Annotated in this window: 46 protein-coding genes, 1 tRNA gene and 1 pseudogene (1 of these 48 running past the window's edge); 29 read left to right on the top strand and 19 right to left on the bottom strand. The window is 61.9% G+C overall.

The features are described from left to right. Both MUU56_RS23665 and MUU56_RS23660 read right to left on the bottom strand, forming a co-directional pair. Positions 1 to 139, bottom strand: partial view of a putative bifunctional diguanylate cyclase/phosphodiesterase gene (locus MUU56_RS23665; RefSeq protein ID WP_244769729.1) — the 5' end (the start) only. Its footprint begins 1919 nt before the window's first position; 139 of the gene's 2058 nt are visible here — the first part of the coding sequence; its start codon is at positions 137 to 139; its stop codon lies off the left edge, out of view. 93 nt (positions 140 to 232) lie between these two features. Next, entirely contained in the window at positions 233 to 2233 is a 2001-nt protein-coding gene (locus MUU56_RS23660) for a methyl-accepting chemotaxis protein (protein WP_244769728.1), read from the bottom strand. A 430-nt stretch (positions 2234 to 2663) separates the two neighbouring features. Here MUU56_RS23660 and MUU56_RS23655 point away from each other — a divergent pair, with 430 nt between their 5' ends. Continuing rightward, a complete protein-coding gene (locus MUU56_RS23655; protein ID WP_244769727.1) occupies positions 2664 to 2846 on the top strand; it encodes a hypothetical protein in 183 nt (60 codons plus the stop codon). 10 nt (positions 2847 to 2856) lie between these two features. Here MUU56_RS23655 and MUU56_RS23650 read toward each other — a convergent pair whose 3' ends face one another. Next, positions 2857 to 4521: a hypothetical protein gene (locus tag MUU56_RS23650; protein WP_244769726.1), complete on the bottom strand. Its 1665-nt coding sequence runs from the start codon at positions 4519 to 4521 to the stop codon at positions 2857 to 2859. Between the two features lie 172 nt (positions 4522 to 4693). Between MUU56_RS23650 and MUU56_RS23645 the strand changes: the two genes are divergently transcribed. The 3 genes from MUU56_RS23645 (at position 4694) to MUU56_RS23635 (ending at position 7199) form a co-directional block, all read left to right on the top strand. Further along, positions 4694 to 4864 carry a hypothetical protein gene (locus MUU56_RS23645; RefSeq protein ID WP_244769725.1) on the top strand — a complete coding sequence of 57 codons (171 nt, stop codon included), beginning with the start codon at positions 4694 to 4696 and terminating at the stop codon, positions 4862 to 4864. A gap of 160 nt (positions 4865 to 5024) precedes the next feature. Further along, entirely contained in the window at positions 5025 to 6902 is a 1878-nt protein-coding gene (locus MUU56_RS23640; RefSeq protein WP_244769724.1) for a methyl-accepting chemotaxis protein, read from the top strand. 63 nt (positions 6903 to 6965) lie between these two features. After that, entirely contained in the window at positions 6966 to 7199 is a 234-nt protein-coding gene (locus MUU56_RS23635; protein ID WP_244769723.1) for a hypothetical protein, read from the top strand. Positions 7200 to 7814: 615 nt separating this feature from the next. Here MUU56_RS23635 and MUU56_RS23630 read toward each other — a convergent pair. The 11 genes from MUU56_RS23630 to MUU56_RS23580 form a co-directional block, all read right to left on the bottom strand. Continuing rightward, positions 7815 to 8327, bottom strand: coding sequence for a TadE/TadG family type IV pilus assembly protein (locus MUU56_RS23630; RefSeq protein WP_244769722.1), 513 nt, complete (start codon positions 8325 to 8327; stop codon positions 7815 to 7817). A 6-nt stretch (positions 8328 to 8333) separates the two neighbouring features. After that, the gene (locus tag MUU56_RS23625) at positions 8334 to 8846 is read right to left on the bottom strand and encodes a TadE/TadG family type IV pilus assembly protein (RefSeq protein WP_244769721.1); all 513 of its coding nucleotides are present in this window, start codon (positions 8844 to 8846) and stop codon (positions 8334 to 8336) included. A 26-nt stretch (positions 8847 to 8872) separates the two neighbouring features. Then, positions 8873 to 10168, bottom strand: coding sequence for a TadE/TadG family type IV pilus assembly protein (locus tag MUU56_RS23620; RefSeq protein WP_244769720.1), 1296 nt, complete (start codon positions 10166 to 10168; stop codon positions 8873 to 8875). Positions 10169 to 10800: 632 nt separating this feature from the next. Beyond that, a complete protein-coding gene (locus MUU56_RS23615; protein WP_244769719.1) occupies positions 10801 to 11853 on the bottom strand; it encodes a zinc-dependent alcohol dehydrogenase family protein in 1053 nt (350 codons plus the stop codon). A 14-nt stretch (positions 11854 to 11867) separates the two neighbouring features. Then, a complete protein-coding gene (locus MUU56_RS23610; protein WP_244769718.1) occupies positions 11868 to 12623 on the bottom strand; it encodes an SDR family NAD(P)-dependent oxidoreductase in 756 nt (251 codons plus the stop codon). Next, a complete protein-coding gene (locus MUU56_RS23605) occupies positions 12620 to 13426 on the bottom strand; it encodes an SDR family NAD(P)-dependent oxidoreductase (RefSeq protein WP_244769717.1) in 807 nt (268 codons plus the stop codon). The genes MUU56_RS23610 and MUU56_RS23605 overlap by 4 nt, the downstream gene beginning before the upstream one ends. Then, the gene (locus MUU56_RS23600; RefSeq protein WP_244769716.1) at positions 13423 to 14241 is read right to left on the bottom strand and encodes a sugar phosphate isomerase/epimerase family protein; all 819 of its coding nucleotides are present in this window, start codon (positions 14239 to 14241) and stop codon (positions 13423 to 13425) included. Before MUU56_RS23600 ends, MUU56_RS23605 begins: the two co-directional genes overlap by 4 nt. 2 nt (positions 14242 to 14243) lie before the next feature. Further along, entirely contained in the window at positions 14244 to 15290 is a 1047-nt protein-coding gene (locus tag MUU56_RS23595; RefSeq protein ID WP_244769715.1) for a Gfo/Idh/MocA family protein, read from the bottom strand. 14 nt (positions 15291 to 15304) lie between these two features. Next, entirely contained in the window at positions 15305 to 16276 is a 972-nt protein-coding gene (locus MUU56_RS23590) for a C-terminal binding protein (RefSeq protein ID WP_244769714.1), read from the bottom strand. Positions 16277 to 16278: 2 nt separating this feature from the next. Continuing rightward, a complete protein-coding gene (locus tag MUU56_RS23585; RefSeq protein WP_244769713.1) occupies positions 16279 to 17055 on the bottom strand; it encodes an acetoacetate decarboxylase family protein in 777 nt (258 codons plus the stop codon). Next, positions 17052 to 17780, bottom strand: a complete 729-nt coding sequence (locus MUU56_RS23580) for a FadR/GntR family transcriptional regulator (RefSeq protein WP_244769712.1) — start codon at positions 17778 to 17780, stop codon at positions 17052 to 17054. The genes MUU56_RS23585 and MUU56_RS23580 overlap by 4 nt, the downstream gene beginning before the upstream one ends. Positions 17781 to 17947: 167 nt before the next feature. Here MUU56_RS23580 and MUU56_RS23575 point away from each other — a divergent pair, with 167 nt between their 5' ends. The 10 genes and pseudogenes from MUU56_RS23575 (at position 17948) to MUU56_RS23535 (ending at position 28236) form a co-directional block, all read left to right on the top strand. Next, positions 17948 to 19066, top strand: a complete 1119-nt coding sequence (locus MUU56_RS23575; protein WP_244769711.1) for a mandelate racemase/muconate lactonizing enzyme family protein — start codon at positions 17948 to 17950, stop codon at positions 19064 to 19066. Between the two features lie 73 nt (positions 19067 to 19139). Beyond that, positions 19140 to 20321, top strand: a complete 1182-nt coding sequence (locus MUU56_RS23570; RefSeq protein ID WP_244769710.1) for a sugar ABC transporter substrate-binding protein — start codon at positions 19140 to 19142, stop codon at positions 20319 to 20321. 54 nt (positions 20322 to 20375) lie between these two features. Next, positions 20376 to 21896 (top strand): sugar ABC transporter ATP-binding protein, encoded by a 1521-nt coding sequence (locus MUU56_RS23565; protein ID WP_244769709.1) that lies wholly within the window; start codon positions 20376 to 20378, stop codon positions 21894 to 21896. 119 nt (positions 21897 to 22015) lie between these two features. After that, positions 22016 to 23020: an ABC transporter permease gene (locus tag MUU56_RS23560; protein ID WP_244769708.1), complete on the top strand. Its 1005-nt coding sequence runs from the start codon at positions 22016 to 22018 to the stop codon at positions 23018 to 23020. An 11-nt stretch (positions 23021 to 23031) separates the two neighbouring features. Next, on the top strand, positions 23032 to 23349 hold the full coding sequence (rhaM, locus tag MUU56_RS23555; RefSeq protein WP_244769707.1) for an L-rhamnose mutarotase: 318 nt from the start codon (positions 23032 to 23034) through the stop codon (positions 23347 to 23349). A 600-nt stretch (positions 23350 to 23949) separates the two neighbouring features. Continuing rightward, a pseudogene (locus MUU56_RS23550) lies at positions 23950 to 25134 on the top strand (tyrosine-type recombinase/integrase); the annotation flags it as partial. Positions 25135 to 25247: 113 nt separating this feature from the next. Continuing rightward, the gene (locus MUU56_RS23545) at positions 25248 to 25436 is read left to right on the top strand and encodes a hypothetical protein (protein ID WP_244769891.1); all 189 of its coding nucleotides are present in this window, start codon (positions 25248 to 25250) and stop codon (positions 25434 to 25436) included. A 363-nt stretch (positions 25437 to 25799) separates the two neighbouring features. After that, positions 25800 to 26525 (top strand): DNA-3-methyladenine glycosylase I, encoded by a 726-nt coding sequence (locus MUU56_RS23540; RefSeq protein ID WP_244769705.1) that lies wholly within the window; start codon positions 25800 to 25802, stop codon positions 26523 to 26525. A 129-nt stretch (positions 26526 to 26654) separates the two neighbouring features. Continuing rightward, positions 26655 to 27248 (top strand): TetR/AcrR family transcriptional regulator, encoded by a 594-nt coding sequence (locus MUU56_RS32960; RefSeq protein WP_398431992.1) that lies wholly within the window; start codon positions 26655 to 26657, stop codon positions 27246 to 27248. Positions 27249 to 27330: 82 nt separating this feature from the next. Next, positions 27331 to 28236 carry a LysR family transcriptional regulator gene (locus MUU56_RS23535; RefSeq protein WP_244769704.1) on the top strand — a complete coding sequence of 302 codons (906 nt, stop codon included), beginning with the start codon at positions 27331 to 27333 and terminating at the stop codon, positions 28234 to 28236. Positions 28237 to 28254: 18 nt separating this feature from the next. Here MUU56_RS23535 and MUU56_RS23530 read toward each other — a convergent pair whose 3' ends face one another. After that, on the bottom strand, positions 28255 to 29247 hold the full coding sequence (locus tag MUU56_RS23530) for a zinc-dependent alcohol dehydrogenase family protein (protein WP_244769703.1): 993 nt from the start codon (positions 29245 to 29247) through the stop codon (positions 28255 to 28257). Between the two features lie 346 nt (positions 29248 to 29593). Here MUU56_RS23530 and MUU56_RS32855 point away from each other — a divergent pair, with 346 nt between their 5' ends. The 6 genes from MUU56_RS32855 to MUU56_RS23500 all read left to right on the top strand — a co-directional run bounded on the left by MUU56_RS32855 (position 29594) and on the right by MUU56_RS23500 (position 36356). Continuing rightward, positions 29594 to 30607 carry an NADP-dependent oxidoreductase gene (locus tag MUU56_RS32855; RefSeq protein ID WP_244769702.1) on the top strand — a complete coding sequence of 338 codons (1014 nt, stop codon included), beginning with the start codon at positions 29594 to 29596 and terminating at the stop codon, positions 30605 to 30607. Beyond that, positions 30607 to 31566, top strand: a complete 960-nt coding sequence (locus tag MUU56_RS23520) for a zinc-binding dehydrogenase (protein ID WP_244769701.1) — start codon at positions 30607 to 30609, stop codon at positions 31564 to 31566. Before MUU56_RS32855 ends, MUU56_RS23520 begins: the two co-directional genes overlap by 1 nt. An 11-nt stretch (positions 31567 to 31577) precedes the next feature. Next, entirely contained in the window at positions 31578 to 32822 is a 1245-nt protein-coding gene (locus MUU56_RS23515; protein WP_244769700.1) for an MFS transporter, read from the top strand. A gap of 174 nt (positions 32823 to 32996) precedes the next feature. Next, complete coding sequence (locus tag MUU56_RS23510; RefSeq protein ID WP_244769699.1) at positions 32997 to 33914, top strand: LysR family transcriptional regulator; 918 nt, start codon at positions 32997 to 32999, stop codon at positions 33912 to 33914. Between the two features lie 235 nt (positions 33915 to 34149). After that, positions 34150 to 35040 (top strand): haloalkane dehalogenase, encoded by an 891-nt coding sequence (locus MUU56_RS23505; RefSeq protein ID WP_244769698.1) that lies wholly within the window; start codon positions 34150 to 34152, stop codon positions 35038 to 35040. 47 nt (positions 35041 to 35087) lie between these two features. Beyond that, entirely contained in the window at positions 35088 to 36356 is a 1269-nt protein-coding gene (locus MUU56_RS23500) for an MFS transporter (RefSeq protein WP_244769697.1), read from the top strand. 168 nt (positions 36357 to 36524) lie between these two features. Here MUU56_RS23500 and MUU56_RS23495 read toward each other — a convergent pair whose 3' ends face one another. Then, positions 36525 to 36965 (bottom strand): ester cyclase, encoded by a 441-nt coding sequence (locus MUU56_RS23495; RefSeq protein ID WP_244769696.1) that lies wholly within the window; start codon positions 36963 to 36965, stop codon positions 36525 to 36527. 283 nt (positions 36966 to 37248) lie between these two features. On the opposite strand from MUU56_RS23495, the gene MUU56_RS23490 reads away from it, so the two are divergent. The 6 genes from MUU56_RS23490 (at position 37249) to MUU56_RS23465 (ending at position 43057) form a co-directional block, all read left to right on the top strand. Further along, positions 37249 to 37998, top strand: a complete 750-nt coding sequence (locus MUU56_RS23490) for an SDR family NAD(P)-dependent oxidoreductase (protein WP_244769695.1) — start codon at positions 37249 to 37251, stop codon at positions 37996 to 37998. A gap of 78 nt (positions 37999 to 38076) precedes the next feature. Next, the gene (locus tag MUU56_RS23485; protein ID WP_244769694.1) at positions 38077 to 38778 is read left to right on the top strand and encodes an SDR family NAD(P)-dependent oxidoreductase; all 702 of its coding nucleotides are present in this window, start codon (positions 38077 to 38079) and stop codon (positions 38776 to 38778) included. 11 nt (positions 38779 to 38789) lie between these two features. Beyond that, positions 38790 to 39551: an SDR family NAD(P)-dependent oxidoreductase gene (locus MUU56_RS23480; RefSeq protein ID WP_244769693.1), complete on the top strand. Its 762-nt coding sequence runs from the start codon at positions 38790 to 38792 to the stop codon at positions 39549 to 39551. After that, positions 39541 to 40758, top strand: a complete 1218-nt coding sequence (locus MUU56_RS23475; protein WP_244769692.1) for an MFS transporter — start codon at positions 39541 to 39543, stop codon at positions 40756 to 40758. The genes MUU56_RS23480 and MUU56_RS23475 overlap by 11 nt, the downstream gene beginning before the upstream one ends. A 187-nt stretch (positions 40759 to 40945) precedes the next feature. Next, complete coding sequence (locus MUU56_RS23470) at positions 40946 to 41695, top strand: SDR family NAD(P)-dependent oxidoreductase (protein ID WP_244769691.1); 750 nt, start codon at positions 40946 to 40948, stop codon at positions 41693 to 41695. A gap of 18 nt (positions 41696 to 41713) precedes the next feature. After that, complete coding sequence (locus MUU56_RS23465) at positions 41714 to 43057, top strand: MFS transporter (RefSeq protein WP_244769690.1); 1344 nt, start codon at positions 41714 to 41716, stop codon at positions 43055 to 43057. A 190-nt stretch (positions 43058 to 43247) separates the two neighbouring features. Here MUU56_RS23465 and MUU56_RS23460 read toward each other — a convergent pair whose 3' ends face one another. Continuing rightward, on the bottom strand, positions 43248 to 43925 hold the full coding sequence (locus tag MUU56_RS23460) for a peroxiredoxin-like family protein (RefSeq protein ID WP_244769689.1): 678 nt from the start codon (positions 43923 to 43925) through the stop codon (positions 43248 to 43250). A 105-nt stretch (positions 43926 to 44030) separates the two neighbouring features. Between MUU56_RS23460 and MUU56_RS23455 the strand changes: the two genes are divergently transcribed. From MUU56_RS23455 to MUU56_RS23445, 3 genes are all read left to right on the top strand, one after another. Continuing rightward, on the top strand, positions 44031 to 44942 hold the full coding sequence (locus tag MUU56_RS23455) for a LysR family transcriptional regulator (RefSeq protein WP_244769688.1): 912 nt from the start codon (positions 44031 to 44033) through the stop codon (positions 44940 to 44942). Positions 44943 to 46306: 1364 nt separating this feature from the next. Beyond that, the gene (locus tag MUU56_RS23450) at positions 46307 to 47182 is read left to right on the top strand and encodes a phage integrase N-terminal domain-containing protein (RefSeq protein WP_244769687.1); all 876 of its coding nucleotides are present in this window, start codon (positions 46307 to 46309) and stop codon (positions 47180 to 47182) included. A gap of 516 nt (positions 47183 to 47698) precedes the next feature. Continuing rightward, positions 47699 to 51796 carry a HigA family addiction module antitoxin gene (locus tag MUU56_RS23445; protein ID WP_244769686.1) on the top strand — a complete coding sequence of 1366 codons (4098 nt, stop codon included), beginning with the start codon at positions 47699 to 47701 and terminating at the stop codon, positions 51794 to 51796. 613 nt (positions 51797 to 52409) lie between these two features. Here the strand turns inward: MUU56_RS23445 and MUU56_RS23440 are convergent. Next, the gene (locus MUU56_RS23440; RefSeq protein WP_244769685.1) at positions 52410 to 56948 is read right to left on the bottom strand and encodes an NACHT domain-containing protein; all 4539 of its coding nucleotides are present in this window, start codon (positions 56946 to 56948) and stop codon (positions 52410 to 52412) included. A gap of 646 nt (positions 56949 to 57594) precedes the next feature. Beyond that, a tRNA-Met gene (locus MUU56_RS23435) sits at positions 57595 to 57671 on the bottom strand.

Below are 57671 nucleotides of genomic sequence, written 5' to 3'. Positions count from 1 at the left end.
CCATCCAGGCATTCGACAGCAGGATGACGTAGAGAAGCGGGATCTGCTTCGTCAGCGACTTGTATTGCGCGACGACCAGTTCCTCGCGATCGCGCGGATCCTGCTCTGATGCGAATACACGGAATAGCGGGCCTATCATTCTCGTGGACCTCCGCGGTGCAGCCGGCTCGGCGCGCCGCAAGAAAAATATCTGTCCCCTCCGGCACAGGGGGTTGCCGGAGGGGTGCAGCTCTCAGAACTCTTCCCAGGTGCCCGGATGGACGGCGAGAGCATTCGCGCCGTGCATGCGCGGGAGCGAGCGAGGCTGAGGACGCGGGATGTCCTTGACGACGGCCGGCGCTTCCGCGCGGCGCTGGCCGCGAAGCGCGAAGTGCGAGATGAGGTCCCGCAGTTTCAGCGCTTCCTCGGCGAGCGTCGCACCGGCGGCGTTGGTCTCCTCGACCATGGCCGCATTCTTCTGGGTCACCTGATCCATCTGGTTGACGGCGGTGTTGACCTCGGCGAGGCCGACCGACTGTTCCTTCGCGGCGGTGGCGATGGCGTCCATGTGCTGGTTGATCGAGCCGACATATTCCTCGATCGTCCGGAGCGCCTGCCCGGCTTCACGGACCAGTTCGACGCCGCTCTTGACCTCGGCCGTCGAGTTGCTGATGAGGCCCTTGATCTCCTTGGCGGCATTCGCCGAGCGCTGCGCGAGCTCGCGTACTTCCTGCGCCACGACGGCAAAGCCCTTGCCCGCCTCTCCGGCGCGCGCAGCCTCCACGCCGGCATTGAGCGCCAGAAGGTTTGTCTGGAAAGCGATGTCGTCGATCACGCCGATGATGTTTGAGATCTGGCCCGACGAGTGTTCGATGCGCCGCATCGCGTCCTCGGCATTGGCGACGACCGTGCCGGATTTCGCGGCGCTGACATTGGCCTGGGTCGCGACCTGCCGCGCCTCTTCCGTGCGCCTGGCCGAACTCGTCACATTGGCGGTGATCTGCTCCAGCGCAGCGGCGGTCTGTTCGAGGGAGGCGGCCTGCTGCTCGGTCCGCTTGGAAAGATCGTCGGCGCTGGTGCTGATCTCGCCGGTGCCCATCGAGATCGTCTCGGCACTGTGCGCGACGGCGCCGAGTGCGCTCGCCAGCTGGCCGATCGTCGCATTCAGATCGTGCCGCAGCGGCTCGAAGTCCTGATGGAAGGGTTCGGCCAGTTCGAAGGAGAGGTCACCCTTCGCCAGACGGCGAAGCGCGTTGGCAAGGCCACTGGTCGCCTGGTCGAGGCGTTCCTGCGCAGCCGCATCGGCTTCCGCCTGGATGCGAAGCCGCTCCGCCTCCGCACCATCGCGCTGACGCTCGGCCTCCTGTTCGAGCCCAACCTTGGCAAGGACAGCCTGGCGGAAGCCTTCAAGCGAGGTCGCCATGTCGCCGATCTCGTCGCGGCGATCCTGCCCCGCCACGGTCTCGCTCAATTGCTGGCCGGAAATCCGGTCCATGGCGCTCCGCAGGAACAGGATCCCGCCGATGACCCGCACGAAGACGGTAACGCCGAAGACGCCGAGGATCGCACCGAGAAGCGCGGTGGAGACGATGATGGCGGTCCAGTAGAACGCGGCCGTCGATTCCGCCGCATGGATCGCCGCCTTCAGCCGCGTTTCGAGGGCGACGTAGAATTCGTCGGCCGGCTGCATGATGTCGGCCTTCAGCTTGTGATAATCCTGCGAATTGAGCATCGTGATGGCGCGCGCCCGGGACGCGGCACTGGTGCGTTCGTTGATGTCGTCGACCAGCGCCATGGCCTCGACCTCCAGCTTGACCAGCCCGTCCGAGCGCTTCTTTGCCTCGTCCAGCAGCGCGAACTCTTCCTTGGTAAAACCGGCCTGCTTCATCAGGTCGCCGATCGAAACCGCTTCACCGGACGGCCGCGGCTCGGCGATACCGCCAGCGACGAAATCCCAATAGATGCGGTGATAGTCGGCCGGACGCGGCGCCTTGCCGTCCCGGATCGCGAGCACGCGGTTGTACTGATTCTTGAAATCGGGGTTACCCGTCGCGGCATAAGTGCGGACAAGCCGCGTCAGATCGTCCGAGGACTGCCGGACCTCATCGGCCAGCAGATAGGAGCGATACTGCGAGACATGGGCGGCCTTCACCTGCGTCTCGGCTTTCCCATAGAGCCAGAGCGAGAGGATGAGGCCGGCCGCCACGACAATCGTGGCGGCTGAGGAGATGATGAAGAACTGCTTGATGCGCATCGGGATGGCTCCGGAAATGAGCGACGTGCCCGCAATCGTTCGATCGACAGCGACCGACCTTGCGAGGCCAACCGAGCCTCGTCATGAGACAAGTTGTCATTGGAGCGGGAGCTCATTCCCGCCGGGATTCCATACGCGCCGGGCATCGGAGCAAGCTGCTCTGGACGCTTGCCATGCACGCCGACTGGGCGTGGTTGCTCGTTGCGCAGAGCCGGACTATGAGTATTTCAAATTAATGGTTAGTAAAAAATCAGCAACTTGACCGCAATATTGCACCAGTATCGTAAAGTATCTTAGATACACAGGGTGCATCTAAAGCTACGCCTCAAGTATCAATTGTTATAACATTCAATTTTAACTCATCTTTAACCGAGAGAATCGACAACATATCTTGAATAAATACAAATAAACGCAAGATTCGAGGTTAAAAATGTCGAACGTTATTGAATTTCCTGAAAAGACCGATGCCGGCCTCGCAAAGGATCCGGGCAAAGACATTCTCAAGTTGATGGGAACCCTGACGCAGGAACTGGAGGCCGTTCGCGACAATCTGCGTCGGCAGGTCATCACGGCGGGAAGCAAATGCAATTCCGCCGACGCGGCCAAGCGGTAGACGTCGGCCTCTATTGGATCTCTAGGCCGGCCTTCCGCAGGCCATCGGCCAAACGCTCGGTCAGTTGCGGGCTGGCGCGCCGGTTTGCGGCATCCTTCGGGAAATCCCTGGCGTAGTTTGGCCGGATCTTCAGCAGCTCGTCGCGGGCCGTCCGTGCGTTCTCCGCATCGCCCAGCTGGCCGTAGGCGGCGGTCTTCAGGACCTCGTAGAGATAGTCGCTTCCCTGTCGGCCTTTTTCCAGAAGCTCGATGACCTCCCGGTCTCGACCTTCCGTATAGGCACTGAAGGCAAGGGACATGTACGCCGCCGAGCTCGACGCAGCGCCGGCGGCGATGCCTTCCTTGACGAGGTTGCGCCCCTCCTCTTCCTCCCCGACCGTCGCCAGGCGAAGGCCGAAACGGACCTTGATGTCGGGATCGCCCGGATAGCGTTGCAGCAGGGTCGATGCTATCGATTTGAACGTGGCGACGTCGCCGGTGCTGAATGCGATATAGGCAAGGGCCTCCTGCGTGAGGAAATTCTGGGGCGCCAGTTCCCGCGCCCGCGCGGCGGCGGCCGTCGCCTTTGCAATATAGGGAGCCGGATCCTCGCCCTTCGAGACGGCATAGGTGCTCAGGCGATAGTTGCTGTAGGCGAGCATGGCCCAGCCGTCCGCGAAATTCGGCGACGAGCTGAGCGTTCTATCGAGACAATCCACCGTCTGTTGCTGCGTTTCCTCGCCGTAGACGAACAGGATGCGGCGGGCATTGGAGAAGCACCTTGTCAGTTCGTTCGAATTCACCACACGCGACTGCAGGATGGGCACTGCGCCATCAAGCCCGAGCACCTTCGAGGCGACGAGGCTTGCGACCTGCTGCGGCGTTCCCGCTCCATTCTTCGCCGCCGTCTGGCTTGCCGCCCACAGGACGATACCCGTTTCAGGATCGACCAGCCGCCAGGACACGGTGAGGTCGCCCGCCCCTTCGCGCAGCGTGGTCTGCAACTCGTAGTCCGATGACGTCGCCCCTTCGCCGGGAGACGGCCGGTTTCGATCGGAATCGACGATGGCCGCGCCGCCGACATTCGACAGCGTTGCCACCAGGACGTCGCCCGCCTCGGCCGCGAGCGCCTGGGCGTCTCCCGCGGCGGCCAGAACTTTGATCGGCTGAACGAAGATACGAGGCATGTAACCCGTCTCATCGCGCGTGCGCCCCATCGTCAGCCAGGCGCCGAGAGCAAGAAGCGCCAGGACGCCGCCGATTGCACCGAGGCCGATCAGCGCAGAGGCGCGCGAGAATACGGGGCGGTGTTCGTCTTTCGCCGGCCCGCCGGGCTCGCGCGTATATTCCGACCGCTTCCCGCCGCGATGAACGAATTCAGGCGTATAGCTGCCCTTCGCAATCCGGATCTCGACGTCGTCCGTTCGCGTGTCATCGGCAAAATAGGCCAAAAGCGCCGCCCGCAGGCGGCTGACGGTCGTCCGTACGATGGGATCGTCGACGGCATTGAAATCGTCCGTCCGGTTGAACAGCGCCGCGGCGATGGCTTCCGCGGTGATCCTCGTATCGGGCTGCTCGATGACCTGTGTAACGAGATACGTCAGAAGACCGGTCATGCGGTCCGACTTGCGGAAGGGATCCGTCGCCGTTATCGCCGCGACTGTTCGCCAGATCTGCTCTGCCGATGGCTTCTGCATGTTTGCCATATGATACTTGCGCTGCCTCCCCCAAGGCGCGACGCAAGAGCGCCGCTTATTAGGCCCTTCGTATATCCCGAATCGACCCGTTTTGCACGCAAGCGGGACGCGATCCCGCCCCACCGCGCCGGCGAGGACGCGGAAGGAGCCGCCCATAGCCCGGACACACGCCATGGCTGCAGACGACGAAGCGAACGAACGCGAGGAGCCAGAGCAGGCTTTGGAAATCGAGCGTGCGCCGCCTTTTCGCCACCGCCCGGCGGACATCCACGGGTTGTCTCCTGCAGAACATGTCCTGAGTGCCGGGAGCGGCCGATCCGATAAATGCGGCGCGTATCATTGATACGACGCTTCGTATCGTTACGCCAACACAAGTATCATTCAGGAACTTCCATAATTCCAGCGTAGCATAAACAGTCAATCTCATTCCGCTAGACATTCAATGAACGATTAATTTACCCTCAAATCAAGAAAATCCTCCCATTTACATTCGGGGGATTCCCATGTCCATCAAGTTCAAGCTCCTCGGAGCCATTGCCATACTCAGCGCCATCGCGATCGGCCTTGCGCTCCATGTCCGGGGCATTCTCCAGGAAACCTCCGTCACGCTCGACAGCGTCTATACGGATCGCATCCTGCCGCTGAAGGACCTCAAGGTGATCTCGGATGCCTATGCCGTGGCCATCGTCGACGCCGCGCACAAGGCGAACCATGGCGCCATCACCATGGAGGACGGCCTCGCATCGCTGAACAACGCCACGGCCTCGATCAACACGCACTGGCGGGCCTACACGGGTACGGAGCTCACGACAGAGGAGGCCAGCCTCGTCTCGAGCGCACAGCAAAAGCTGGCGGCCGCCGATGCGTCCGTGGGCCGCCTCAAAGGCATTCTCCAGTCCGCAAACCGTGTTGCGCTCGATGACTTCATTCAGAAGGAGCTTTACCGGAGCATCGATCCGGTAACCGCCACGATCTCGATCCTTTCGGACCTGCAGGTCAAGCAGGCGGAAACCATTCTCCTCGACAAGAAAGCCTCCTTCGAGCGATTGGAGACCATCGGCTCCATCGTCATCGGCTCCGTCCTGGTCATCGCGCTGGCCTTCTTCATTTTTACCTCACGCCACATCGTTCGCCCGCTCTCAGGGCAGATTGCCGCCATGCGCCGGCTCATCGATGGAGACCTGACGGATGACGGGAGCCCCCATGACCGGAAGGACGAAATTGGCGAGATGGCGCGCGCCATCGCGACGTTCCGGCAGGCGGCGCGCCGCAATCACCAGCTTGAACAGGAAGCTGGCGAAGCGCGCCAGCGCGCCGAGGCGGAGCGGATGGCGATGCAGGAAGAGGCCGAGCACCGCGCGAAGGACATGATCCGGCAGGCCAATTCGGAGCTTGCAAGCGGCCTGAAGAGGCTCGCGGAGGGCGACCTCGCCTTCAGCCTGGAAACCCCTTTCTCCGCGGAATTCGAAGCCCTGCGCCACGATCTCAACAGCGCCGTCGGACAGCTCGGGCGGACGCTCGCCTCCGTTTCCGAGGCGATCGTATCGATCGGCAGCGGCACACAGGAGATCAGCCGCGGGGCCGACGATCTCTCGCGCCAGGCCGCGGCCCTCGAACAGACGGCAGCCGCGCTCGACGAGATCACAGCGAATGTCACGAGCGCGTCGCGCAGGGCCGACGAGGCGCGTGCCGTTGCCGCACAGGCGAACGAAAACGCCCAGAAGTCCCATGCCGTGGTCGTCGATGCCGTCGATGCGATGCGGCGGATCGAGGAGTCCTCCAACCGCATCTCCAGCATCATCGGCGTCATCGACGAGATCGCCTTCCAGACCAATCTCCTGGCGCTCAACGCGGGCGTCGAGGCCGCGCGGGCGGGCGAGGCCGGCAAGGGCTTCGCCGTCGTCGCCCAGGAAGTCCGGGAGCTGGCGCAGCGTTCGGCCGGCGCCGCCAAGGAGATCAAGGGATTGATCAAGACCTCCAGCGGCGAGGTCGAAGGCGGCGTGAAACTCGTGAGCGCGACCGGCGAGGCCCTGAAGGACATCAGCGAATATGTCGCGACGATCAACCATCATGTCGATGCCATCGCCATGTCCGCCAGGGAGCAGTCGATCGGCCTGCAGGAGGTCAATTCGGCGGTCAACCAGATGGACCAGGTCACGCAGGAGAACGCCGCGATGGTCGAGGAGACCAATGCGGCATCGGCGACGCTTGCAGATGATGCGGCCCGGTTGAGGGAGATGGTCGGGCAGTTCCGCCTGTCCAGGACCTGCGATGCCGGACGCGAGGTCCATGGCCTTCGCTCGATTGCCTCGGCAATCGCGGCGCCGACGGGCGCGGCGCAAGGCATCAGGCTTGCGGCAAACGGCTGGCAGGAATTCTGATCCCCTGCCGCCCTGAAGCCCAGCCCGACACCATTCCAACCTTCGTCACCCCGGGAGCAGACCTTGGTTAAGCGATCCAGCCTGATGACGCGCATTCTGACCCAGCAGAACACCGAGATGGTGAAGGACACGAACGCGGCAAACTCGATGCTTGCGCAGGAAGCGTCGCGCCTGCGACAGCTTCTGAGCCACTTCCGCCTCGCAAACAGCACCACATTGTGCGCGGCCGCCTCCGGCCTGGCCCAGACCTCCGGCGCAACGTCCAAGACCGGGAGCCGCCGCTCCGCCGGCACGTAAAACAATACGGGGCCAAGGCCGGAGGAGAATCCCTCCTCCGGTCTTCGGGGGCATTCGATGCCCTTGATTCCTTTTCGATAACGCCGCCGGATGGTTGGCTTGCCCGGCAACTGCTTCGGCCCTTGCCCTTCAGTCCGCGCTCCTCACCGGAGCCATTGCCCCAGCGAACCGTCGCAAGCAAGCGGAAGCACTACCAACATTCACGCCTATCAAGCGGCTGTCAAACGATCATCGAGGGCTTTCGGCCGCCCCGGAACCTGGCGACGCCCGTCCTTCACGCTGCCTCCCGAGGAAAAGGAGGTACCGGCATGAGCCCGGTGAAATCTCTTGCGCCTTGCTTGCCCCCTCGCCCTGCCGGCGGATTGGTGTTGCAAAACGTGCTGACGGCGGAGGCCTACTGGCCCCCGTGAGCTTTTTTGCCGGCGGCCAAGCAAAGAGAACGCCGCCGACGTCCTGCTCAACCAGTCAACGACGATTCCCCGACTCGATTCGGACGGACGCGCCGGATTGCAGGGGCAGAAACGAGCGGCCGCATGACGACGGAACGCGGCGACGAGCACTATCGAACGTGTCCGGACAAATGAGCAGCCCGAAGGCAAAGGGACTGCGCCCGGATCACCCGGAAAATACCGTTGCGTTGATGAACCGCGGACGGATGAATTTCCGATTGTGGAAATGCACGGTTTCGATGCCGAAGATCGATGACAGCGTGGTGTAGATGGTGCCCGTCTCGATGAGGATCACGCTGTCCTGATCGGAAATCGCGGGAATCTCGTCGAGATAGAGGCCCGCCGGCGCCAGCAGGTCTGCCCGCCCCATCTGAACCGACCAATCCGCCGTATACCGCCCTTCCATGTTGGCAATGCTGGTCAGCCTCAGGGCGTTCGGCACATTCGCCGTCTCCGACAATTCGCCAAAGACGGCATAGAGCCGCGTCGCGTAGCCCCCATCCAGAGCGGTTTCGCGCGAGACCATGTCCGCCACGATCAGGCTCGCCTGCTCCAGTCGCGCATTGGACCGGTACATGTCGAACACGGCCAGGCATCCGAGCAGCAGGAGCAGAATGACGGGGGCGACGATGGCAAACTCGACGGCCGCGGCGCCGGCCTTGTCATGCAGGATACGCATTGCATCTCATCCGGGTTCGTTGACGAAGGCAAACAGCGAGGTCAGCCGGACCTCGCCGGTCTCGCTGTGTGGCATGGCAAATCCGAATTTCAGGCCGGGCGACCACGGCGCCAGCATGTAGCAGGCGCGGACATAGACCATCTGCGCCCGCCGCCCGGGATTGAACGCGGTCGCCGGCGCGATCGGCACCTTTCGATCGACGCAAGGAGCATCCGTGGCAGGAAAGTCGCTCTCCCGGTCTATCGGCGTGAATTCGAGCCGAAGGGCCGTCTCGCAATCCGAAAGGATGATCGCCTCGCGACAGACGCGCGCGCGCACCTCTTCGTATGTCGGATCTGCAAGGCTGCCGATCTGCAGCGACCGGGACGCGACCGCCAGCCCCCGGTCCAGCATGATCGACTGCGTGATGATCCAGCCGGCCTCCAGGGTGGCGAAGATCAGCAGCAATGTGACGGGCGCGAGAATGGCGAACTCGATTGCGGCGGCGCCATCACGGCCTTGCAGCAGGCTTTTGGTCATCCGACCATGTTTGATGTTCGTCCGGCTCATTGGGTGAGCCTCAGCTTGCGTATGCTGCCCGATATGGACTTGAACGCCTCGGCGATCTGCAGGCCTTTAACCGAGAAGTAGTGCGCACGGCTTGTCGCGCAACGCGCCATCTGCTCGTGGGCGATGCCCTCGACCTCGAAGCCGATCGTGAAGACGACGACGCCCTTCTCCTTTGCAAGGTCGCAGACGCGGTGAAGCTGCTCGACGGCGGTGGCTTTGTTGGTGATGTACTTGTTGTCCGGCGGAAGGTCGGGAGAGCGATAGGGATCCTTGGGACGGTATTGCCCCATGACCTCGCCGTCGGTCATCAGCACGATGACCTTCAGGGTCGATTCGTCTTCGAACTTTGCCGGCCGGTTTGCGAATGCCTTCGGCATGAGGCCGCCGGCAATGGCCGCATTGGTGATCGCGGCCCCTGTCGGATCGAGCAGCATGAGACCCCATTGCATTCCGAACTGCGTTCCCGTTCCCCCGTGCCGCTCGAGCTTGTCGATGCGCGCCTTCAGATACGACGCGTCATTGGAATGGTAGGTGATTACGGTCTCGCCGACGGGACACCACCATGGCTGCAGGTCCGTCCGCCCGAAGTACTCGTCCGTGAAATGCGCGATCTGCTGCCGGTTCTTGAAGCTGGGCGTCAGGTTCCCGAAGCGCTCGGCGGAAAACTCGAAGCATGAGGAATAGTCGTGGAAGCGCCCGCCGGGGTTGAGCTTGTCGAAGACGGCAGCGCCGGCGCTCACCTGGCCCGCGAAGGGAACGATGCTGAGCGAGGTGTAGGCCCTGGTCTCCTTGGTCAGCAGCGCTTCCACGAACTGTCTGGCGGCCACCTTCAGGTTCCCCAGGCGGTTGTTCTCGCCCATCGAGCCCGAGACATCCAGGATCAGGGAAAGTTCGAGATTTTGCCGCGCCTCGGTTGCCGATGCCACGACCTCGATGCGCATCGTGTCTATGCCCGCGAGCGGAAGGAAGGCGGTCTTCATCACGTAGCTCGCAGACGCTGCGACCTCGCGCGCTGTCGACTTGGCGATCGAGGAGCCGATCGTGATGGTCACATCATCGGCGTAGGGCAGGGTCTTGAAGTAGTCGCGGAGCGTCTTTTCCGTTTCCTGTTTCTGCGAAAGCGAGGCGGCTGCGAGCACCCCGCGGTCAAGGCTGCCCTGCAACTCGCGCCGAATAAGCTCGCGGTGCGCGAGGTCGATACCGGCTCCTGCCATGAGGGCCATAACGGAAAGACAGATCGCGAACATGATCGCGACGTTGCCCGTGGCATCATTCAGAATACTGCGTTTCATTCCGTCGTCCTTGCACCCGCACCCGTGACAGCACGACGCCCATGGCACGATCGGTCGACCGTCCGGCCGGAAGTGGCCGTCGCCATGGATCGCTCACCGGATCGCCAACCGGGATCCGTTCCGCGCATGTCAGATGCGACGTTCTGATTGTGAGATCCGCGCCGCCGGCGCTAATCCGCCGCTGGCATCAGGACCGTCTATCCGCCAAGTTTTCCCTCAAACGGCCGTCGGGCCGATCGGAGCGAGACATCATGCTCGCAAAGGGGATGATCAGTGATCGCCCCCAGCATTGGCCAGGAATCTTATCAGGAAGTTAAAAATTGATATTTGCAAAAGATACGTAACGATACACGGAGTGTATCTTGAAATTTCGCCATAACAAGCATCATAGATCAAGATATTACTTCATGTATTCTATAAATTCCTAAATATCATAGCTGGAATCAAAAAATACAGCATTAATTACAATTGCCAATCATGCGGGCAGATTTCATATCCATGGAAATATCATTCTCTTGAATAAAGGTATATTTTATCTTTGACTATGCAACGTAAACGACCGCACGCCTGGGCAGCCGTCCGATGCCCCGCCGTAACCGCGAGACCGGAGCCACACCTTCCTGATACGTATGCTAAGCGCCGTCGAAGGCGATGATCACCTTGCCCGACTTGCCGCCGGCCATCAGCCGGTAGGCCGCCGCTGCCTCGTCCAGTGCAAAGGCATCGGTGATGATGTCGTGCGGGTGCAGGCCCCAGGCGTCGAGGTCCTCGCAGCACTGATCCATGTTGTGTACGCTGGTCACCCAGGAGCCGTAGATCGTGCGCTGGCGGTGCAGGAGATCGTCGCTGACGTCGAACTGGACCGGCCCCGTCTCGCCGATATAGACGCAGCGTCCCCAGGTCCGTGTCGCCTGCAGCGCCAGCAGCCGGCCGCGCGGATTGCCCGAGCAGTCGATTGTGACGCCCGCCCCGCCCCGGGTCAGCAACTCGATCTCGCCGAGCGTTTCGGCACCGGCCACCAGTCCATGGTCGACGAGACCCAGCCCTCGTGCCGTCTCGACCCGATCGGCCTGCGTATCGACGCCGATGGCAAGGCGCGCGCCACGTCCCTTCGCCAGCATCAAGGCCGCCATGCCGACCGGCCCGAGGCCCACCACGACGATCGCATCGCCGCCCGACACATTGCCGCGCAGCACCGCCTCATAGGCCGTGCCGACACCGCAGGAGATGAAGCAGCCGTCCCGGTAGCTCAGCGAATCCGGCAGGTGCACGAGGTCGCGCTCGTCGGCGACAAGGTATTCGGCATGGCCGCCATCCCGCTGCCAGCCATAGGCGGCGCGCGCGGGATCGGTGCAGGAGATCTGAAACCCCTTGCGGCAGTTGCGGCAGAAACCGCAGCCGGAGATATGGTAGACCGCCACGCGGTCGCCGAGCTTGAAATGGCGGCAGCCGGCGCCGAGTTCCACGACCTCCCCCGCCGGCTCGTGCCCGGCGACGACGCCCTGGTAGGCGGTGCGCGGATCGTCGCCCAGATGCTTGTGGTAGATATAGTGGATATCGCTGCCGCAGATGCCCGACGCCTTCATCTTCAGCAGCACCTGGCCGATGCCGGGTGCCGGCCTCTCGATCTCGCGCAGCTCCACCGTCGAATTCCCCGGCAGGTAGGCGGCCAGCATCCTGGGCATCGTACTTCCCCCTCTTATCCGTTCACCTTCGCCATGAAGTCCGTGTCGCGCACATCCACCATGGCCCCGGCATAATCGTCGCCCGCCCCGGAGGCGAGCCAGGCGATCGCTTTTGCCGCGACCTTGGGATCGGAGAGCTTCTCCTGCGGAATGCTGGAGACCTCGTTGATGCCGGCAGCGCGGATGCTCGCCTGCATCGCCGTGTCGACCAGGCCGGGGGCGATGCCGAAGCAGCGGATGCCCTCGACCTTGCCTTCGGCGTCGATGGCGCGCGTCAGCATCAAGAGCGCCGCCTTGCCGGAACAATAGGCCGCCCAGCCATGCAGCGGCCGCACCGCGGCACCGGACAGGAGATTGACGATCCGCCCATGCCCGGCAAGGCGCGGCCAGGCGGCCGTCACGACGGCGGCGGCACCCGACACGTTCACCCGCATCGCCAGATCGAACTTTTCCGCGTCGAGCGCCGCGACCGGGGCCATCGGCTCGATCGTCGCGGCATTGTTGACGACGACATCGAGACCGCCGAGCCGGTCGGCAATCTCCGCCACCCGGCTTTTGACATTGGCGAGATCGGCGACATCGAGCGCCGCATCCAGCGCCCGGCCGCCGGCCTCCTCGATCGCCTGCACGACTGCGGCGCAATCGCCGGCGCGCCGGCCGCAAACCGCGACGCGCGCACCGGCCCCGGCCAGGGCGATCGCCGTCGCCGCGCCGAGACCGTGGCGCGCGCCGGTGACGATCGCCGTTCTGCCTGCAAGATCAATGGTCATGATGCGGCCTCGATGGCGTTGAGCACGGTCTGGCGATCCGGCGAAATGCCATAGGCCTGGAAGCCGCCGGTAATGGAAATCACCTCGCCGGTGACGAAGTCCGCATCCGGGCCGAGCAGCCACGAAACCGCGCCGGCCACGTCCTCCGGCTTGCACCAGCGCCCGAGCGGAATGGAGCCGATCACCTGCTTTTCGAAAGAATCCCAGTCCTTGCCGAGCTTTTCCGCCTTCTTGCGGAACGCCGCCTCCATGCCCGTGCCGACGCCGACATGGCCGGGGGCGACGGCGTTCACCCGCACGCCGGTCGCTGCCATCTCGACCGCCAGGCACTGCGTAAGCGCCGCCACCGCATTCTTCGAGGACATGTAGACCGAGGAGAACGGATTGCCGTAGCCGAGCCGGGTGACGATGTTGACGATCTGGCCTTCGCCCTGCGGCCCCATCACGCGCGCCGCCTCGCGGCACATCAGGAAGGTGCCGCGGGCATTGACCGTGTGGATGCGGTCCCAGTCCTCGACCTTCGTCTCGACCACCAGGCTCTGCATGTGCACGCCGGCATTGTTGATGACGGCGGCCAGCCCGCCATGGGCCTGCGCCACCTCGCCGACCGTGGCGACGACCGAGCCTTCCTCCGCGATATCGAGCACACGCCAGTCCGCGCCGATGCCGGCCGCCGCTTGGCGCGCGGCATCCGCATCGCGGTCGGCGATGACGACGGCAAAACCGTCGGCCTTCAACCGGGTGGCGACGGCAAGCCCGATGCCGCCGGCGCCGCCCGTGACGATGACTGCCTTGCCGCTCATGCTTTTCTCCAGGCAAAGAAGAGGTCGCGCATCTTGATCGTCTCGGACATCACGTCGTCGTGCACCGTGTCGAAATAGTCCTGATGGACATATTCGCTGGCGACGTAGCCGGCAAAGCCGCTTTCCCTGAATGCGGCGAACATGGCCGGGAAATTCAGCGTTCCCTGCTCCATCTTGGCCTGCAGCGCGCCCGGCCGGGCCTGGCGCAGATGGGCGTGGCCGAGCCAGGGGATCAGCACGTCGATCTCCTCCTGCCGGTAGCCGGAGACGGCAAAATGCGCGTAATCGAGCGCCAGCTTGACGCCCGGCACGCGCGTGCACATCTCGGCGGTCAGGCTCGGGGTCTCCAGATAGGAATGCACATGCGGCTCGACGCAGACGTCGATGCCCGCCTCCTGCCCCGCCTCGACCAGGGGTTTCAAAGATTCCGCCGTTTCGTTCAACGCCTGCGCCCGCGTCTGCGCGCCGTTGATGATGCCGGGCAGGATGAAGACGGTCGGCGCTCCCGCCGCCTTGCAGAAGGCGAGCACCTTGCGGAAATCGGCAAGGTTCTCCGCACGGTGATCCGGCAGGGCGAGATTGCGCTCGGCCGGCGAGGAGCCGAACAGATGATAGAGGTTGGACACCGGCAGGGGCAGCCTTGCGGCGATCTCGCGGCCATAGACTTCCGGCTCCGCCAGCAGGCGCGCCTTGTCGAGGGCGGAGCGGTAGAAATAGCCGATATCGAGGCCTTCCATGCCGATCGCGCGCGCAACGGCGCCCACCTCGTCCAGCGTCAGCAGCGGAAAGGACCAGCTCGTGATGCTCAGTTTCATCGTCATACCTCCTCCATCCGCCCGGATTTCGCGGAGCGGTACATTGCGTCGAGCACGGCCGTCGCGCGCGCGCCGATCACGCCATCGGCCGGATTGACCACATCCCGGCCCCGGCAAAGGTCGACCAGCCGGGTGATCGGCTCCACCTGTTCATAAGCACCGGCATCCACCTCCAGCGTCTCGACATGGGTCCTGCCATCATGGCGCACGGCCTCGACGCGCGCCCGTTCGATATCGAACAGCAGCATGCCCTCAGTGCCGAACACGCGGATATCGAGCTGGAAACCCCGCACCTTCGGCACGGTGGCCGAGCCCGACAGCACCATGGTCGCGCCGTTGGCGAGCTCCACCACCGCGGCGTCGTAGAAATCGACGCCGGCGGGCGACAGCCCCGTCTTCGCGAAGACCCGGGCCGGTGCGAGGTCGACCAGGCGGAACACCGCGCCCAGCCCGTGCGTCAGCTGGCCCCAGCCATAGCCGCCGGAGCGTTTGGGATCGGCCCAGGTCGAAGCCGGCGGGCGGAACAGGTGATCCTTCGTCTCGACCATCGGTTCGCCGCCGAAGAGATCGGCGAGCGCGGAAGCCATCTGCGCGACGACATGGCGGACCTCGCCGACCCAGCCCTCGCGGATCAGCCGATGCGCAGCATCGGTCATCGCCTTGTAGTTCCAGCCATAGGGCATGATGATCTCGCCGCCCCGGGCCTCTGCCAGCGCGACGAGGGCGCGCGCATCGGCGGCGGTCGTGGCCATCGGCTTTTCGATCAGCACCTTCAGCCCGCGCTCCAGCGCAAGCGTCGCATGTTCGGCATGCAGCACATGCGGCGAGGCGACGACGACGCCGTGCAGCGTTTCTTTCTCGAGCATGTCGCGCGCATCGAGATAGGCGTGCGGCAGGCCGAAGGTTTTCGAAACCGTCTCCAGCCCGTCCGCATCGGGGCGATTGATGGCGACGATATCGACATGCGGATTGGCGATCAGCGCCGGGATATGGCTGAGGGTGGCCCACCAGCCGGCCCCGATGACGCCGATATTGACCGTGTCGGGCATTTTCTCCTCCTCGCTCAGGCCTTCGAGCCGGGCACCGGCCGGCGCAGCGGCCGGCCGGCAAGATGGGCGCGGATATCGTCGGCGACGAGCCCCTGCAGCGCCTCGATCGCGGCCGCGGAATACCAGGCCGCATGCGGCGTCAGGATCAGGTTCGGCGCATCCCGCAGGGGCGATTCCGGCGGCAGCGGCTCGATCTCGAAGACATCGAGCGCCGCCCCGGCGATCCTGCCGGCCTTCAGCGCCTCGGCGAGCGCAGCCTCGTCGACCAGCACGCCGCGCGCCGTGTTGACGATGAAGGCATTGGGTTTCATGCGGGCCAGCCGCCCGGCATTGACGAACTTCGTCGTCTGCGGCGTGCCGGGCGCATGCAGGCTCAGGACGTCGGCGCGTTCCACAAGGGTTTCCGGATCGACCAGCTCGACGCCGAGGTCCTTCGCGGTTGCTGCATCCAGCATGGGATCGGCCGCCAGGAACCGGAAACCGGAGGGGCGCAACCGGTCGGCGACGGCCCGCGCGATCTGGCCGAAGCCGAGGAAGCCGACCGTCGTCTCGCGATAGGCGGCAAGGGGCCTGGCCACGGCCACCGCCGCCCATTCGCCGGCGCGGATGCTGGCGTCCAGCCGCACGACCTTGCGCAATTGCGTGAGGATCAGCGCCACGGTGTGATCGGCCACCTCGTCGATGCAATAGTCCGGCACGTAGCCGGCCGGCACGCCGCGCGCATTGGCGGCGGGTATATCGAGATTGTCGAAGCCGATGCCGTAGCGAATGACCGCCGCCCCCTCGGCCAATCCCTCGATCGCCCGCGCGGTCAGCGGCGCGAACTGCACCACGGCGACATCCGCCCCGCGTACCGCCTCGGCCACCTCGTCCGCCGTGCGGCATTGACAGGCGAAAAACTCCGCGCCGGAGGCGATCGCCGCCGCCTCTTCCTGCGCGAGCGCCGGGAACGTGTAATCGGTGACGACGACTTTGCGCTTGTTCATGATCATGCCTTGGTGAGGTAATCGTGGATGACCTCGCCGCTCACCAGCGTGAAGTCGGCCTTCCAGAAGAACGCCTCGATCGGCTCGACCACCGGCAGGCGGTAGACCGGCGCCTGCGCGTTGGGCCGAAGCTCGACGGTCGCCGGTCCGACCCAGCATTCGCGCACGGCAACGTCCGTCAGCTTGCGCGAGGTGATCTGCCGGATCGCCGGCCGGCCGTCGATATGGTCGATCGCCTTGAGATTGAGGTTGGTGCCGAAATCGAAATGCCGGCGCATCTCGGCCGGATCGACCTGACGCTGCTTGTAGGGCGTCGTCACGGTGACGACATCGATGCCGTTGCGCTCGACCGTGCCGACAATGAGATCGCCGCGGAACTCCAGCGAGGGATTGGCATATTTCTTCGGCTGGCCGTGGATTTCACGCCCGTGCGACACGCCGCCGTCCGAATGCAGGAAGAGATAGGGCGAATAGGCCCCGGCCCGGCCGGCGACCTCCGCGCCGAACATCACGTTGCATTCATGATAGGGGCCGATCCAGTCCGTATCGTTCATCTTGTAGAGATGGATCGCCACGACATCGCCGGTCGCGCGGACCGGCGGCGGGGCGAGGAAGGCGGCCGCAGCGGGATCCGTGCGGTAGAAGACGGTCAGGATCTCGCAATTGCGGAACCGGAAGGGGAACGGCGGAATGAAGGGCGCATCCCACGGCGTGGAGAACCCGCCTCTCGCGATATCGGCTTCGGTGGGCTTCGTCAGCCCCCAGCGACGTTCGGTCATGCCCGGCCTCCGGCTTTCATCGATTCCCGCGTCGAGCGCAGGACATTGCGCATATGGGCGGCCATCGCGGCGCGCGCGGCCTCCGCGTTCTTTTCCCGGAGCGCCTGCACGATCGCCCGGTGATCCGCGATCGACCCGCTGATGACCCCGGCCGTCTCGGATGCGACCTTGCGGAATTCGAGGCCGAGGATGTTCAGGCTCTCGGCGGTGCGGGCGAGGAATTCGTTGTCGGCAAGCTCCGCAAGCCGCCGGTGGAACGCCGTATCGACCTCGCGATACTGCACGGGCGTTTCCGTCGCAGCCTCCTGCGCCGCGATCAACCTTTCGAGAAAGGCGACATCTTCGGCGCTCGCATTGACCGTCGCCCGGGCCGCGATATCGCCCTCGATCAGCTCGCGCGCCTCGTAGAGCTTGTCCACCTCGGTGTTCTGCAGGGTCAGGAAGAAGGTCAGCGGCTTCAGCAGATCGGCCGCGCTCAACTGCGAAACGACGATGCCGCCGCCGTGCCGGATTTCCAGCACCCCGAGGACGGCGAGCGCCCGCACCGCCTCGCGCACCGTCGGGCGGCTGACCTGAAAGGACTCCGCCAGGCTGCGCTCGGACGGCAGGTGATCGCCCGCCTTGAGATTGCCCGCCGTCACCAGACCGAGAATCCGCGACACGAGGATTTCCGTGAGCCCGGCCTTCTTGACCGGTTCGACGCCCGAAAGGCTCCGTTCCTGCACGCTGCTTCCTCCCGATGCTTCCCGAGGCCATCTGCGCATCTTGACCCCAATCTTGTCAAGTGGCCAAGTGGCCTTACCACTTATTGACGTAATGGCAGAGATAGTGTTAGTCAATCGCCAGCGTCGGCGGGTGAGGAGCAGAACCGCACGGCGCGTGAGGAACCATCATGCGCATCCGCCATGTACGACCCTATGTGATCGCCTATTCCGATCCGAACGACTTCGCCAACCGGCGCATGACGACGCTGGTTCGCGTCGAGACGGTGGATGGCGTCGTCGGCTGGGGCGAAGGCATCGCCATGTGGCCGGAGGCCTGCAAGGCGACGGCGACGATCATCGCAGCGCTCGGCGATCTGCTCGTCGAGACCGGCGAGATCGACGTGCGCGGGGCCTGGGAACGCATGCGGGCGCATTGCTGGTGGTATGGCGAGGGCGGTATCGCTTGCTTCGCCTACAGCGCGCTCGACATGGCGCTCTGGGATATCGACGGCAAGCGCCAGGGCAAGCCGCTCCATGCGCTGCTTGCGGACAATGCCCGGACGTCCCTGCCCGCCTATGCGTCCAGCCATGTCAACAAGGCGACCATCGAGGACTGCGTGGCCGAGATCGCCGGCTTCCAGCAGCAGGGGTTCAAGGGCGTCAAGCTCGGCTTCGCCAAGAAGGGCCTGTCGAATATCGGCCGCGATCCGGATAACGACGTCGCCTTCATCAGCGCCCTGCGCAGGGCCGTCGGCAAGGATTTCGAGATCATCGTGGACGCCGGCAACGGCGTGAAATGGGACGTGGCGACCGCCGTCGCCACCGTCAGGCGCATGGCCGAGTATGACATCGGCTGGATCGAGGAACCCTTCTATCCCACCTTCATCGAGGACTATCGCGCGCTGAAGGCCGCGGTCGACGTGCCGATCGGCACGGGCGAGCGGGAATGGACGGTGAGCGGCTACAGACGGCTTATCGAGACGGGCACGGTCGATGTTCTCGGCGTCGACCCGGCGCGCGCCGAGGGCGTGACGGGCTTTCGCATGATCGACGCACTCTGCGCGGCAAACGGCATTACCATCAACGCCCATGCCTGGAGCACCGCCATTCTCACGGCCGCCAGCCTCCACCTGTCGCTGGCCTCGCGCACGGCGCGCCTGTTCGAGCTGAAACCCTTTCCGGTCGTCGTCCAGAACGAGCTCGTGGAGGAGCCTATCTGGCATGCCGGCGGCGAGATGTCCGCACCCGCCGGCCCGGGGCTCGGCGTCACCATCAACGAAGCGGTGCTGAACCGGCTTGCCATATGATCCAGACAAGTAAACTTGCTTGACAAGTTTACCAATGCAATTGACCATCGGCGTTTTCAGGGAGGAGAACATGATGAAATGGAATTTGGCGGCTCTGGCCTCGGCCACCGCGCTCGCATTGACGATTGCAGGCACCGCCGCGGCGGAGGACTTCCACGGATTTGACCCTGCCAGTTTCGATGGCGCGATGCTCTCCGCAGAGCAGCTGCAGGCGATGGTGAAGGACGCGACCGCCGTCACCCCGCCGCGCAACGGCTCCAAATATGTCATCGGCTTTGCCAACCTGCAGCGCGACATGACCTTCGGCGTCGTGGTCGAAAAAGGCATCCAGGCCAATGCCGATGCGGCCGGCGTCGAACTGACCATCGCCGACAACCGGCTCGACGGCCCGACCGCACTCGCCAATGCGCAGTCCTTCGTCCAGCGCAATGTGGACTATGTCATCGAGTTCCAGACGGACGTGAATTTCGGCCCGACGGTGATGAACGTCTTCAACCAGGACAATGTGAAGGTCGCGGCCATCGACATTCCGATGGAAGGCGCGACCTTCTTCGGCGCCAACAACCCGAAGTCCGGCTTCATGGGCGGCTCCTATCTCGGACAGGCGGCCATCGCGAAATTCGGCGCCGACAAGGTCAAGCAGGGCTATTACGTCATCGGCGAGCTGCCACAGTCGGGCGCGATCCCGGCGATGCGCACCGAAGGCCAGCAGGCCGGCTTCCTGTCGGCGGTGCCGGATTTCCCCAAGGAACAGATGCTGCGCATCGACACCAAGAACACGCTGCAGGAATCCTTCACCCAGATGACCAACCTGCTCGGCCGCATTCCGGATGGTGTGCCGATCATGATCAACGCCATCAATGACCAGTCGGCGATCGGCATGCTGCGCGCCGTCAAGCAGGCCGGCCGCGATGCCGACGTCATCGCCGTCGGCAACGGCGCGGACGAGACCCAGGCGCTGGCCGAGGAGCCGGAACTGGTCGCCGCCACCGGCTACTTCCCCGAGCGCTACGGCAACTACCTCATCCCGATCGCGCTGGCGGCCCTTGCCGGCAAGGAACTGCCGCCGGCCGTGCTGGTCAATCATGTCATGATCACCAAGGCCAATGTCTGCGAGTACTACAAGGACTACAAGTGCGGCGAGAAGCCGAACTTCGACTATGCCTTCCCGCAGGCGGAATTCGAAGCCCATCTCGCCTCGCTGAAGGGGCAGGAATCGCTCAAGGGTTACGAGACGCTGATCCCGAGCAAGTGACGATGCAGCCGGGCGCGCGGTTTTCGCGCGCCCTTTCGCGCATGGGAGGAATGGATGGCAGGCCTTGTTGAGATGACCGGCATCGGCAAGTCGTTCGGCCGTGTCGCCGTGCTGTCCGATGTCTCCCTTCGGGTCGACGAGGGCAAGGTCGTTGCCCTGCTCGGGGCCAACGGCGCCGGCAAGTCGACGCTGATGAAGATCCTGTCGGGCAATTACACGCGCGATGCCGGCGAGATCCGCATCGATGGCCGGCCGGCCGATTTTCGCGCACCGGCAGACGCCATCGCCGGCGGCATCCGCCTGCTGCCGCAGGAGCTGTCGATCTTTCCGGACCTGACGGTGGCGGAGAACATCATGCTCGGTGCGTTGCCGACGAAGGGCTCCGGCCCGCTGCGCACGGTGGACAAGGCTGCCTTGGAAGCCCGCGCCGCCGAGCTTCTGGTGCGCATGGGCCTCGACTGGCTCTCGCCGAGGACCCGCATGGGCACGGTCTCGCACCATGTCCAGCGCATCGTCGAGATCGCCCGCGCCATGGCCGGCAACGCCCGGATGCTGATCATGGACGAGCCCACCGCCTCGCTCGCCGACGCCGAGGTGAAGATGCTCTTCCAATGTGTCCGCCGCCTCCAGGCAGAGGGGATTTCGGTCGTCTACATCTCCCATTACCTCAAGGAGGTCTTCGAGATCTCCGACGAGATCGTCGTCCTGCGCGACGGGCGCAATGCCGGCCGGTTCGAGACGAAGAAGACCGATGTCGATGCCGTGCTGGAAGCGATCGTCGGCAACCGGGTCGGAAACCTCTATCCGGATTTTGCCCGTTCGACCGGCGTCGCATCCGACGTCGTCACCGTCGAAGGCCTGACGGTGGACGGCTGGCTGCACGGTGTCGACTTCACCATCCGCAAGGGACAGATCACCGGCATGCACGGGCTGATCGGCTCCGGCGTCGAGATGGCCGGCCGTGCCCTGTTCGGCGCCGTACCGAAGGCAAGAGCCGCCCGCACGACCGTCGACGGCCGGCCCTATGCGATCCGCAATGCCGAGGCGGGCGTTGCCGCCGGCCTCGGGCTGGTCGCCGCCGAGCGCAAGCAGGAAGGCATCATCTCCATGCTGAGCCTGCGGGAGAACATGTCGGTCTGCAACCTGCCGCTTTTCACCAAGGGGCTCGTCGTCCAGCGCAAGACGGAAACGGCCACCGCCGACGACTGGATCCGGCGCTTCGCCATCCGCGCGCGCGGCGCCGAACAGGCGATCGGCAGCCTCTCCGGCGGCAACCAGCAGAAGGTGTGCCTCGCGCGCTGGCTGATCGGCGACCTCAAGGCGCTGATCCTGGAAGAGCCGACCCGCGGCGTCGATGTCGGCGCGCGGGCGGAAATCTACCGGCAGATCCGCCAGATGGCCGATAACGGCCTCGGCATCCTGCTGATCTCCTCGGATGCGGAGGAGGTCGCGGGCCTCGCCGACCGGTCGGTCGTGCTGGACGGCGGCCGCGTCGCCGCGACCTATGAGGCGCCGGTCTCGGCCGCGGCACTGATGAATGCCGCCTCCAAACCGGCCGCCGCCGAAGCCATCTAGGGCAATTCCACCATGAGCCCGCGAGGGTTTGCGGTCGGGATTGCGTGAAAACAAAGAGATAGAGCATTTTCGGGCGATCCTCCTCGCCGGAAATGCTCCAAATCAGGAAAGAGGATTCCATGTCCGAGGAAACGGCCAAGACCGTGGGTAGCCAGAGCGAAGCACCGAAGCCCGAGGCCGGGCGCAGCCTGCTCGGCAAGTCCTGGGCGGGCACGGCGATGCTGCTCGTCATCTACCTCCTGCTGCTGGTGGTCTTCACCATCCTCTCGCCCTTCTTCCTGACCTTCAAGAACCTCCTGTCCATCGGTTCGAACATGGCCTTCGTCGGCCTGATGGCGGCGGCCGGCACGCCGCTGATCATCGCCGGGGGACTGGACCTTTCCGTCGCCGCGGTGGCCGGGATTTCAGGCGTCATCGTCTCGCTGTGTTATGCCGCCGGCATCGACATCTGGCTTGCCTGCGCCATCGCCATCCTCGCCGGCGGCGCGATCGGCGGGGGCAACGGCATGCTGACCAACGGTCTCAGGCTCAATCCCTTCATCGTGACGCTCGGCTCGATGAGCATCATCACCGGCCTGTCGCTGGTGCTGACCGGCGGCCTCACCCAGCCGCTGGCCATCCCCGGCTTCAACTGGATCGGCTCCGGCCGCATCCTCAGCGTGCCCGTGCCGCTGATCCTGATGCTGATCTTCTTCGCGGCCATCTGGTGGGTCATGGCTTTCACGCCCTTCGGGCGCTACATCTATGCCTCCGGCGGTAATCCCGACGCCAGCCGCATGCTGGGCATTCCGGTCGATCGCACGCAGATCAAGCTCTACATTCTTTCCGGCGTCTCCGGCGCGCTCGCCGGCATCGTCGTCGCCGCAATGCTCGGCGCCGCCGCCCCGGATGCCGTCGGCAAGCACCTGCTCACCGTCATCGCGGCCATCATCCTCGGCGGCACCAGCCTCTTCGGCGGCCGCGGCTCGGTCTGGGGCACGCTGCTCGCCGTGCTTATCCTCGGCACGCTGAACAACGGCCTCACCCTGCTCAACGTCTCGAGCTTCTGGCAGGACGTCACCAAGGGCGCCGTCCTGCTGCTCGCCGTCGGCCTCGACCAGCTTCGCATCCGCTCGCAGATTTGAAAGGAACCGACATGCCCGAACGCATCGCCTTCCGCATGATCCTCAATCCCGGCCAGGCGGCCGAATACAAGAAGCGCCACGACGAGATCTGGCCGGAACTGAGCCAGGCCCTGCGCGACGCCGGCGTGTCCGACTACTCGATCTGGCTGGACGAGGAGACAAACCACCTCTTCGCAACGCTGGTACGGGCGGACGACCACAGCATGGACGCGCTGCCGCAAACGGACGCGAACCGCCGCTGGTGGGATTTCATGGCCGATATCATGCAGTACAACGACCGCGGCGAGCCGCATGTCGTGCCACTCAAACCGGTCTTCCATATGGCGTGAAACCCCGCCGAGGCGCCGGCGGATACGAATTTGGAAGGAAGCCGGGCCGCGGGCAAACGACGAAACGCTTCAACAGAACGGTCGCCGCGCCGCCCGTCTCATCCGCGCCGACACGTCCTCGCATGCACGGGACAATCAATCGCCGATGAGGGCCGGCAGGCCGAACGCGTCCCCATCAATTTTTCCGCGACGATGGCCGACGCCTCGCCTTCGCTAGACCGTGAGATGTTGCAAGAGACATTCAGCTCAAGCCCTGTAACCTGAGGCCTGCCCGCTCGCGCAAACCTGGAGTTGAGGCCGGAACAAGGCCACGTCTGCCTTTGCGTTGCAACGTTTTGGGATGTTCGGGGTGGGATGAAGCACTGTCGGGTTACGGCGAGGGTGCACAGCCCAGAAACGCAAAAAGCCCCACGGAGGGGGCTCTTTGGGATCGTTGGTTGCGGGGGCAGCTACCAATTTGTGGTCCGGGGACGTCTATAGTCGTCCATCTAATCATTTCTATATCAATGACTTATCTTGAATGTTCTTCTGCATACGTCTTGAGTCAGCCACCAATATCCGCTTAAAATTGTGGGTAGGTAATGGGCAAGGATTTCGGCTATGACGGCTGGCATTCATCGGCTTTCCGATCGGCAGGTCAAGGCACACAAAGAGCGCGGCCGGCTATCCGACGGCGGCGGAGTGTTCCTACAAATCAGCAAGTGGGGCACCAAGTCCTGGGAGTTCCGGTTCACCTTGCACGGACGGACCCGCAGCATGGGGCTGGGCCAGTACGATGTCGTATCGCTCAAGCAAGCGCGCGAGGAAGCCGAAACGCTTCGCCGGATCGTCCGCGAAGGCAAAGACCCGATCGAGGAACGCAAGGCCGCCCGCTCGAAAGCCGCTATCGAGGCCACAACGTCCATCCTGTTCAAGGACGCCGTTGGAAAGTGCCTTGCCCGGAAGGAAGGCGAGTTTCGCAGCGAGAGGCATGGCGCAAGCTGGCGCAGGAGCATGGACGCCTATGCCGTGCCGATCATCGGCAACATGAATGCGGCCCATATTACGACACAGGATATTCTGCGCGTTCTGAACCAGCCGTTCGAAGATGGAACCCTGTGGGAGAAGAGGACCGAAACCGCATCGCGCCTTCGCGGTCGTATCGAGGCTGTCCTGTCCTGGGCGACAGTCGCAGGCTATCGCAGCGGCGACAATCCGGCGCGGTGGGCTGGCAATCTGAAGGAACTGCTGCCGACGCCTTCGAAGGTGGCGAAGGTCACGAAGCGGCCGGCCCTGTCGCAGGCCGATCTTCCGAAATGGTTCGCCGAACTGCGCAAGCGCGACGGCATGTCGGCGCGGGCGCTTGAGTTCATCGCCCTCTGCGCATCGCGGTCGGACGAGGTTCGCAGAGCGACGTGGAACGAAATCGACCTTGACGCCCGAATGTGGAAGATACCGGGCGAGCGCATGAAGATGGAACGCGATCACCGCGTGCCTTTGTCGGATGACGCCGTTGCCCTGTTGAAGGCGCTTCCCCGGATGGCCGGTTCTCCCTATGTGTTCCCTGCCCCGCGCGGCGGCCCATTTTCCGACGCGATCCTTTCGCAGCTTATGAAGAAGATGCACGCGAAGGAATTGAAGGCCGGGCGCAAGGGATGGCTGGATGCGGATACCGGGCTTCCTGCGGTTCCTCACGGCCTGCGCTCGACCTTCCGCGTGTGGACGGCCGAACAGGGCTATGACCGCGACATGTCGGAGATGGCGCTTGCTCACGCCGTGGGCTCGACCGTCGAGCGCGCCTATCAGCGCAGCGACATGGTGGAGCGACGCCGCACCATGATGGCGGACTGGGCCGCGTATTGCCGAGGCGTAGCGCCCGCAGGAAATGTCGTGCAGATTCGCGAGGCGGCTACAGGGTCATGAAGCTGCACAATACCGGAGCGGTTGATGATCGCCTTCACGACGGCCGGATCGTCGGCCTCGGCCTGCACGCCATGGCGCTGGTCATTGAACTCACCGTTCCCGACGGCTGGCCCATCCACATCATCTGGACGGCGATGGCGCTCGCAGTAATGCGATGGAGACCGGGCTACCTGTCGCTCGACTAGCTCATCCACCACTTGAGGGGCAACCGAGGAGAATGAGGCATCGGCCGGTTGAAAAGATCCGCTGGAATGATGCAAGGAGGAAACCTGGGGCGATCATACGCTGTAAAAGGAAACGACACCTCGATTGCCGCGTGATGGCTGGCACGGCCGCCAACTATCTTGACCGTTTTTTGATGCCTACGCGAACGTTTGGCCGTGGCGCGCCATTTCGGGCGTTCGATAATTGCAACACCGTCAACCGAACACTAATATTCTTAATTAGAATAGCAGGTATTCACCCACCTTATCTTCTGAGGTGATAGCACACGTCTCATTTTTCGTTCGGGATACCAAACAGAACCAGGAAAGGTTAGCGCTGATAACATGAAGCTGCGGTCTTTTGAGGAGATCTATGCCTTGGCCGCAGCCCGAAAGGGGGGTGTGGTGGCACTGGAGAACATCTTGGCTCTCACGCCTTCACTCCCTGCTGGAGATATCGCGCGAATTTCCGACGATCGCGTTCTGGCGGCTATGACCCGTCAGATATTCGGCGCCGGATTTTCCTACAAGGTGATCGAACGAAAGTGGCCGGCTTTCGAGGCTGGCTTCGACGGCTTTGACCCACATGCCTGCGCGTTCATGAGCGAGGAGCGGTTTGATGCGCTTCTCCGGGACCCAAGCATCGTCCGTAGCGCCAGGAAGATCCTCGCGGTGCAGCGGAACGCGCAATTCGTCTTGGAGCTTTCAAGCGAGCACGGAAGGGCGGCGCGGTTTTTCGCAGAGTGGCCGGACGAGCGCTACATCGATCTCGTCCACGTCGTTCGCAGACGGGGTGCTTATCTCGGGGGAGAGACCGCAATGCGGTTTCTTCGTGCCCTCGGGAAGCCGGCATTCGTAACGTCGCCTGACATGGTGGCAGCTCTCGTTCGGGAGGGCGTGCTTTCCCGGCCGTCGATCGCAAAGCGCGATCTCCAAGTTGTTCAGGAAGCCATGAATCAGTGGGCCGCCTCGTCCGGGCGGGATTTCACTACGATCAGCCGGGTCCTGTCGATGAGCGTGGGCTTGCCGCCGGCCTCGGCTGAGCGGCCTTGGGAGGCATGGGGACTCTAGCAGAGAGCGGGCCGCACTCCGTTCGTCGGGCTTTCTTCTTCTATCGTATAGCGCTCAGTATATTTGCTGGACTCGCGCCGCGGCACTATCGTATAGTGATCGATATATTAGCGTGGAGTCACGGGCGGGATGGTTCGGCCGCGGAAGTTAGATATCGATCAGGCGCTGGACGTTGCTACGGAGTTGTTCTGGAGTAACGGCTACGACGGCACCTCGCTGTCTGACCTGACCAAAGCCATGGGGGTCACCCCGCCGAGCTTCTATTTCGCTTTCGGGAGCAAGGAGGCCCTGTTTCGGCGCGTCTACGAACGCTACCGGAAGGGGCACCTCGCTTATGTGGCGGAGGCTCTTGAGGCACCAACAGCGCGAGAAGTCGCCGAGAAGATGCTCTACGGCGGCGCCCAGGCGCAGGCGGGTGAAGATCACCCCCCGGGCTGCATGGGCGTGAGTTGCGCTGGGTCAGGTCCCGCAGGCAGCAGCCCAGTCCGAGATGATCTTGTGGAGAGCCGTCGGCTGGCGTGGAAGGCGCTTTGCGACAGGTTCGCGCGGGCAGTTTCTTCGGGCGACCTGCCGGCGGGGACGGATGTGAAGGCTCTGGCGCGCTTTGTTCATGTAGTTGGCTTGGGCATGTCTATCGAGGCACAGAGTGGTGCATCAAAGGATGATCTCCGGCGCATGGTGGATGTCGCAATGAGGGCGTGGCCGCCGAGTTGCGCCGCTTAGCGGGGACCAGGAGGGCTTCAGCCAAAAGTTTCAAATTAAGTCCGGCCACGCGCATCGGCCGTCTGGACAGGGAGAATGTTCGATGGATCGGTTGGATGTGATGCGCCTGTTCGTTCGCGTCGTGGAAACGGCTAGTTTCTCTCGGGCGGCGAAGGTCGAAGGTGTGGTGCAGCCGACGGTCAGCAAGCATATCGCGGCGCTGGAGGCTCGGCTTGGGGCGCAGTTGCTCCGGCGGACATCACGCGGGCTGAGCATGACGGAGGCCGGAGAGGCCTTCTACGAAGCGACCATTCGGCTGCTCGATGAGGTTGAGGAGATAGAGACGCGCGTCGGGCGAGGGCAACTGGCGCCCTCCGGTCGGATACGCGTGGCGATGTCGGCCGGCTTCGGTCGTATGCACATCTTGCCGAAGCTGCCGCAATTCTTCGAGGAGTTTCCCGACGTCACGGTCGAGACCGACATTTCTGATCACTACGTCAATCTCATTGAGAACCGCATCGATGTAGCGATCAGGATCGGTTCGTTGTCGGATTCCAGTCTCATGGCCAGGAAGATTGGGAGCGGCGAAACGGCGCTCCTTGCCACACCCGCCTATCTGTCGCGCAAAGGGACGCCCAAGATCCCGGCGGATCTGGCGGATCATGAATGCGTGACGTTCGTGTCGGGGGGATCGGCAAGGCCTTGGGAGTTCATGGGACCGGAAGGCAGAGTCACTATTGATCCTGTGGGACCGGTCCGAACCAGTGACGCGGAGCATATACGCGTTGGTGTGCTTTCGGGTCTGGGACTCGCTCAGGGGCCGGCCTGGCTCTTTGCTGAGGAACTGGAATCGGGCGCGATCGTGAGGGTGTTGCCAGAGTACGCGCCAGAGCGGCATCCGATATATGCGGTGAGCCCCGGCGGGCGCCTCCAGTCGAGTAAGGTCAAGGTCTTCGTGGACTTTTTTGCCAAGGCGTTCGCTAGGGACGCGAGCTTGCGGCTGAGCTAGTCGCGACCGCGCGGCGCGTCAGTCGACTTTTACGACGATCTTTCCGAATTGCTGGGCAGATTCCAGATAGCGGTGCGCTTCGACCATCTCGTCGAAGGGGAAGATGCGATCGATGACAGGAGACAGTTTGCCTTCGCTGAGCGCCGCCGTGATGTAGTCGACCGCGACTTGCAGGCGATCGCGATTGTAGACGATGTCGGCCGGCATCCACCCTTTGATCGTCACCATCTGGCCAATCTGCGTCAGGACTGGAATGATCGTCGTGTCGCCTTCAAGCGCGCCGTAGATGTAAAGGATGCCCTGCCAGGGCATCACCTGCATCAGCTTGGGGAGCAGTTCGCCACCGACCGGGTCGAATGTCACGCGTACGCCCTTGCCGTCGGTGATCCTCTTGACCTCCTCGACAAGATCTACTTCGGCGAAGGGGATGACATGCTTTGCACCAGCGTCGAGCAGTCTCTGCCGTTTGGCGCTTGTGCGCGTCAACGCGATGGGAATCGCACCGGCGAGATTGGCGAGTTGAATTGCCGCAATGCCGGTGCTGCTCGAGGCGGCAGAAATCAGCACGGGTTCGCCAGGCTGAATCTTGGCGTCTTCAATCAGCGCGCCGTAGGGCGTCAGGAACATCACCCAGAGCGAGGCGGCCTCTTCAAAGGAGAGCCCATCGGGTTGCTTGATGACTGTATAACCCGGCATCGCGATCACTTCGCCATAAATGGCAAAGTCGCCCATGCTGAACGCCGGAACCGTGTTGACGCGATCCCCGACTTTCACATGCGTGACGTTCTTACCGACCGCCTCGACAATCCCCGCTGCTTCAGTGCCGAGGAGCCCGGGCAGGACTGCTTCGATGATGTAATTGTTTCGCCGGTACATGGACTCGGCGCGGTTCAGGCCGAGCGCCTTGACGCGTATCAGAACCTCGTCGTCGTTTGGAACCGGCGTGTCGATCTCGACGAATTGCAGGACCTCTGGACCTCCAATTTCGGAAAACTGGATGATGCGCGGCATGGTGTTCCTTTCCGGTTTTAGTTTTGAACCGCGCTCGTCTTGATGGGCGCGGTGCGATGCGAGAACAGTCGGATTACACTCTCAGGAGCATAGCCGTGGATGTGGGGATAGCTGTTGGGAGCGGCAGATCGCGTGGAGGAATAGTATATATTACGCAGCGGAATATTGAGCTTGATCTAAGAGCGAGACCTGATGACTTGATCGCCTCGTCAACACATCTCTCTGTCGCCTAGACACACTCGCGTGCATTCCTCGGCGGAATAGTTCGTATTCCGTGCGGCGTACTTCTGAGCCGGTAGGCTGCTCCTCATCTTCGTCGTCAAGAAAAAGAGACGATGGAGTTACCGTGCCGCTCAACCGCAGATTCACGCTCGTTCGGCGCCCAAGCGGCGTTCCCGTTCCTGAAGACTTCCTCCTGACGGAGGAGCCGACCGCAGCCCTGGAGCCAGGTCAGTTCCTGCTCCGCAACCATTATGTTTCGATCGATCCGGCGCAGCGCGGCTGGATGGATGATCGGCCGTCCTATCTGCCGCCGATCGCTCTTGGTGCGTCGGTTCGCGCCAGCACGGTCGGGCAGATCGTGGAATCGCGCAGTGCTGCTTTCCCCGTGGGCGCTTGGGCGGCTGGCCTGAATGCGGTGGAGGACTACAGCGTCGGCACCGAAGGCGGCTACACCAATCTGGTGGACCCCGATGCCGTGCCGTCGATCACGAACTATCTGTCGGTTGTCGGTCCCACCGGCTTGGCGGCGTATTTCGGGCTGCTCTCGATCGGCCAGCCCCGGGCCGGCGAGACTGTCCTCGTGACCGGAGCAGCCGGCTCGGTCGGTTCTCTGGTCGGACAGATCGCAAAGATGAAAGGATGCCGGACGGTCGGCATAGCCGGCGGTCCGGCGAAGGTTCAACGCCTGCTCAACGACTATGGTTTCGACGCCGCGATCAACTATCGCGGCAAGAGCGTCGAGGAACTGGTGGCCGAGATTCGGCGCGCGGCGCCGAATGGCGTCGACATCCAGTTCGAGAATGTCGGGGGCGACATCCTTGACGCCGGCCTTCTGGCGATCAATCCCAAGGCCCGCATCGTGCTGTGCGGTCTTATCTCGGAGTACAATTCCGAGCCCCGCGGTGCGCGCAATATCTGGGAACTGGTCGTCCAGGGCGCGCGCATGGAGGGGGTGATCCTGACCCACTATTTTGATCGTATCGGAGAAGCGGTGCCAGCGCTGATCGGCTGGGTCAGGGATGGAAAGCTGCGCGTCGATGAGCATGTCGAGGATGGGATCGAAAACGTCCTGCCGGCGATGTTGCGTCTCTTCGACGGCAACAACGAAGGCAAGATGATGCTGAGGATTGTCGACTGATGGCCCACGCAATCCGGCTGTACGAGCATGGCGATCCCGGCGTTCTGAACTGGGAGCGCGTCGAGGTCGGCGAGCCTGGCCCCGGCGAGGTGCGTTTGCGGCAGCGCGCGGTCGGTTTGAACTTCGTCGATACGATGTTTCGCGACGGGACGTTCCCGCTCACGCTGCCGACTGTCCTTGGTATCGAGGGCACCGGCACGGTGGAGGCTGTCGGACCGGGGGTCGACCATAGTGTCGGGGATCGTGTCGCGTATTTTTACGCCCCCGGAAGCTATGCGACGGAGCGTGTCGTGTCTGCCGTGCCTTTGGTGCGTCTGCCCGACGATATATCCGTGGAGCAGTCAGCGACTTTTCTCGGCAAGGGGCTGACCGCTTGGATGGGGCTGCGGCTCCTCCACCAGATCAAGGCCGGGGAGACCATTCTCGTCCAGGGCGCGTCCGGCGCCACCGGCACAATCCTGTCGGTCTGGGCGAAAGCTCTTGGAGCAAAGGTGATCGGCACTACCGGATCGCCGGGGAAGCTGGACAGCCTGTCCTCGATCGCCGACCACGCGCTTCTGGCCAGCGACGGCGGGTTCGAGCGGGATCTGAAGAACTTGGCGCCGGAGGGCGTCGACGTCGTCTACGAGTTCGTCGGCAAAGCGACTCTGGCCAAGTCGGTGGCTGCCCTGCGCGACGGCGGGGCGCTCGTGACGATTGGCGCTGCTTCAGGGTCCGGTGAACTGGATGAGGGCCTCCTCGCTGCGCGCGGGATCAGCGTGTCGGGTGGCAGCACCGTGCGGAACGTGCATGGCGAACTGGTCGGTCAAGCGACAGGTGATCTTTTCAGCGCAATTCGCGACGGCGTCTTCTCGTCGGTTGAGGCGGCTCGCTATCCGCTTCGGGCTGCGGCGCAGGCTCATGAAGACATTCGAGGCCGTCGGCTCGTGGGACCGTCCTACTTCATCTCGTCGGAGTAAGGGACAGATTCGTGCAGCACGAGCATTCGCAGAAGATTGCAGCGCAGAGTAAAAAATCGGGGAACCTGGTCGCGGGCGAGCGACATCGGGGGGTGGACGCTCGGATTTGGCTGCTTGCGCTAGGGGCATTTGCTACGGGCACCGATGCGCAGGTTATCTCCGGTATCCTGCCTCGGATATCGGCGGATCTGTCGGTCAGCCTGGATACTGCCGGTGGCGTCGTAAGCGTCTACTCGGTGACCTATGCTGTTTCGGCGCCAATCCTCGCCGCACTCACCGTCCATATTCGCCGTGACCGCGCTGCGGTGCTGGCGCTGGCGGTGTTCACGATCGCCAACGCCCTTTGCGCGCTTGCGCCGACATTTGCGATGCTGATCGGTGCTCGCATCCTCGCCGGCTTGTCGGGCGGTCTCTTCATTCCAACCGCCTACGCCCTGGCCGCCGGACTTGCGCCGCCGGAGCGTAAGGGCGCGGCGCTATCGGTCATCGCCTTCGGCATCACGGGTGCGATTGTGGCCGGCGTGCCGTTGGGTATTCTCGTCGGAGACGGCTTCGGTTGGCACGCTGCGTTCTGGCTCGTGACCGGTATCTCGGCGGTCGCGTTGGTGGGCATTGCCATGCTGGTGCCTCCGCCTCCCGCTACGCCTTCGGCAGCGACATTGCCCCAGCGCTTCGCGCCGCTCGCCCATGCGCCGACGCTGCTTGCATTGTTGCCGACGCTGCTGTGCCTGGGACTGAATGGTGGCGTCTATACCTACCTGGGCGCGATGCTCCATGAACGGGGCTATTCCACCGGCATCACGCTCGCGGCCTTCTCCCTGTTTGGCCTCGGGGCGCTTACGGGAAGCCAACTCGGCGGTCGTCTTGCGGACCGTTATGGCCCGCTGCGTCCCATGTTCATCGCTCTGGCCGTGAGCGTGATCGTCGGGCTTCTCGTTCCGAGGGCGCTCGGCGCGCTTTGGTCGATCGGACTGGTGAGCTTCGCGCTGGGCGCTGCGCCATGGCCGATTGTGCTGGGGCAGCAGCAGCGGCTGATGGCGTTGGCACCCCGCCACGTCGAGGTGGTCCTCGCCCTGAACAACTCGTTCGTCTATTTCGGCATAGCAGTCGGAACAGCGCTCGGTGGGTGGATTCTGGCGCGCGGTTTCGGCCTAGACGCCATTGCCACGGCCTGCGCCGCCTTTCCCGTGATGGCGCTGGTGAGTTTGCTGGCGAGCGAAGGGCTTTCAAGAGTACGCGGGTCGACGGGCCAATAAGTTGCGAGGGCTTTCGGTTGCTACTGCGCGGATGCGAGTGATCGGCGGCAAGCGATATTCTGGCAGAGAATAGATTCTATGCCGGTGTCGATACTTCCTGTGCTTCGGGACTGTTCGCATCTTCGAATCTTGACGCAATTGAACATAGGAGCCCCGTCCGGGCACGAGGCGGCGATGGATCGAGTGGAGATGATGCGGGTCTTCGTCCGCGTTGTGGAAACCGGTAGTTTTTCGGAGGCCGCGCGGCTTGACGGCGTCGCACAATCTACGGTCAGCAAGAAAGTCGCCGGGCTTGAGACGCATCTTGGGGCGGAACTGTTGGACCGCTCGACGAACAGGACGATCCTCACTCCGGACGGGCAAGATTTCTACATCAGCGCGAAGCAGGTCCTGAACCATTTGCGGGAGGCCGAGGAGCGCGTTGCGCTAAAGCAATTCGCGCCTTCCGGCAATATTCGGCTGTCGTTGTCGTCTGGCTTCGGTCGACTGTGTGTGGTGCCGCGGCTGAAGGAATTTCTCGTCCGATATCCCGATCTATCGATCGATTTGAACGTAATGTCGCAGCTTGGAGCTAACGCTGACCATGGTGCTGATGTCGAGATCCGCGTCGGCGTAGCGGTCGCTCCCGAGACAAGGGGCGAATTCATCGGGCATACGGCGCCGATCACGGTGGCAACGCGGGCTTACCTGGCGCTGCGTGGTGAGCCGCTCCGACCAAGTGAACTCGCCCAGCACGAGTGCATCGGATGGACCGTGGGTGGAAACCCCGTCGCCTGGGACTTTCAAGGGCCAAGGGGATCGGTCACGGTAATGCCTTCGGGCTCGTTGCGTACAAACGACGCGGACTGCGTGAGAGCTGCTGTCCTGAGTGATTTGGGGATTGGCTACGGCCCGCAGTGGTTGTTCGCCGAGGAGATCGCCTCGGGAGAGGTCCGCTCGTTGCTGGCCGACTATGCGACGGCGAAATGGCCGATCTCCGCCGTCTGTCCGAAGGATCGGCGGGTCCCATCCAGGGTTAGAGTGCTGATCGATTTTCTGTCCGAGGCATTTTCGGATGGTGGTGATAGAGCATATCGGAGAGTCGAACAATAGAAAATATAAAGCGTGATCACGCATGGATCTGCATTTGTGACGACGGCGGCCCTTATCTGAAATCATCAATTTCGGATGGCAGTTTTTCTCACGTCTCGCGCAGAGTGCGCATTCTACATCAGAATAGATTGTATTCCGTTCTGCGATCTACTGCGGCTCTTTGAGCGTTCTCATCTGTGGGTAGCCGAGCGCGTTTGGGTTCGGCCCCACCCGAAATCGAGATGAGAACCTGACGATGACAATCAATGCCCAACCCTTTGCGACGAAGAAATACATCGAGATCAAGGGACGCCGAATGGCGTACATCGATGAGGGCGAAGGCGCCCCGATTGTCTTCCAGCATGGCAATGGCAGTTCCTCCTTTCTCTGGCGGAACATCATGCCGGCAAGCCGGGGTCTCGGTCGCCTGATTGCCTGTGACCTCATTGGCATGGGCGATTCAGAGAAACTGCCGAACGCTGGTCCCGACAACTACACCTTCAAGGAAAATCGCGAATTCCTCTTCGCGCTTTGGGAGGAACTCGGCATCAACAAAGATGTCGTGCTGGTCCTGCATGACTGGGGATCTGCCTTGGGTTTTGACTGGGCCAACCAGCATCAGGATCGGGTCCAAGGCATTGCATTCATGGAATCGATCGTCCAGCCGCTCCGGTGGAGCGAGTTTCCAGAGTATGCGGTCGAACTTTTCAGGACCTTCCGTTCGCCGCAAGGCGAGGAGCTTGTGCTGAAGGACAATGCGTTCATCGAAAAGGTGGTCGCCGGCTCGGTGCTCGATCCGCTCGATGAGGCCGTCCTGAACGAATATCGGCGGCCTTTCCTCGAGGCCGGTGAAGGTCGCCGCCCCACGCTGACCTGGCCGCGGCAGTTGCCGATCGATGGCGAGCCTGCGGACGTCCACGAGATCGTCGAGAGCTATTCGCGGTGGCTGGCCGAGAACGACGTTCCCAAGCTTTACGTGAACGTTGTGCCAGGGGTCCTTGATGCCGGACGCCAGCGGGAGTTCACCAGGTCATTCAAGAGCCAGAGGGAGATCACTGTTCGCGGGGCTCATTACGTCCAGGAAGAGAGCCCCAAGGAGATCGGGGACGCTATCGCAGAGTTCATCCGGGATTTGCGCGGCCTCTGATCGCAACTCTCTTCGAATTCAACGGTCGTTCCCGAAAGGTGATCTTGATGCAGGCTCACAATATTGGAGGCGCGGTCGATGCGCTTCCCACAGAACCAGACCATCTTGGTCTGGCCGGCGAGATGGGGCAGTTCGAGCAGAACGCACCGAACTTCCGGCAACGCCTGGCGATACTCTCGGTCGCGGTGGGCGCCTTCTCGCTCGTTACGGCGGAACTGGTGCCGATCGGGCTGTTGCCCGGCATGGCGGCCGACATCGGCATCACCGCAGGCCAAGCGGGACTCATGGTGACAATGACTGGAATTCTGGCGGCGTTCGCCGCCCCTCTCGTCACCGTGCCGGCGCGTGATCTTGATCGTCGTCTTGTGCTGATTGCACTGTCCTCGTTCTTGACCCTTTCCAGCCTGATTGTTGCTTTTGCGCCGTCTTATCCGGTCGTACTGGTCGGGCGGCTCATTCTTGGCATAGGCATCGGGGGGTTCTGGACGATCGCCGTGTCGATTGGACCAAGGGTGTTTCCGGAGGCAACGGGAACGCAGGGAACGGCTATCATCTTCGCCGGTGTCTCGTTGGGGACGATCGCCGGCGTGCCAGCCGGAACATTCATCGGCAATGCATTCGGTTGGCGGGAGGCGTTCGGCGTGGTTGCGGCGGTGGGAGCGCTCGTAGTTATCTGCCAGGCGCTGTTGCTTCCCAGATTGAAACCCGAGAAAGTCACCCACTGGTCCGATTTGCCGGTCTTGTTCAGAATCAAGAAGGCGCGGCTCGGCCTTCTGATTTGCTTGTTCGCATTGGGCGGGCATTTCCTGGCCTATACCTATATTTCTCCGTACCTTGCGGAAGCTGCTGGCTTGTCGCCGGATGGCATCAACATCCTGCTCGTGGTCTACGGTGTCGCGGGCTTTTTCGGGAACTGGCTCGGTAGCCGCATCGCCGCTAGAAACGTCGCCACCGCGGCGGTGCTATCAACGGTCATCGTCGGGGCGTCTGCGGTGCTTCTGGCCCTGATCGGAACGAACGCCGCAACCGCAACGCTGATCGTCGTCGTATGGGGTGTGGCCTTCGGCGGATTACCCATTATCACGCAGATCTGGATGGCTAAGGCGGCGCCGCATGACATCGAACGCGGTGCGGCGCTTTACGTCGCGGTCGTGAACATCGCCATCGGGGCTGGATCGACTGTCGGTGGCCTGTTTGTCGACCAGCTTGGACTTGCGAGCGCCATGGTAGTCGGAGGCGTCGTCGCCGCTGCGGCTGCGGCGGTTGTGTGGGTTGCGAACAAGCCCGATGCGCGACGAGGCAGAAGGCACACCTGAAAGCGGGTCGGGCCTAGCGTCTAAGTCAGCGGATGGATCGAGCGGTACGCGATCCATCCGCGAAACTGTCCGGGGGCGGCTGTACCAGGGTTTCAGGCGATCGGAAAATGCCCTAGGCTTCGTGGATGCCCCCTTGATTATGGGCGAATCTCTGAGGCACGGCGCTGATCATCCAATGCCGGGACCATCCTCGCCCTTGATCTGCTGGACCAGAGAGTAAAGATTACCGACGCCCCAGTGATCGGTAATTTTCCCGTTGCGCACTCTCATCGCGTCGACGGCCTCAAAACGGATTTTGCGCCCGGTTGGAGCTATTCCAAAGAACGTGCCCGAGTGTGTCCCATGGTAGACCTTGTACGTCGTGACCAAGTCGCCTTCGACGCTCTGCCAGTGGATCACAGCGTGGAAGTCGGAAAAGGCAGCACGCAAACCTTTGTAGAGGATGCGGACACCGTCTTTGTCGGCGGATACGCCGGACTGCGGTGTATGATCCACGAAATCGTCGGCGAAGAGTTCGTCGAAGAGATCCCAGTCCCCTTCGCCTTGCACCACTTCGGTGTTCTTCCTGACGACGGCTTTGGCTTCTTCAGATATCGAATGATCCACCATATTTGTCTCTCCAGCGTCGACCGGCTGCCATATCGCCTCAGCACTTTATGGCGAGCGCTCCGATTGAGATCGGTCGTCGGGTCGTCAGCGGAAGAGCTTGAATCGGAATACCATCTATTCCGAGCCGGCCTACCCATCCGAACCGTGATGCGGAAGGTATCTTCGTATTCCCATGTAGAATAGGATGTATTCTTCCTCATAGTCTTCAGAATAGTTTTGGCATGCATCATCTGAATCTGGTCGGACCGCCTGGGTCCGAAACAAGACCAGAAGGATCTAAGGCATGTCCAAGCTTGAAGGAAAGGTAGCCGTCATTACCGGTGGCAGCAGCGGTATCGGCCTCGCATCCGCAAAACGGTTCGTTGACGAAGGCGCCTACGTGTTCATCACCGGCAGGCGCGATTCCGAATTGGAGAAGGCGAAGGCCGAGATCGGCCGCAACGTCACGGCGGTGAAAGGTGATGTCGCCAATCTCGATGACCTCAATCGACTCTATGGGATCGTGAAGGCGGAGAAAGGGTCGCTTGATATCGTCGTCGCGAACGCCGGGTTCGTGGAACTGGTTACGCTTGCCGACGCGACGCCCGAGCATTTCGACAAGACGTTCGGCATCAATGCGCGCGGCACTTTCTTTACGGTCCAGAAGGCGCTTCCGCTTATCAATGACGGCGGGGCGATCGTGCTCGTTTCGTCAACGGCGCATCTGATCGGTTCGCCGCCGCACACGACCTATTCGGCAACCAAGGCAGCGGTGCGCTCCTTCGCGCGGAGTTGGTCCGCCGAGCTGGCGCCGCGGGGTATTCGCGTCAATACGCTCAGCCCCGGCCCGATCGACACGCCCATCATCGACCTTCAGGTCGAGAACAAGGAACAGAAGGACGCCATGATCGCGGCCTTCCTCGACATCATTCCGCTGCGCCGCATCGGCAAGCCCGAGGAAGTCGCCAACGGGGTGCTCTTCCTCGCCTCCTCGGACAGCAGCTTCTCGACAGGCATCGATCTTGTCGTGGCGGGCGGCCAGACGAGCGTCTGACCGCGCGGGTTTGTAGCCGGCCTCGCTCCTAGACGTGGCCGGCTCACCCGCAAGTCGCCAACCCCGGAGGAAATAGACATGAAGGATCTTCCCTTCAGACGGGTGCTCATCATCGGTACCGGCCCCGGCATCAGCTCGTCTCTCGCGCGATGCCTCTCATCGCTTGGTGTCGTCGTCAGCGTGGGGGCGCGTAACACCGAGAAGCTGCAGCAGCTCGTAGAAGAAACCGGCGCGCGCGCTTATCAGGTCGATGCCGCCAGTCCCGAAGACATGGCGGCCCTGTTCGACCGGGTGGCGCTCGACACGGGTGATCCCGACGTCGTCGTGTTCAACGCCGCTGCGCCGCTCCGGGGAACGCTTGACCAGCTCGATCCGCTGGAAGTGCAAAGGTCCATTGCGACGACCGCGTTCGGCGGGTTCCTAGCCGTCCACCATGCCGCCAAGCGAATGCTTCCCCTCGGACGCGGAGCGATCCTGCTGACGGGGAATACAGCCAGCATCAAAGGCTTCCCGAATTCGGCGACTTTCGCGATGGGCAAATTTGCCCTTCGCGGGCTGGCGCAGAGCGCCGCGCGCGAGTTGGGCCCGAAGGGTATTCATGTCGCGCACGTCGTCGTGGACGGCTTCATCCGTTCTGCCAGCCGGCCCGATCCGGAGGATTCTCCCGACAGCACACTCGATCCCGGCGACATCGCGCAGAGCTACGTGGACCTGATGTGCCAGCCGCGAAGCGCATGGACGGACGAGTTGGTGCTTAGGCCTTGGGTTGAGCGGTTTTAGGAGCGACGAAGATGGTTAGCAAAGTGCTTGACGGAAAAGTCGCGCTTGTGACCGGTGCGGCCCAGGGCATCGGTGAAGCGATTGCTATGGCGATCGCCGATCGAGGGGCTCGCATTGTGGCGTCGGACATCAACGTCGAACGTGGCGAAGCGATGCTATCTTCGCTTCGGTCGCGTGGCGTCGAGGCTCATTTCCTGCGGCACGACGTGTCGAGCGAGCCGGATTGGATCGCAGTCGTGGCGGAGACGATGAGGCTCTTCGGCAAGGTAGACGTTCTCGTCAACAATGCCGGCCTGATCGAGGTGTGCCATATCGACGACATGCCGGTCGAGCAGTTCGATCGGGTCATGAACGTCAACGTCAGAGGTGTCTTCCTCGGCTGCAAGCACATATGGCCGGCGATGAAAGCCGCGGGCGGCGGTTCCATCATCAATATGTCGTCCGTGACCGGAATCATCGCCAGTTCGGACGGGTCGGCGGCCTACTCCACCTCTAAAGGCGCGGTGCGGTTGCTGACCAAGGCCGTTGCGCGGGATTATATCGACCGCAACATTCGCGTGAACTCGGTTCACCCGGGCGGAATCCGGACGCCCACCGTGGAGCCGTTCCTCGCCGATCCGGACACGGCGCCCGCCGTAATCGGGCGCACACCGATGAAACGTATCGGCCTGCCAGGTGAGGTCGGGGCGGTGGTCGCGTTTCTGGCATCGGATGAAAGCTCGTACATGACCGGATCGGAGGTCGTGGTCGATGGAGGCTGGCTTGCCGTCTGAGGTTGAAGAAGCTCCGTTTGCGGAGACATCGACCAACACCTTCGCCAGCGGTCGTATAACTTTGAAGCATTGGCTGGCGGTGATGTCGATTGCCGTCGTGTCGTTTATGATGGTGACAACCGAGTATCTGCCGGTCGGTCTCATACCTAGCATGGCGGCGGATCTCGGCGTCACCCATGGGGTAGCAGGTTTGACGGTCACCGTCCCTGCGCTGGTCGCTGCGTTCGGCGCGCTGCTTGTGAGCGTCTTGGCGAGCCGGTTCGACAGACGGATCGTGCTGACCGGTCTCACGGTCATGCTGGTGGCGGCGAATGCGATCGCGGTCTTGGCGCCGTCATTTGCCGTTCTGGTTGCCGGTCGAGTGCTCGTCGGTGTCGCGTTAGGCGGCTTCTGGACCATCGGCATCGCCGTTGGGCCGAGGCTTATGCCGGAACCGACCGGGACGCGGGGCACCACCGTCATCTTTTCGGGCATTTCGCTGGGAACGATCGCCGGCGTTCCTGCCGGCACATTGATCGGCGATCTCCTCGGTTGGCGCGCAGCCTTCGGCGCGGCGGGTGCGGTCACGGTCGTCGCATTAGTCGCGCTGGCGGTTTTCGTTCCGCCTTTGCCGGCAAACCACCGGACACGGTGGCGGGACTTGCCTGCGCTTCTTTCCGTCAGCCAGGCGCGGTTAGGACTTCTCCTTGCGGCGCTCACCTTTGGAGGCGTCTTTTTCGCCTATCCGTACATCGCGCCGTTTCTCGCCATCGTGTCTGGGATGGGACCCGCTGGGATCAACGTGATGCTTCTGGTGTTCGGTGGAGCGGGGTTCTTCGGGAATATCATCGGCGGCTGGATGGCCGGTCGGAGCAATCGTCTGGCTATGGCGGTGACCTCCATTACGCTCGCGACGCCAGTGTTCCTTCTGGCTGCCTATGGTGAGAGCAAGGCTCTTACCTCCTTGCTGGTCTGCATATGGGGGCTGGCCTATGGCGCCCTTTCGATAACCTGCCAGTCGTGGGTGGCTCGGGCTGCCCCGGGCGAGATCGAGCGAGGAGCGGCGTTGTTCGTCGCGACTATCGAGATCGCGGTTGCCTTCGGTGCATGGATCGGCGGGGAGGTCGTCGATACGCTTGGCGTGGCAACCACCATGATCGTCAGCGGTGCGGTTGTTATGCTGGCCACGCCTTTAAGCCTCGTCTTCGGCCGACTTCCGAGACGGTGAGGCGCAGCAGCGCAGTCAATCATGATGCTTGTAGAGGACGTGTCGGATAGCGCTCCAAATTGGGCACGCCTCATATTCCGCGACAGAATAGAATGTATTCTCGCATGCATCCTTCCGGGCGGAGTTCGGTCGCCACATCTCTGGTCAATCTAAATGCAGATTTACCCAAGGATGTGAAGGAGTTCGAATGTCAAAACTGGAAGGAAAGATCGCCGTTGTTACCGGTGGCAGCAGCGGTATCGGCCTTGCGACCGCAAAGCGGTTCGTTGCCGAGGGTGCCTATGTGTTCATTACTGGTCGCCGCGCGGCTGAACTGGAGAAGGCAAAGGCTGAGATCGGCGGCAATGTGACTGCGGTTCAGGGCGACATCGCCAATCTTGCCGACATTGACCGTCTTTACGAGACGGTAAAGGCCGAAAAGGGCGCGCTGGACGTGATCGTGGCAAATGCTGCCTTTGTGGAACAGGTCCGATTGCCGGAAGCCACGGCGGAACACTTCGATCGGACATTCGACGTCAACGCACGCGGGACCTTTTTTACGGTGCAGAAGGCGCTTCCGCTGCTGCGCCGGGGTGGCTCCATTGTGCTGGTAGCCTCCGCAAACTGGATGAAGGGTCTGCCGGAATATACGGTCTATTCGGCGACGAAGGCTGCGGTGCGTTCATTCGCGAAAAGCTGGGCGGCCGAGCTCAAGGACCGCGGCATTCGCGTGAATAGCCTGAGCCCTGGACCGATCGACACGCCGATCATCGATGGCATGGCTGGCTCTGCCGAAGCGGGTCGCATTCTGAAGGACCAAATGGGCCAGGCTATGCCGATTGGTCGGATCGGACGTCCCGGAGAAATGGCCGCCGCAGCGCTTTTCCTGGCATCAGACGAAAGCAGCTATTCGACTGGCATCGACTTGCCAGCCGACGGCGGCTTCAGCCAGCTCTAGTCGCGATCGGGGGACGAGATGGTGGTGGAACCCGGCGTTTCGGGAACAACTGCGTCCAATGAGGACCTCGATCGCATCGGCGCGGGAGGCGCCGAAAGGGCAGCGCCGCCGTCAAGGCTGGCGCTGCCCGTTATTCTTCTTGCCGTTTTCGTTATGCCGATCGGTATTTCCGGGACGGCCGTCGCTCTGCCAGGGATCGCGCGGGATTTGGGTACAAATCCTACCCTGCTGCAGGGGGTAGTAAACGGGTTTAACGCTGCCTTTGCCATCTTCATGCTGGTTTGGGGTGTCCTGTCCGACCGGATCGGCTACAAGATCACCTTCGTGATCGGGACAGCCTTGATGGTTGCTGGCTCGGTGATCAGCGCTACAGCGCCGTCGCTTCTGGTGCTCGACGTCGGCCGTGTCATTTGCGGCATCGCTGGAGCAGCAATATTCGCTGGAGGGTCGGCGACGCTTTCCCGCGCATTCCCGCCCGAGGTCAGGGGCCGAAATTTCGCTATCTTCGGCTCGACGCTTGGCCTTGGCGGCACGGTCGGCCCGACACTCGCGGGCTGGCTCATTCCGTTCATCGAATGGCGTGGCGTTTTCCTGCTCTATGGCGCCGTTGCGGCTGTTGCCTTCTGCTTCAGTCGGCATGTTCCTCGGGTGCCGCGCCCGGAAACGCTCCCGGCCAAGGCCGTGGATTTCTCGTTGTTGAAGAACCCGGTTTTCCTCGGCTTCGCTCTCGTTCCTGTAGCCGACGCAATCGGCTTCATGACAATCTTTACCTATTTGCCCGTTGCGTTGAGCGCGCAGCACAACATGGACGCGCCGACGGCGGGTTCACTTCTGCTGTTGATGACGGTGCCCATCTTCATCAGCCCTATGCTGGTCGCCGGGATCATGAGGCGCTTCCCGTCGGTGACCGCGATGACAGTCATCTATGTGTCCTTGGCGGTGTTGCTGATCGGTGACTTCGGCATGTTTCTGTTGGAGCCCTCGATCCCGTTGGCATGGGTGATTGCGCCGATGATTCTCCTTGGCTTCGGCTGGGGCCTTCCCGCCGGTCTGGTTGACGGCGCGGCGATCGGAGCGGTGCCTGTCGAAAGTAGCGGGACGGCAGCTGGTGTGCTGAATTTCCTGCGTCTCGGAAGTGAAGCGGTGGCAATCGGCGCCTACGCCGCCGCAATCCACTGGATCATCGGCGGCGTTGTTGGTGATCCGGCACTGGCTGACCGGATATCGGCCGGCGATGCTGGGAATGGCAATGTTTACGCGGTGGCGTTTCGTAGCGTGCTCTGGGTGCTGATCGCCCTTACGGCTCTGACGGCGATTGCCATTGCTATTTGCCATCGTCGCAGTTCAGTCGTCAGGAGCTGACGGCCATACCCTCGCCGTCTAACGCGATCGAAGGCGCGTTAGACCCTTGAGGCGTTGTGATCGACCATCGGTTGAACGGTTCTTAATGTTTGAGCGCCGGTTAGCGCAATTCTTCTCGGCTGGAGGTATCTCACACCGGCGTGCCATGTCCCCGTTAAGACATGGCACGTCGGCAAGGATTCAACGCTGCTTAGGCGGCCGTGGCGGACTGCAGGCGGTCGAGGACCGGCAGCAACTCAGAGGGGTCCGGCCGCCGTGTGTAGTCGGGATTGACTTCGGTGTACGCGATCACGCCATCGGTGCCGATGACATAGCGGGCTGGCATCGGAAGCACCCACGACGAGTCGTTGTTGATTGCCGGAAGATCGTTGCCGAAGCCCTTGTAGAGTTCGATGAGATCAGCCGGCAGGCTGTATCGGATTCCGAACGCTTCGGCGATCTTGCTGTCCTGGTCGCTAAGGATCGGGAAGCCGAGACCATTGTCTCGCTGGGACTTCCGGCTGTTCGGCGCGGTCTGGGGCGAGATGGCGACAAGTTGCGCGCCCCGGGCTTCGAATTCCGATCGCGTGGCTTCGAGGGCCTTTAGCTCGATGTTGCAGTACGGGCACCAGACGCCGCGATAGAAGCTGACAACCAGCGGTCCGTCCGCCAGGAGGTCGCGGGAACTGACGATATTTCCGTCGGAGTCTGGCAGCTTGAACTCAGGCGCGATGTCGCCTGCCTTGAGTGCGCGGTCGGCTTGGCCGCTCGCAACGAGTTCGTTCGTGGCCCGCTTGATCGTATCGAGCTGCGCCTGGGTGGGTTTGAAGGGAAGCTGTCCGGATTCGAACTTGTTCCGGAAGTCGTCGAGCTGATCCTGCAATTTCATGTGGTTTCTCCATCATTGGGCGTCAATGCCGCTGAAAGAAAAACTAGGCTATTCGTGCGCGAAGCAGTATAAGCCAATTTTGAAGAACATATATCCAGATTTCAAATGAGTGATCGCTGGCAAGAACTGATCGTCTTCGCGCGCGTCGCCGAGAGCGGAAGCTTCTCACGGGCCGCCCGTGAGCTGCAAATGTCACAGCCCTCGGTCTCGCGGATCATCGGCGAACTGGAGGGGCGGCTCGGTGTCAAGCTGCTGCTGAGGACGACGCGCAACCTCTCTTTGACAGATGCTGGCGCCTTGTTCCTCGAACGTGCACGCCAGGTAAAAGCGGACTGGGAGAGCGCGGAGGACGCCGCTCGCGGCGTGGACTCGTTGCGCGGCGTGATCCGATTGGCGCTGCCCATCATGTACGGAACGAGGGCAGTCATCCCGTGCCTGCCCGGATTTCTAAACACCCATCCGGAGTTGCGCGTCGAGATCACCATGTCGGACGAGCGACAGAATCTTGTGACCGATGGAATCGATGTGGCAGTTCGGGTCGGTGAGCTGGACGATTCGACGTTCGGCTCGCGCAGGCTTGCGTCGGTGAGGAAGATGGTTGTGGCTGCGCCAAGCTATCTGGAGCAGCGCGGCGTGCCCAAGACGCCGGCCGATCTCGCCAAACATGAGTGCATCCTCGGTCATGGCGGTTTTGGACGCGAGAACTGGCGATTTCGTCATAATGAGACGGTGACGTCCGTGAATGTGCAAGCGCGCTTTCAAATCAATTCGGCGCCCGGCATCCTGGCCAGCGCGGTTGCTGGCCTTGGTATCGGGATGGTGTCGGACGTCATGGCCGTGAACGAGCTGCGAACGGGCCAGGTTGTGGAGCTGCTGCCCGAATATGAGATGGACGGAGCCAACGTCTACGCCGTGCTCCCTGCAGGACCGCGGCCATCGGCCAAGGTGAAAGCACTGATCGATTTCCTCGGCATGGAGCTTGCGCGGCATGCGCGGGATCGGTCGGAGCGAGCTTGAAGCGGCGCTATTTGCCCCTGCCATATCTTTAGTGCGTTGATTTCCCCTGAGTGGCGACCGTGCGGGATGTGCTGGGCGCCATCACCGACGTATCGTCGGTGATGCGATCCGCCGTAACTTCGCCATGGTCGCCGATACCTGTGCAAACAACTGCCGATCAGCGCGCCGGACCATGTGCTGGTAAGCGGTGTGCTCACCGATGGAGCGCCGATCTCCATCCACTACCGGGGCGGCACGGCGGCGGATCTAGCTGAAGCCATGAGCTTGTCCCTGTGATCATCTGGAGCGCCATTCGTGGATGAATTAGGGAAGGGCTTACTTGACTGTGTAAGGCAAACGCCAATCAGGCCGTTCATTACCACCGAGCGATCAGTTCGGCGAGGTTGCGTAGCGAATCAGTAGCCGCATCGCCGATAGGCCGGTAGCTCTCTTTACTTCAGTTGAACATGAACTTCCTGCGGCTATCCTCCGCAGTGACGATGCGGGCAACTGCCGCAACGACAAGGCATAGAGCCTGATCCAATTATTTGATGGGCTCATGATGATGGGTGTGCTAGTTTGATCCTGCACTGACCTTCCGGCGGGTATGAACACCGGAGACCGGCGCAGCAAGCGGTCGTGCCCGCGGGCATATCTCTGCTGCAAGGCCGTAGCCAACCGGCCATCCAGACGCGCTTCGGTTCCCTCGCGCGTGTCGGCCCTGCCAGCAGGGTGGAGCCTGCTCCTGTCGCAGCCGCTATCGGCCGCATCTTCCCAGGACCCTGCTGCAAAAGCAGGTTTTTTGTCGTGCGTCTCATCGGCGCTGTGGCAACCCTCATCGTCGGCCGTCTCCGGCTCTCGCCGGACTGCGGCAGCAATCTTCCCTTCTTCTTGCCTGCGGCAGCGTTCATTCGCCGCTGCGTCGTCTCCATCAGCTTCGAGCCTGCTGCGGCAATTCTCGCCGCCGCCCTTTGGCGTGCCGTCCTGCGGCAGCCGTCATCGTCCATCCACGTCTCACAGGAAATTCTCCAATGCACCACAACAGCATCTTTTCGAATCTCTCGTCATCCTGCGGCGGAACACCAACGCAGCGCCCGCCATGAAGCGCGGCTTTTTCCGACCCTTGCGTCTCGATCATCCTCGCGCGGCCTTGCCCCCGCGCCACTTCCGCCTGGCCTTCCCGCAGGAAGGAGGACGGACGCCTCATTCGAGGCAACAGGTGATCGAGCGCATCTGGCCCATGGGCCCTTCGGGGCATTCCGTTTCGCGCGGGATGGCATGAACACTAACCGGACGTACCCGCTCGGAAAACAGAGAGAAGACGACAGAGACCCCGCCGCATCGTGCGCCGGGGTGCGAGGACCCTTTTGCCCGGAGAATGGAGCATGGACGATCTGACCTATGAACTGAAGCAATTGTGCCGCCGCAACAGGGACGGCAGTTTTCAGACGCAACACCAGCGAATGCAATCGCTGACCCTGATGGCCCGGCAGTTGAAGGAGATGGGCTTCCGCAACATGCGCGCCACCTCGCTGAAGGAAAAGCATGTCGATGCGCTGCTGGAACGCTGGACGACGGAGAACCTGTCTGCCGGCACAATCAGGAATCGCATGTCGCATCTGCGCTACTGGGCCGGGAAGGTCGGAAAGGCCGGCGTTATCCCTGCCGACAACGCCATGCTCGGCATTCCGCAGCGCCAGTCTGCCGGCAGCGTCAGCGGCGACAACAGGGCGAAGGACCTCGGCGACGGTCATCTCGACCGCGTCACCGATCCCCATGTCCATATGAGCCTTCGCCTGCAGCAGGCATTCGGCCTGCGCCGGGAGGAGTGTATAAAATTCCAGCCAGCCTATGCCGATCGCGGCGGCTATATCGCGCTCAAGGGTTCGTGGACAAAGGGCGGCCGCGAAAGGACGGTTCCGATCACGACGGCCGAGCAGCGCGCCGTGCTCAGCGACGCTCACGCGCTTGCCGGCTCCGGCGCGCTGATCCCGGCGCACAGGAACTATATCGAGCAGCGCCATGTCTATGACGGCCAGTGCAAGGCGGCGGGCCTGAGCAACGTGCACGGGCTGCGCCATGCCTATGCTCAATCCCGCTATGAAGCGCTCACCGGCTGGAAATCGCCCGCCGCAGGCGGCCCTGCCGTCCGCGAGCTGACGCCGGAGCAGCGCGCCGTCGATGCCGAAGCCCGTCAGCAGATCAGCCGGGAACTGGGCCACGAGCGCATCCAGATCACCTCCGTCTATCTCCGACGATAATGCCGCAGAGGATAGGTCTGTCATTCAAGCAAGGAAATGGAGATACAGCACCCATTCAGCCTGGACCAGCAGCGTTTGCACTTGGGGCAGCCGGCACATGCGTAAAGATAACCTGTGTCAGGCGTCGCATACTTATCGTTGGACGACTGGAATGCGCCGTCATATCGGCCGTTCCGGCGCCCGTTGCTGATCCTCAAAAGCGGACATGCTTTTATAGTGGCCCATGTGTCCAATTTAGGTGGTAACTGCTCCCGTCCCGTATCAAGGTGCTTACGTCGGCATGCCGACATTTCAGGCAACTGATTGAGTAGCCGATGTGATCTTCCCACAACTCCCCGAAGGTGGGGTTTGGCGGTTCTTTCGGTCGGTACGGCACGTAGTTTTCAAGCCCTATGCTCGAAACTATCGTTCATGATTCGTTCTATTTAGCGCTTTTCTTCCGAGAATTATTTGTAAAGTGTTGCATTACACATTACATTTCACTATGTTTAGCTAAAGCTTTCGAAGGCGCCACCCATGGCCGATGAGCCCATCCATCCCGGACAGCACGTCCGAACGACATATTTGACGCCCCGCAAGATCAGCGTTACCGACGCTGCGAAACTCATCGGCATCAGCCGTCCTGGCGTATCGAATTTCCTGAACGGGAAAGTGTCGACCACCCCCGATATGGCGGCGCGGATCGAGACGGCATTTGGAATGCCTGCCGCGATACTTCTAGAGATGCAGGCTGCCTTTGACGCGCACGGAACGAAAACGAAGTCGGCGCCAACGAGTGCCAAGGCATATGTGCCCCCGTTCCTGAGCTTCAAGGCCAACGATGTCACCGATTGGGTCGATCACAACATTCCAGCAAGAGCGCGACTATCGGTCTTTCTGAGAACGTTGGTGAATTCCACGGGGATCGGGCTCGAAAAGGTCGATTTCCCCGGCAACGACGATGCCGAGCGCGCCGGCTGGGATGGTTGGACGGAGGCGAAGGATGGAACGCCGTGGATTCCGGCTGGAGCCACGGGTTGGGAGTTCGGCATCAACGAGGACCCGAAGGCCAAAGCCGACGGCGACTTCGCCAAGAGCGTTAAGGCCTACAAGCGAAAAGCTGACCGCGATCAGATCACGTTTGTTTTCGTCGCGCCCCGCAGGTGGCCGGGCAAAGCGAAATGGATCGCGGACATGAAGGCCAAAAAGCAGTGGAAGGATGTCCGTGCCTACGACGCAAGCGATCTTGAGCAATGGATGGAGCAGTCGCTTGCTGGTCAGGCATGGTTTGCCAACGAAACTGAGCGCCCATCGCAAGGTGTCCGGTCGCTGGACAAATGTTGGAGTGATTGGGCCAATGTCGCGAAACCTGCGCTGGATGGCAGTCTGTTTAAAACTGCGATCGATATCGCGCGGGATAAATTCAAGGGCTTCCTTGCCCGGCCTGCGTCGGAGCCGATGGTTATCGCCGGCGACTCCGTGGAAGAGGCGCTGGCCTTTTTGAGTCAGTTGTTTTCCGATCCCGAGCTGACCGAGGGTCGGGATCGCGCGCTAGTGTTCGATCAGGTCGGTGTTTTGCCCAAGCTAGCGCAGGGGTCGAAGCACTTCATTGCGGTCATTCATTCGCGCGACGTAGAGCGCGAGCTGGGACCGTATTCCAATTCACTTCGATCGATCGTGCTTTATCCGCGCAACGCCACGAATTCGGAACCGCACATCATCCTTGAGCCGCTTGGCTACGAGGCATTCCGCGTAGGGCTGGAAGCGATGGGGTATGACCGCGACGACATTACGAAACACGCAAATGCTTCCGGCCGTTCGCTAACGGTCCTTCGGCGTCAGTTGTCCAATGTTGAAGCCGTCCGAACGCCGGAATGGGCTGCGGACAATAAGATCGCGTCTTCGTTGGTGCCGCTTATGCTCGTCGGGGCATGGAATGCCGACAACGAGTCAGACCGGATTGCCCTAAGCCTGCTGGCAGGGGACGTACCTTACGAAGAACTGGAGCGTCGCATTCAGGAACTGCTGGCACTCAACGACGCGCCGGTGTGGTCCATCGGAGGCTATCGCGGGGTCATTTCAAAAATTGATGCGCTGTTTGCGATCGCCAAGGCGATCACCCACGCCGACCTTAAGCGGTACCTCGACTTGGCCAAGGTGGTATTGGGTGAGGACGATCCGGCGCTCGATCTACCTGAAAAAGAGCGTTGGGCGGCGGCGTCGCATGGAAAGCAGCGGGAGTTTTCGGGGGCACTGCGCGAGGGTATTTCGGAGACATTGGTGTTGCTGGCCGTTCATGGCAATCACCTGTTCAAGACGCGCCTCGGCTTCGACGGCGAAGTCGCTGCATCAAGGCTTGTGACGGAGCTGCTGGAGCCGCTTTCGACGCGGAAGATCGAAGCCAACGAGCGCGACCTTCCCGTATATGCGGAAGCTGCCCCTGACACGTTCCTGAAGATTTTTGAGCGTGACCTGAAGACGGAACAGCCGGCGTCGATATCGATCCTCAAGCCGATCGAGGCGGGATTGTTCGGATTCCATAGTTCGCGCGTCGGGCTGCTGTGGGCGTTGGAAGGGTTGGCTTGGAACCCAACAACATTGGCGCGCGCGGTCTTGATCCTTGGCCGACTGGCTTGCGTTGAAATCAACGACAATCATGGGAATAAGCCGATCGCGTCGCTGGCAACAATCTTTCGCGCATGGATGCCCCAGACCGCGGCCGACCACGATCAGCGCCTGAAAGCGCTAATGTCACTGTTGGAGAAGTTTCCGTCGGTTGGTTGGAAGGTTTGCGTCGACCAGTTCGGCCATTACGGCAACAGCGTAGGCGATTACAGCCACAAGCCAAAATGGCGTCCTGACGGCTACGGTTTTGGTGAGCCGTTCAAGTTCATGGGACCCATTCACGCGTTCGTTCGCGAGATGGTCGAGGTGTCGCTTACCCGCCCGACCTATACGGCAGATATGCTGTGCGACCTCGTTGATCGGCTACATGGCCTTGCGGATAAGGATCAGGAGCGTGTCTGGAGGCTCATTGAGGCATGGAAGGGGAGCGCGTCCGATCCGGACATTGCGAAGGTGCGCGAAAAAATCCGGGTCACGGTCTTGTCCCACCGTGGTCGCAGGAGAGCCAAGGATAAAGATTTCGCGACACTGACCAAGACGGCAAAGGCTGTCTATGCAGCGATGGAGCCGACCGACCTTGCCAACAAACATGAATGGCTTTTCCGCCAGTCATGGGTCGAGGAATTTGCCGATGAACTGGATGATGATGAGCTGGATTTTCGCAAGCGCGAGGAGCGTGTCGAACAACTGCGTGTAGCCGCCTTGAAGGAGGTTTTCACCGAGCAGGGTATGGATGGTATATTCGCGCTTGCGGAACAGGGGAAGGCGCAAAGTCAGATCGGGTGGCATCTGATCCGCAGCGTCCTCGGCAGCGACGAGAAGACCAAGTTGATTGTGGAGGCGCTTCAGCCGGGATCAAACGACTTATCGGCCGAGAGGAAGAACCTGATTTTCGGCGCGTTGCGCGCCATGACGGTCGAAGACCGGGCTGCCTTTTTCGCGACGGTCAGGTCATTGCTATCGGAGGGCGACATGCTCAGGCTCTTGCTGCTGTCACCTTTCAATTCGGGAACGTGGGCAATTGTCGATGCGCTTTCCGAGGCCGGACGCCAGGGCTACTGGCAGGACGTAAACCCGGAATGGATCTTCGAGCCTGAGGGGGAGAACAACGAAGCCGTTGAGCGTATGCTGAAGGTGGAAAGGCCACGCGCTGCTTTTGCCGCCGTGCACTTCAAGCTTGAGGCGATCAGCCCGAATCTCCTGTATCGGATGCTCTCTGGCATAGCCAAGGACGGCAAGGACAAGTCGGGCGAGTATCAGTTGCAAGAATACGACATCAAGACCGCGTTCTCACTGCTGGATCGCAATGCCGACGTCACGCTCGAGGAAAAGGCAGGGCTGGAGTTCGCGTATATCGAGGTCTTGTCCCGCGCCTTTGGCAACGAAACACAGCACATCCCGAACCTTGAGCGTTACATTGAAACACACCCGGAGATGTATGTGCAGGCGCTTGTCTGGGCGTACCGCCGGAACGACGGTCAGGAAGACCCGGAGAAATTCCGCACGCCCGAGGGACGAAAAGACTTGGCGACGCGTGGGTATCGCCTACTTGAAGGCATCGAGCGGATACCGGGACACGACAAAAAGGGTGTGCTTAAAAAGGAGAACCTCGCAAAGTGGGTAAGCGAGGTGCGCAAACTTGCGGCTGAACTAGACCGGATGGCGGTGTGTGACATCTGCCTTGGCAAGCTGTTTTCAAGTGCTCCCGCCGACGCTGACGGGAACTGGCCGTGCGAGCCTGTTCGCGATGTTATGGAAGAACTGCAGTCCGAGGAAATTTCGCGCGGAGCGCACACCGGCCTTTACAATGCACGCGGCGTTCACTGGCGCGGTGAAGGCGGCGGTCAGGAACGCGAGCTGGCGGATAAGTACCGCAAATGGGCCGAGGCAATCCAGTTCAGCCATCCGTTCGTGTCGTCGACATTGTTGATGGGGATGGTGAACACCTACCAGCACGAAGCCGACCGGGAAGACAATGAAGCGGGTATCCGTCGACGCCTCCGTCACTAACCTAATATGCCAGTTGACGGTACCAGAAATCGTCCTCAATTGGGCGGACATGAGGGCCGAAAAGGGCCACTTCCGATCTTACATTTCATAAGCGATATGTCCGCTTCTGGCTAAATCTGCCCAATAGCGGAAGGTCTGGCACCGGCCCCCATCCTGGAAACCTAGAACCTGCTCGTTCTTCCAATGGCCAATGGTGGCCTAAGGAGAACCACAATGGGTATACCTCGGGGTCGACATAGAAGATGCGCTGGAACTGGCAGAGCATACAGAGATCTGAGAATGTGCGGCCTCGCGCCGAGCGGGGCCGCGCCTCGACAGAGAGCAGCTAAGCGCCTGCTAATCGGCCGTCGCTCCTGTGACGGTGTCTTCTCAAAAGAAGACTGATCAAGATATCCTTCAACAGCACGAATTTTGCCGTTTACTACAAGGAGACAGGCCGCAAGTTTCCTACGAAGGAGGGCTACATTTGGACAGGAACCGTCCATTCTCGCCACCCGCGCTCTGTCTTGCTGACGGATTAGCGGCTTCGATACAGCGCTGTGTGTCGTTGTTGATTGCTCAAACGCTAATGTCGGTTCGATTTCATAAACCGGATTCCCGGCGCGGGCATTGGCTAATCCGATCGAGACCAGTGCCGTAGAACTGCAATGTCCGCGTCCAGCCAAAGCGACCCATTGTAGCGCACGCGAACATCGGATGTCCGCTTGTTGCCTTCCGTACGCGCGGATCTTTCGCCAATTACCGTCCAGACCGGCTCGACTTCGTTCCGGCGTGCCATAGCGAGCAACGCGGCGCGACGCACCAGAATATAGCTATGACGGTCATCTCTGCCGCTGACGATAATCGGCAGTCCTTGGCTGTCCGCGTAAACACCGACATTTTCGATGTCAGGACGCAACCCCAGCGCCGTGATCAGCCAGGGGATCGGCACCTGCCGGGAAAAGCCGTTGCCTAGACTTTCGTCAAGATGGCTTTCCCATTGGTAACCGATGGTCGGCTTGATTACCCCGTAGCTGCGATCTGTGTTGCGGCCTCGGGCATCAAGTGTCGACCAAGGGTCGCTTCGCCACGTGGCTCGCCGGCCAAGCTCGCCAATGTATGGGCCATCGGTGACGTTGCCAGGCAGCCATTCGTGAAAATCATCCCGGTGCTTTTCGGTCTCCTCAACGAACCGCTCCCGCGTCCTTGGCGGCATCAACAACATGGCAATGAAGTGAAAATCGCTTTGCTCCCAGGAAACATCCCAAGATCCCTTGCGACGCGGAGCTTCGACATCGTGCGAGGCGTAGCGATAGAGCGTAAGCCAATCGCCGCTACCTAGATCCGCTCCCAACGCCAACGCGAGCCTTTGCGGTGCAAGTTCGGGGTCGAGAACCCAAGCCTCGCGTTCGCCGGCTGCGAGGTCGGGACAACGCAATAGGGGCACATCCGGCATCCCTGCTGCCGGCCGCATCTCGTTATCACCGGGCAGGACAGACGGCTCGATGTCGCGGATGAACTCAACGTCAAGGGGATCAGAGTAGGTCTTGGCGAGCGAACCCCAGTCGGGTTTCAGCCAATTATTGTCTGCGAGTCGAGCTAGCAACTCCATCATCGCGATGCGCTGATACTTCTTGCCGATCCGCTCAACCCGTCCGCGATCACCCTGTCCCTCGCCACTGGTATGATCGCGCGGGAAAATTGCTTCTGTCCAACCCAGGGCGATTGCGCGATTGGCCACCCAGAGCTTTGCGCGATGCGCATCAACTTGCTTTCCCAAACCCTTACCGGGCATGATCCAGGCATGGTCCGTTTCGTTTGCCGCCCAACGTTTGGCGTCGGACGCGTAACGCCGTGCCTGTGTAGCCGTGAGCAACGCTAGCAATGTCTCCTCGGCGACTTCTATGCGTTTGCGATCTGACGCTGGAACAGTCATCTTGAACGTGTCGGCGTCGAACGAGATACGCTTGAGGCGATGCGCATCGCGCAGTGCCTCGAACGCCTTGGCAATATCGGGGCGGCCCCGCGATACATCTTCAAGAAATGCTTGGCCAGTCTCCGCAGATGTCAACGGGCGAGGGCCCTTTAGCGGCGCGGCCGCGAAGCGTTCGACTCGATATTGGAGCGTATATCTGCCGAAATCGGCCAGCCCCTTATAACAGGATCGCAGGATTGAGTCGGCTCCGACGCGTTTTGCGCGCGCCTCTACTTTGGCCTCAGTTAAATTGAACGCCGGTGCCTTGGTACCATATGGGGGGCGGCAGCGAACAAGATCGATGGATGGATCGAGGCCGCCGGCACTCGCCGATAGCTCGATGACACCGCGCGCATAGTCGCGCGTCAGGATATGTACCGGGGGTTGGCCGCAGCCAAAGGCATGACGCCAAGCGGTTATCGCATACCCGGCAAGGCGCGCCGGGTCGGGAGTGCGCAGACTTGCGCCGTAGAGCGCGCCGAACAACCGCTCGACAACATAGGGATCGTCGCAAGTTGCGAAGCGAATGAACAGCGGCTCGATTAGCGCCGGGCGCTCAAGGAAGATGTGAATCATCGCCTTGCTTGCGGTATCGCGCACGTTCGCACTGCTTGAGGTGCAGGCCCAAGCCAGCAAGACCAATGCCAAGCCGAGAGTTCCGTCCTCGGCGCGACCGATGCCAAGGTTGAGGCACCAGTTAATCAGGCGCGTTAGCGGATGGCCGGCATCGTTATGCGCGGTATTGATCCGCCGAGTCCAGAAAGCATCCCTGTGAGGAAGCTTGCGGCACGCAAGATTGCGATCAAGGAGTTCCGCATTCCATGGGTGATTCTCGACCACTGCCAACTCGATGAGCAACGCGATGATGTTCTCGTCATGGCAATCGAGCCGATTGAGCAGTTCCAGCGTCCGATCACTGAACGCTCCCACGGTGCGCCAGCGTATGCTGTCAATATAGGCGTCCTGGACCGGCCATTGATCCCACCATGCATCGGCGCCACCGGGTAGCAGGTCGACTAGTTCGACTTGATAGCGATCGGCGAAATGCAGAAACAGCGCATAGAATAGCCCTCGCCACTCCCATTGCACGCCATGCTTGCCAAGAACGAATGAGAGGCTTCCACCCGCGTCGAACAGACCCGCGGGATCAGCCACATGCTGCAGAAGTGCATTCGCGACGAGATGATCCTGGAAGCGTTGGAATGAGATTCGCAGAACATCGTCCTGATCGGACAGAGGATCTGCGGGATCGTGCGCCGGATTGGGATCGTATCGCAGCAGACCACGGAATCGCAGCAACTCCAGCCACGTCTTGCTTGGCGGGGGTGCGAATCCCTGAAAAACCGCTTCAACTAGGGTATGGGCTCGCCCGCGCGTGATGTAGTCCCGTTGGTCCGACGCCATTGCGCCGGCCAGGGCAAGCAGCGCACGTCTTACTGGCCCGACCAGCGTATCGGCGCCGTCATAGCTTGTGCCGAGATGACGCCCGGTGGAATCGAGCAAAAAGTTGAGGACCTCGCTGGTCCCCCGCATACCACGTGGGAAGGTAGTGCGGCCATCTCGTTCGATCGCGAGGCACGCCGTACGGAGGAACAACGGGTTTGAAAATTCAGGGTTGAGCCAGGGCGTAGCCGGACGCACTATTCCGCGCCTGTCCATGTACACCCTTGCTGCCGCCTCGATCTCCTCTGGCGTCTCGAAGCCGGTGACTTCGGCGCGTGTCGCGATCGCATTGACCGCTGGTGTCACGAGATGGTCGACGTATTCTCGTCGGCACGAAACGCACAGGGCAAGACGGGGATAGGCGAGGATACGTTGCGCCAAACCCTGTAGGGCGCTGCGCCACAACTGTACGCCGGCACCTTCGTTGACGGCGTCGATCGCGATCAGGGCACGCTTCCCGAGGGCTTCGGCGCGCGCGTTTAGCGCGCCGAGGAACTGATCGAATTTGCTCCCGCCAAGCTCGAAGTGCGCGATCATCTGGTTCTCGATCGTGCCGTGCAGGGTGAAATCAGTGCCGAGCAAGAACAAGGCAGGTGCGTTTTCGCCAAGTGCACGCTCCACCTGAGAAGCGATAAGGTGCGATTTTCCGGACCCGGCGCGGCCATCGAGCAGCGCGAAGCGGCACTGGTCGCTTAGACTGCCGGGTGAATCGACGGCCTCGAGAAATTGCCCCAGTGACGACTGCAGCTTGCGCAGGGCCTCTATAAAATAGTCGACGCTGGGCCACTCGCGATCCTCGTCAACCATGTGCGGGCCGCTTGTTGACGGCCGCTTGGCTTTTGCTGCGCGAGCGATTTCGTTAACAGCTTGAATCACTTCAAAGACGCGCTTACGCAGATCGACCGCTTGGTCCCTCCAATTCGTGTAGTCGAAGGCGCTATCGGTATTTAGCTCCAGAATAGCCGTCGCTTCATCAAACTTCCGGATTTTCTCAGCGATTGTGGTTAGCTTCTGCTTTTCGGCATCGAGCAGGCTCTCAGGCGTAGCGCCAAGCCGACCGTTCTCGAGCACGTCCTCGCGCGCACGCCGAAGCATAGTACGGAACGGCAAATTGCGGAGCAGTCCGTCGAATACCTGCGAGGTAGAGACATCGACATGATCCTCTGGATGATAACGTTCTTCGAGCGCTGCCACGGTACGCTGGCACTGCCGTGCAAGCCATTCTGGCGAAAGCTCAATCCCGCCGAACCAATAGGCTGTCAGCCCGGTCGTCTCAACACGGGTAAGCATCTCCTCCAGATCAGGCGCCGTCCAAGGCACGAAGGCGACGTTCCGTCCGAGCGCTTTTGCCGATGCCTCCCATCTTGCCTTATGCTGATCCCACGCGTCCCAGCCATTTGCCTGCGGCTGGCCCTTTTTGGTCACCCGCTGCGTGCGGCCGGTAAGCGCGCAGGCAATCGCGATGATCATCGTGGTCAGCCTGGGATGGGTGGCGAGAGCAGTAGCAACCGAATTGTCAATCGCACTCCAATCGACATCACCCGATTTAGTATAGAATTTTGCCTGATATCCGTGTTCATCCCCGGTCGTAAGAATCCATACCGCCTCGACCCCGCCATCCCCGCCGGCGCCGTGGATACGCCGAAACTCGGCGTATCCGGGTGGCGGAACGCGCCGCGCGACCTGACACACCAGCTCCTCGAAGGTGTCGCGTTGCCCAGCAACGCCTGATATAATTTTAGTGAAGTCCAGCATCTGTCCGCACCTGTGCAGTCAAGTACTCGGTACCGCACGTGCGGGTGGCCGGTAAAGGGAAATAACCTCAACCGCCGGACGTCGTGAGAGCGCACACTGCCGGTCCTTGGATTGCGCGCCAGAAGCACGAGTTCGCACCAGATGAAGATGGGCAGTTCCCCGCGTGATGCCAACTCAAAGCTGCCCGTCAGCTAGCGGCCCCCTTTTGTCGTTCAATGGGACACCTCTTCCGACTCCGGATCGTGCAAGAGGCCAGCTGTTGCGGCATCCAATCGGCCGAGAACCGCGGCGTTTGCGCCGGTGGCAGCCCTTGCATGCCTTGCCCGGATGGCTGCTCGTTGGCGTCCCGCCGCTGAATCACTGCGGCAGATCAAGCCACGGCGCTGGACCATGATGAGCCGGTTTCTTCCGGAGCCGCTGCACAAACGGCAAAAGCAGAAAGGCGGAAAAGGCCGAAGGGAACGGAATGAAGGGAAATGGCCCTATTCGGAAAGGGCGGAAGGGAAAGCGGTAATCGCCGGCGACGAAGAATATTTCTTCAGCCGGCTATCTCCACCTGGCCCTGGTTTTTCGGCCATTCTGGCATGTGTAGATTGTGGGTAGGGCTGCCCCAGAGAGGAGATTACTAAGTAAAATCAAATGTGACTGGTTGCGGGGGCAGGATTTGAACCTGCGGCCTTCAGGTTATGAGCCTGACGAGCTACCGGGCTGCTCCACCCCGCG

The sequence above is a fragment of the Shinella yambaruensis genome (assembly GCF_022899355.1).
Taxonomy (GTDB): domain Bacteria; phylum Pseudomonadota; class Alphaproteobacteria; order Rhizobiales; family Rhizobiaceae; genus Shinella; species Shinella yambaruensis.
The sequence above is the reverse complement of the archived record's forward strand: the minus strand, read 5'-3'. Positions and strand labels throughout refer to the sequence as shown.

Excerpts from the sequence above, each read along its gene's own strand:
- MUU56_RS23660 (WP_244769728.1), bottom strand. The coding sequence starts at position 2,233 with ATGCGCATCAAGCAGTTCTTCATCATCTCCTCAGCCGCCACGATTGTC.
- MUU56_RS23655 (WP_244769727.1), top strand. The coding sequence starts at position 2,664 with ATGTCGAACGTTATTGAATTTCCTGAAAAGACCGATGCCGGCCTCGCA.
- MUU56_RS23650 (WP_244769726.1), bottom strand. The coding sequence starts at position 4,521 with ATGCAGAAGCCATCGGCAGAGCAGATCTGGCGAACAGTCGCGGCGATA.
- MUU56_RS23645 (WP_244769725.1), top strand. The coding sequence starts at position 4,694 with ATGGCTGCAGACGACGAAGCGAACGAACGCGAGGAGCCAGAGCAGGCT.
- MUU56_RS23640 (WP_244769724.1), top strand. The coding sequence starts at position 5,025 with ATGTCCATCAAGTTCAAGCTCCTCGGAGCCATTGCCATACTCAGCGCC.
- MUU56_RS23630 (WP_244769722.1), bottom strand. The coding sequence starts at position 8,327 with ATGCGTATCCTGCATGACAAGGCCGGCGCCGCGGCCGTCGAGTTTGCC.
- MUU56_RS23625 (WP_244769721.1), bottom strand. The coding sequence starts at position 8,846 with ATGACCAAAAGCCTGCTGCAAGGCCGTGATGGCGCCGCCGCAATCGAG.
- MUU56_RS23620 (WP_244769720.1), bottom strand. The coding sequence starts at position 10,168 with ATGAAACGCAGTATTCTGAATGATGCCACGGGCAACGTCGCGATCATG.
- MUU56_RS23615 (WP_244769719.1), bottom strand. The coding sequence starts at position 11,853 with ATGCCCAGGATGCTGGCCGCCTACCTGCCGGGGAATTCGACGGTGGAG.
- MUU56_RS23610 (WP_244769718.1), bottom strand. The coding sequence starts at position 12,623 with ATGACCATTGATCTTGCAGGCAGAACGGCGATCGTCACCGGCGCGCGC.
- MUU56_RS23605 (WP_244769717.1), bottom strand. The coding sequence starts at position 13,426 with ATGAGCGGCAAGGCAGTCATCGTCACGGGCGGCGCCGGCGGCATCGGG.
- MUU56_RS23600 (WP_244769716.1), bottom strand. The coding sequence starts at position 14,241 with ATGAAACTGAGCATCACGAGCTGGTCCTTTCCGCTGCTGACGCTGGAC.
- MUU56_RS23595 (WP_244769715.1), bottom strand. The coding sequence starts at position 15,290 with ATGCCCGACACGGTCAATATCGGCGTCATCGGGGCCGGCTGGTGGGCC.
- MUU56_RS23590 (WP_244769714.1), bottom strand. The coding sequence starts at position 16,276 with ATGAACAAGCGCAAAGTCGTCGTCACCGATTACACGTTCCCGGCGCTC.
- MUU56_RS23585 (WP_244769713.1), bottom strand. The coding sequence starts at position 17,055 with ATGACCGAACGTCGCTGGGGGCTGACGAAGCCCACCGAAGCCGATATC.
- MUU56_RS23575 (WP_244769711.1), top strand. The coding sequence starts at position 17,948 with ATGCGCATCCGCCATGTACGACCCTATGTGATCGCCTATTCCGATCCG.
- MUU56_RS23570 (WP_244769710.1), top strand. The coding sequence starts at position 19,140 with ATGAAATGGAATTTGGCGGCTCTGGCCTCGGCCACCGCGCTCGCATTG.
- MUU56_RS23565 (WP_244769709.1), top strand. The coding sequence starts at position 20,376 with ATGGCAGGCCTTGTTGAGATGACCGGCATCGGCAAGTCGTTCGGCCGT.
- MUU56_RS23560 (WP_244769708.1), top strand. The coding sequence starts at position 22,016 with ATGTCCGAGGAAACGGCCAAGACCGTGGGTAGCCAGAGCGAAGCACCG.
- rhaM (WP_244769707.1), top strand. The coding sequence starts at position 23,032 with ATGCCCGAACGCATCGCCTTCCGCATGATCCTCAATCCCGGCCAGGCG.
- MUU56_RS23545 (WP_244769891.1), top strand. The coding sequence starts at position 25,248 with ATGAAGCTGCACAATACCGGAGCGGTTGATGATCGCCTTCACGACGGC.
- MUU56_RS23540 (WP_244769705.1), top strand. The coding sequence starts at position 25,800 with ATGAAGCTGCGGTCTTTTGAGGAGATCTATGCCTTGGCCGCAGCCCGA.
- MUU56_RS32960 (WP_398431992.1), top strand. The coding sequence starts at position 26,655 with ATGGTTCGGCCGCGGAAGTTAGATATCGATCAGGCGCTGGACGTTGCT.
- MUU56_RS23535 (WP_244769704.1), top strand. The coding sequence starts at position 27,331 with ATGGATCGGTTGGATGTGATGCGCCTGTTCGTTCGCGTCGTGGAAACG.
- MUU56_RS23530 (WP_244769703.1), bottom strand. The coding sequence starts at position 29,247 with ATGCCGCGCATCATCCAGTTTTCCGAAATTGGAGGTCCAGAGGTCCTG.
- MUU56_RS23520 (WP_244769701.1), top strand. The coding sequence starts at position 30,607 with ATGGCCCACGCAATCCGGCTGTACGAGCATGGCGATCCCGGCGTTCTG.
- MUU56_RS23510 (WP_244769699.1), top strand. The coding sequence starts at position 32,997 with ATGGATCGAGTGGAGATGATGCGGGTCTTCGTCCGCGTTGTGGAAACC.
- MUU56_RS23505 (WP_244769698.1), top strand. The coding sequence starts at position 34,150 with ATGACAATCAATGCCCAACCCTTTGCGACGAAGAAATACATCGAGATC.
- MUU56_RS23500 (WP_244769697.1), top strand. The coding sequence starts at position 35,088 with ATGCAGGCTCACAATATTGGAGGCGCGGTCGATGCGCTTCCCACAGAA.
- MUU56_RS23495 (WP_244769696.1), bottom strand. The coding sequence starts at position 36,965 with ATGGTGGATCATTCGATATCTGAAGAAGCCAAAGCCGTCGTCAGGAAG.
- MUU56_RS23490 (WP_244769695.1), top strand. The coding sequence starts at position 37,249 with ATGTCCAAGCTTGAAGGAAAGGTAGCCGTCATTACCGGTGGCAGCAGC.
- MUU56_RS23485 (WP_244769694.1), top strand. The coding sequence starts at position 38,077 with ATGAAGGATCTTCCCTTCAGACGGGTGCTCATCATCGGTACCGGCCCC.
- MUU56_RS23480 (WP_244769693.1), top strand. The coding sequence starts at position 38,790 with ATGGTTAGCAAAGTGCTTGACGGAAAAGTCGCGCTTGTGACCGGTGCG.
- MUU56_RS23470 (WP_244769691.1), top strand. The coding sequence starts at position 40,946 with ATGTCAAAACTGGAAGGAAAGATCGCCGTTGTTACCGGTGGCAGCAGC.
- MUU56_RS23465 (WP_244769690.1), top strand. The coding sequence starts at position 41,714 with ATGGTGGTGGAACCCGGCGTTTCGGGAACAACTGCGTCCAATGAGGAC.
- MUU56_RS23460 (WP_244769689.1), bottom strand. The coding sequence starts at position 43,925 with ATGAAATTGCAGGATCAGCTCGACGACTTCCGGAACAAGTTCGAATCC.
- MUU56_RS23455 (WP_244769688.1), top strand. The coding sequence starts at position 44,031 with ATGAGTGATCGCTGGCAAGAACTGATCGTCTTCGCGCGCGTCGCCGAG.
- MUU56_RS23450 (WP_244769687.1), top strand. The coding sequence starts at position 46,307 with ATGGACGATCTGACCTATGAACTGAAGCAATTGTGCCGCCGCAACAGG.
- MUU56_RS23445 (WP_244769686.1), top strand. The coding sequence starts at position 47,699 with ATGGCCGATGAGCCCATCCATCCCGGACAGCACGTCCGAACGACATAT.
- MUU56_RS23440 (WP_244769685.1), bottom strand. The coding sequence starts at position 56,948 with ATGCTGGACTTCACTAAAATTATATCAGGCGTTGCTGGGCAACGCGAC.